This is a genomic window from Trinickia violacea, from assembly GCF_005280735.1.
GTDB classification, from domain to species: domain Bacteria; phylum Pseudomonadota; class Gammaproteobacteria; order Burkholderiales; family Burkholderiaceae; genus Trinickia_A; species Trinickia_A violacea.
On record NZ_CP040078.1, the window covers coordinates 2341158 to 2396810 of the forward strand.

Sequence of the window (55653 nt, forward strand, 5' to 3'; positions counted from 1 at the left end):
CGTGCTCGAGGACGGGCATTGGGTGCTCAACGGCAGCAAGCAGTTCGTTACCAACGGCAGCCGCGCGGGCATCGCCGTGGTGTTCGCCGTCACCGATCCCGAACTCGGCAAGCGCGGCCTCTCCGCATTCATCGTGCCGACCGATACGCCGGGCTTCAACGTGGGCCGCCCCGAGAGCAAGCTCGGCATCCGCGCTTCCGACACCTGCCCGATCTCGCTCGAAAACTGCCGCATCCCCGAGGAAAACCTGCTTGGCGAGCGCGGCGAAGGCTTGAAGATCGCGCTGTCGAATCTCGAAGGCGGACGCATCGGCATCGCCGCACAAGCGGTCGGCATTGCGCGCGCCGCCTACGCCGCCGCCCGCGAGTACGCGAACGAGCGCATCCAGTTCGGCAAGACGATCAAGGAACACCAGACGATCGCCAACATGCTCGCCGACATGGAAACGCGCCTGAACGCCGCGCGCCTGCTCGTGCATCACGCGGCGCGCCTGCGCAGCGCGGGCAAGCCGTGCTTGTCGGAGGCGTCGCAGGCGAAGCTCTATGCGTCGGAGCTGGCCGAGGAAATCTGCTCGAACGCGATTCAGATTCACGGCGGCTATGGGTATCTCGAAGACTATCCGGTCGAGCGGCACTATCGCGACGCACGCATCACGCAGATCTATGAAGGCACGAGCGAAGTGCAGCGCATGGTGATTGCGCGGCACGTTTGAACTGCGCCCGCGTTTTGCGGGTGCGGCGGCTAACAAGCTCACGGCGCGCAGGCGGTCATCCGTCTGCGAGACCCTATTAAGAGCAGCCAAGGAGAGAGACGACGATGACGGTAGCACAAGGCTTCTTCGACGCGCGCGATTTCCTCTTGCGCCATCGGACCGACTACGAGCGCGCGTATCGCGAGTTCGCGTGGCCGCAGCTCGGCGAGTTCAACTGGGCACTCGATTACTTCGACGCCATGGCACGCGGCAACGACAATCCGGCGCTGTGGATCGTCGATGCGGTTAGCGGGGACGAATTGAAGCTGTCGTTCGCGCAGATGTCGGAGCGCTCGTCGCGCATCGCCAACTCTCTGCGCAGCGCCGGCGTGGCGCGCGGCGATCGCGTGATGTTGATGCTGCCGAACCGCGTCGAGCTATGGGATGCCATGCTCGCTGCGATCAAGCTCGGCGCAGTCGTGCTGCCCGCGACGACGCTGTTGTCGACGAACGAAGTGCGCGACCGCGTCGAAGTCGGCGAACCGAAGTTCGCGATCGTCGATGCGGCCGAGACGGCGAAGTTCGATGCGCTCGATACCACGCTCACCAAGATCGTCGTCGGCAACGCGCATCCGCAAGCCGGCTGGCTCGATTTCGCCGAAGGCTACACGGCCTCCGCGACGTTCACGCCCGCAGGCCTCACACACGCCGGCGACCCGCTGCTGCTCTACTTCACCTCCGGCACGACCTCCAAACCGAAGCTCGTCCAGCACACGCACGAAAGCTACCCTGTAGGCAGCTTGTCGACGATGTATTGGGTCGGCCTGCAGCCCGGCGACGTGCATTGGAACATCAGCTCGCCCGGCTGGGCCAAGCACGCATGGAGCTGCCTTTTCGCGCCGTGGAATGCGCAGGCGTGCGTGTTCGTCTCGCAGTACGCGCGCTTCGACGCCAAGCAGGCGCTCGACACGCTCACGAAGCACGGCATCACGACGATGTGCGCGCCGCCCACCGTCTGGCGCATGCTCGTACAGGAGCCGCTCGCCTCGTACGCGGTAAAGCTGCGCGAGATCGTCGGCGCCGGCGAGCCACTGAATCCGGAGATCATCGAGCGCGTGCGCCGCGCGTGGGGCATCACGATCCGCGACGGCTTCGGCCAGACCGAAACTACGTGCCTGATCGCCAACTCGCCGGGGCAACCGGTCGTGCCCGGCTCGATGGGGCGGCCGATGCCCGGCTACCGGATCGAACTGGTCGATCACGACGGCAACCCCGCTGACGAAGGCGAGATCACACTGCCGCTCGGCAAGCGCGGCGGCCATGCGTCGCCGCATGCGAGCGAACCGCTGGGCCTCATGACCGGCTACGCGAACAATCATGACGCGACCGAACACGTGATGCGCGACGGCCGCTACCGCACCTCCGACGTCGCCGTGCGCCGCCCCGATGGCTACTTCATCTACATCGGCCGCGCCGACGATGTCTTCAAGTCGTCCGACTATCGGCTGAGCCCCTTCGAACTCGAGAGCGTCCTGATCGAGCACGAGGCGATCGCGGAAGCCGCCGTCGTGCCGAGCCCCGACCCGCTGCGCCTGGCGGTGCCGAAGGCATTCATCGCATTGCGTCACGGGTTCGAATTCGGCCCGGACCTCGCCAAGAGCGTGTTCCGCTTCTCGCGCGAAAAACTCGCACCGTACAAGCGGATTCGCCGCATCGAAGTCATCGAGCTGCCGAAGACGATCTCCGGAAAAATCCGCCGTGTCGAGCTGCGGCGCCGCGAGATCGAACGCGGCGATGCGCCCGCGCGCGTTTCGGGGGAGTATTGGGAGGAAGACTTCTCCGACCTGCGCTGACCGAACGTATCCATTCACGCCGCGGCGCTGCGAAGACGCACGCCGCGATTCCTCGATTCCCTACCCCGGTCTATCCATGCCGGGATGCCTTGCACAAGGAGCTGTCAATGAGCGCAATTCCGTCCACCGCTGCCGCTGCTAAAACGCCGACCGTCAAGCTGCTGATCAACGGCGAGTTCGTCGAGTCGTCGTCGAACGAATGGCGCGACATCGTGAACCCGGCCACGCAGGAAGTGCTCGCGCGCGTGCCGTTTGCGACCGCCGCCGAGATCGATGCCGCCGTGCGCTCCGCGCATGCTGCGTTCGCGCAGTGGAAGACGACGCCGATCGGCACGCGCCTGCGCATCATGCTCAAGTACCAGGCGCTGATTCGCGAGCACATGCCGCGCATCGCGAAGATCCTGACCGCCGAGCAAGGCAAGACACTGCCCGACGCCGAAGGCGACATCTTCCGCGGCCTCGAAGTGGTCGAGCATGCGTGCTCGATCGGCACGCTGCAATTGGGCGAGTTCGCCGAGAACGTCGCCGGGGCGGTCGACACCTACACGCTGCGCCAGCCGCTCGGCGTCTGCGCGGGCATCACGCCGTTCAACTTCCCCGCGATGATTCCGCTGTGGATGTTCCCGATGGCGATCGTCTGCGGCAACACGTTCGTGCTGAAGCCATCCGAGCAAGATCCGCTCTCGACGATGGCGCTCGTCGAGCTCGCGATCGAAGCGGGCGTGCCGCGCGGCGTGCTCAACGTCGTCCACGGCGGCAAGGAAGCGGTCGACGCGCTCTGCACGCACGAGCACGTGAAGGCGATCTCGTTCGTCGGCTCGACGGCCGTCGGCACGCACGTCTATACGCTCGCGAGCCAGCACGGCAAGCGCGTGCAGTCGATGATGGGCGCGAAGAACCACGCGGTCGTGCTGCCCGACGCAAACAAGGAGCAGACGCTCAACGCCCTTGCCGGAGCGGGTTTCGGCGCGGCGGGCCAGCGCTGCATGGCGACTTCGGTCGTGGTGCTCGTCGGCGCCTCGCAGCAATGGCTGCCGGAGCTCGTCGAGAAGGCGAAGACGCTGAAGGTCAACGCAGGCACCGAGGCCGGCACCGATATCGGCCCGGTCGTCTCGACGAGCGCGAAGGAACGCATCCTGTCGCTGATCGGCAAAGGTGTCGAAGAAGGCGCGACGCTCGAACTCGACGGCCGCAACGTGAAGGTGCCGGGTTACGAGCAAGGCAACTTCATCGGCCCGACGATCTTCTCGAACGTCACCACCGAGATGACGATCTACACGACCGAAATCTTCGGCCCCGTGCTCGTCGTGCTGAGCGTGCCGACGCTCGACGAAGCGATCGCGCTCGTCAATCGCAACCCGTTCGGCAACGGCGTCGGCCTCTTCACGCAAAGCGGCGCGGCCGCGCGCAAGTTCCAGAGCGAGATCGATATCGGCCAGGTCGGCATCAACATTCCGATTCCGGTGCCCGTGCCGTACTTCAGCTTCACGGGCTCGCGCGGCTCGAAGCTCGGCGACCTCGGCCCGTACGGCAAGCAAGTCGTGCAGTTCTACACGCAGACGAAGACCGTCACCGCACGCTGGTTCGACGACGCGACGACCAACGACGGCGTGAATACGACGATCAGCCTGCGCTGAGCACGCGCTGTGGGCTTGGAGTAGGCGCTAAAGCGCCAACTCCAAGCAACCAAAGCATGGGATGGGAGTAAGTGCTAAAGCACTAACTCCCATCGACAGAGGACTTAACGATGAAAATTGCCTTTATCGGCCTCGGCAACATGGGCGCGCCTATGGCGCGCAATCTGCTGAAAAACGGCCACACGCTGAACGTATTCGACTTGAGCCGCGACGCCGTGCAATCGCTCGTCGACGCCGGCGCAACCGCGAGCGCCTCGCCGAAAGCCGCGGCCACCGGTGTCGAACTCGTCATCACGATGCTGCCCGCAGCCGCCCACGTGAAGAGCGTGCTCACCGCCGACGACGGCGTGCTCGCCGGTATCGCGCGCGGCGTGACGATCGTCGATTCGAGCACGATCGATCCGGCCAGCGCTCAAGGCTTCGCGAAGCTCGCCGCCGAGCATGGCAATCCGTTCGTCGATGCGCCGGTCTCCGGCGGCACCGGCGGCGCGGCCGCGGGCACGCTGACCTTCATGGTGGGCGCGAACGCCACCGCCTACGAGCAAGTCAACCCAGTGCTGGCGGTGATGGGCAAGAACATCGTCCATTGCGGCGACACCGGCATGGGCCAGGTCGCGAAGATCTGCAACAACCTGCTGCTCGGCATCACGATGGCGGGCGTCGCGGAAGCGATGTCGCTGGGCGCCGCGCTCGGCATCGACCCGAAGGTGCTGGCGGGCATCGTCAACACGTCGACGGGCCGTTGCTGGAGCTCGGACACCTACAACCCGTTCCCCGGCATCATCGAGACCGCGCCGTCGTCGCGCGGCTACACGGGCGGTTTCGGCACCGACCTGATGCTCAAGGACCTCGGCCTCGCCGCCGACGCCGCCAAATCCGCGAAGCAGCCGATCTATCTCGGCGCGCTTGCGCAACAGCTTTATCAAACGATGAGCCAGCACGGCGACGGCGGCCTCGACTTTTCGGCCGTCATCAAGCTGTACCGCGACGTGGGAGCGAAGCGATGATCGAACTCGATACCGCGAGCGAACCGGGCGTCGCGCTGATCACGCTGAAGCGCGCGCCGGTCAACGCGTTCACGCCCGAAGGTCTGCTGCAGCTGCAGCGGACAATCGAACAATTGAACGACGAACCGCGCGTGCGCGCGATCGTCATCACCGGCGACGGCCCGAAGTTCTTTTGCGCAGGCGCCGACCTCAATCAATTCGCCGACGGCGACCGCGCACGCGCGCAGCTCGCCGCGCAGCGTTTCGGCGCCGCCTTCGAGACGCTGCAGAACGCCCGCGCGGTCGTGATCGCGGCGATCAACGGCTATGCGATGGGCGGCGGTCTCGAATGCGCGTTGTCGTGTGACGTCCGCATCGCCGAAGAACACGCTCAGCTCGCGCTGCCCGAGCCGGGCGTCGGCCTCCTGCCTTGCGGAGCGGGCACGCAGACCCTGCCCTGGCTCGTCGGCGAGGGCTGGGCCAAGCGGATCATCCTGACCGGCGAACGCGTCGACGCGAAGACGGCGCTGCGTATCAATCTCGTCGAGGAAGTCGTCGAACGCGGCGCGGCGCGCGAAGCGGCGCTCGCGATGGCCCGACGGGTCCCGACGCTGAGCCCGCAAGCCGTGGCGTTCAGCAAATCGCTGATCCATCAGGCCCGCAACGGCGTGCCGCGCGGCGCGGCGCTCGCGCTGGAGCGCGAACGCTTCGTCGATTTGTTCGAGGGCGCCGATCAACGCGAAGGCGTCAACGCCTTCCTCGAAAAACGCACGCCGCGTTGGAGCACGAGCCAGGAAAACAGCCGATGAACATGCCGATGGAAACCACCGAAGCCCCCTCGCAGGGCCGCGTGAATTGTCATGTCGTGAATCGCGTCGCGATCCTGACACTCGACCGGCCGCACGCGTTGAACGCGCTTTCGCACGACATGGTGCGCGAGTTGACCGAGCACGTCGAACGCTGCCGCACGGACGACAGGATCGTCGCACTCGTCTTGCGAGGCAGCGGCGAAAAGGGCTTCTGCGCGGGCGGCGACGTGCGCGCGCTTTACCACGCGTCCCGCACGTCGAGCCCAGCGGACGCCACGCCCCCATGGCAGCAATTCTTCATCGACGAATACCGGCTCGATTTCGCACTGCACGCGTTTCCGAAGCCGATCGTCGCGCTGATGGACGGCATCACGATGGGCGGCGGCATGGGGCTCGCACAGGCGGCGACGCTGCGCATTGCAACCGAGCGCAGCAAGATCGCGATGCCCGAGACGCGCATCGGCTTCGTGCCCGATGTCGGCGCCACGCGCTTCCTGAGCGTCATGCCGGTCGAGCTCGAGCTGTACGTCGGCCTGACCGGCACGACGCTCACGGGCGCCGACGCCGTGCGCTGCCGCCTCGCGGATGCCTGCGTGCCGAGCGAATGGCTGCGCACGTTCGAAGAGCGGCTGCAGCGCATGCCTGCTGACGACATCGAGCGGCTCGAGCGGCACCTTGCCGACGTCTTCATCCCGCCTGCGAACGTCACGCCGCACGCGGCCATCGACGCCTTCATGCCGCTCATCGTCAAGCACTTCGCCGCACGTCTCACGGTTCCGGAAATCGCGGCATCGCTCGCCGCCGATTCGCAGCTCGATCCGCCGCGCGAACTGCGCACCTGGCTGCAAGCGACGCTCGACGCGCTGTCCGCGCATTCGCCGACGATGCTGCGCGTGACCCGCGAGGCGCTGCTGCGCGGACGCTCGATGACGCTCGCGGAATGCTTTCGGATGGAACTCGGCATCGCCACGCGCGCGATCGACGAAGGCGATTTTCGCGAAGGCGTGCGCGCCCATCTCGTCGACAAGGACCGTCAGCCGCGCTGGCAGCCCGCCACGCTGACGGAGGTTCGCGTCGAACGCGAGCGGCATTTCCTCCGCTCGCCGTGGACGAGCGACAAGCACCCGCTCGCCGAGCTCGGTGCGTTGCCGCAGGAACGCGCGTCGAAGCTCGCGGCTTAGGCTGAACTCAAGCCGAATCGATGAGCCCCATCGCGATCGCCTTCACGACCGCTTGCACCTTATTGGTCGCCGAGAGCTTGAACAGAATGTTGTTGACGTGAAAATTGACCGTGCGCTCGGAGATGTTGAGGATCTGACCGATCTCGCACGATGTCTTCCCCTCGCCGGTCCAGCACAGCACCTCGCGCTCGCGCGGCGTCAGCATGACGCTCGCTTCGGGCGCGAGCTTCGGCACGAGAAACTGGCTCATCATCGTGTGCGTGATATTCGCGAGCCAGCTCGTTTGCAGCGTCAAATCGTCGATTTCGGAGGGCGTGAGCGGATCGGACGGACGCGAGATCGTCAGGAGTCCGTACACACCGTGCGCGGCCCAGCTCGAATGCGCGACGCCGACCGCCATCCCGAAGTCGTGCGCGTCTTCCCATAGCTTCGGCGAATCCTCCGGCGGCGCGTCGGGCCAGACGATCAGCCCCGTGCTGTTCATCCCCTCGCGCACCGTCGGATCGATTTGCAGAAAGTTGCTGTCCTGATAGTGCTTCATCCACCCCGTGGGATACGTATCGAAAATGGCCACCGTGGGCTTCGATACCGGCAGCGGCACACGAATCCCATAGCAGCAATACTCGAAGCCCAGCTTCTTGGCGAAATCAGCGATCTGCGTGAACAGTTGCTGCTCGGACCCCGCGCTGCGAAACTGTTGATAAGCGTCTTGCCATAGCAACCCCATTTTTTCCCCGCACATCGTAAGACTGTCATAGTTAGCAGGTCTCACCAGGTCGGCGGGCTGATACAGTCCCGCCATGAAACCCTCTCCCGCACTTCTGCATAGCCCTTCCCCCGATGGCTATGTCCGTGTTCCAGAATGCGTGCTTGCGGATTTGCAATTGGTCCACGTGGATTCCGGCATCGATGAATCATTGCTCTCCGATCTGCGCGCCAGCGATGTCGATGCCGTACGCGCGGGCTACACGGAATGGCAGAGAATGCGGCGCCCTGGTGCTGCGCACATATCGGTGGGGTGGGACTGGTATCTCGACCGCACAACCGGTGCGCTCCTCGTCGCCTGGGACGACGTCAGAAGCAACATCATGTGCATCGACCGGCGCGGCCTCGACCTCGGCATGGCGCGCACGGCGAAGGCGCTCATCTGCAGACTCGCTCAGCTGAACTGGCCGAACGAAGTGGCAAACGCCGTGCTCGTGCCGCGCTTCAACTTGCGCGCCTGCGGCTCCGGCCTTCACTAGCGCCATCCGCTCCCAATACGCTCTTCCAACCCCCACTAATTATCTCGAAATAATCCTTCCGCTCTCTTTATAAGCAAACTCCGGGCGCATTTCAATCTCATTATGAATAGGCGCCGGGGTGCCGCCAACGCCCTCTCATCTGACGTAAACGCCTGTCAACGTTGACAGTTTCGTGTCCTCGGGGCGCGCGATGTAATGCGCTCATTAAAAAAGCACACGCGAGGACTTCATGCGAACGTCAGTTCATGGCGACGGGCGGTTGCCCGCGCCCCTCGACACGGCTCTCGCGCACTATCGGCATCGAATCTTCGTCGAACAGCTCGGCTGGAAGCTCCCAGGCGCCGACGATCACTTCGAGCGCGATCAATACGACCGGGAAGACACGGTTTATGTGGTCGCTCGTGACGACGAGACGGGGTCGATCTGCGGTTGCGCCAGACTCTTGCCGACAACCCGCCCCTATTTGCTGCAGGAACTGTTCCCGTTTCTTCTCGCGGACGACATGCCGGCCCCCGCCGCCCGCGATGTCTGGGAGTTGTCGCGATTTGCGGCAAACCCGGCGGCGAATCCGGCCGCGTCCGACCTCAACCACGAGGACTCGGCTTGGGCCGTGCGGCCGATGCTGGCGTCGGTCGTCGAGTGCGCCGCAAAGCTTGGCGCGCGCCAATTGATCGGTGTGACGTTTCTCAGCATGGAGCGGCTGTTCCGGCGAATCGGCGTGCACGCGCACCGGGCGGGCGCGCCGCGGCGGATCGACGACCGGATGGTGGTCGCGTGCTGGATCGACATCGATAGCCAGACGCTGAGCGCACTGGGGCTCGATCCCTCATTAGGGCTCATGCAGTCGAAGCTGGCGGCTTGAGCCAGCCATCCCTGGCGACTAGCCATCCGCAACTATCTGAAATCGCACGCATGACGCCTCCCGCTTTGTCGCTCACGCCCTTGGCCCTGCCGCTCGATACGGGGCGCGATCCGGCGCGCGCGAGCGCCGCGCCTCGGCTCGACACTCGGCTTCGTTCGGAACGGGCGGCTCGCAAAGCGAGCGGCGCGCTCGCGCTGTGCTATCGCGGTGAGATCCATTCGTTGCTGGAGCAGCGTGTCCCGCCCGCCGAAAGCGGGCCCGCAGCGCTCGAGGCGCTGGCCGCGCTTTGGCACATCGATATGCCGCCGCGCGTCGCGCGCGACGCCGCGCACGTGTTCGCGCCGCAGGAAGACGGCGCCTCGCCGCGCTTCGGCGCCTGGGAGGCTCGCGCATGCCCGCCCAAGGCGCTCGCGGCACTGCAAGCCTGCGCGCGATCGACCGTGAGAAACCGCCTGACGCTGATCCAGTCGCGTGCGCGCTCGACCTTCGATCTCGTCGAAGAGATCGCACAGCCGCTCTGGCCGGACGTGCTCGCGGCATGGTGCGGTCTCGCCGAACAGCAGCGCCGCCGGCTCCATCATCTCGGCCGCGCCCTGCGGCTGGCGCTCGTGCCCGGCAAGCTGTCCCGCGCCGGCGTCACAAGCGCGATTGGCGCCATCGACGAGCTGCACCGGATCTTCGCCAGCGCCTATCGCCAGCCGCGCGATGTGACGCGCATGCCGAGCCTGTTTGCTGCCCTCGAGAGCGGCTGGACACCGGCGCTCGGCCCGATCGAGGATGTAATCGTTATCGCAGGCATGCGGATCTTGCTTTGCGGCAGCGAAGGCGTGCCTGGGCGGATTGGCGATCTCGTCAATCTGCTGATCGATCGGCGCGAGCTGGCGGCGGAATGGCTCGCGCGGCCCGACGCCCTCGCCCGCTTCGTCAATCCCGGCCAGCGCTCGCTAGCCCAGGCGCTCGCTCAAATGCAGGCGCAAGCCGTCCTCGAAGTCCTGCTGCCGTGCTTCGACCGTATCGATCGCGCGCCGCGCGGCACCACGTGGCAGACGCGCTCCGGGTTGAAGCGCCTCGAGCACCTCGTGTTGCGCCTCGGCGCTTGAATAACCCACCGCCAAGCATGGGATCAGAGTAGGCGCTAAAGCGCTAACTCTGATCGACATAGGAGATCAACGTGCCCAAACCTTCCGCCTCCCGCGTGGCGTTATCAGGTTTCAGCTTCGCCAAGCGAGCGCGGATGGCGCTCGAATATCCAGGCGTTGCACAACGTATGCCGTTTGTGCGCCTCAACCGCGACGGCCTTGTGTTCAGCCTCGGCGAGCCCGCCAAACTGCCGCCGGTCAGCCTGCCTAGGCCAGCCGCGATCGTTTGCGGAAACGAGCCGCTGTGCGACATGCGCGTGGTCATACGCAGCGTGGATCGCGCCATCGGCGGCAGGCTGGAACTGACCGTCCAGCCTTCGCGCGCAGACGATGACGAGCTGCTCTGGCAAACGCTGCGTGCCTACCAACAGCGGCACCGGCGTGACCTTGTCCACTGGTCGCTCGTGCGGCAGCCAGAGCCAGGCCGCGCGCCCGATCACACCCGCCACGCGCAGTTGCGGCGGCTGCGCGTGCCGCTCGCGACCGGCTGGAGCTGCGAATCGCAAAACGACCCGGCTGCGGGCGAACCGCTCGACGCCTGCGCGCTTCACACCGCGACGTTGACGGTCGAGCGTCGCGACGACGCGCTCTTTCTCGCCGACTGGCTCGAATACCACTTCGCGGAAATCGACGCGCGCTCGAAACTCGCGTCGCCCTTTGTCTTATTGCAGGAAGTCGAATCGCGGCTGACGGGCCGGGATGTGCGCGTCCAATTCCGCTACGAATTCGCCGCTATGGCTGCGCAGGAAGCGACGAAGCAAGTCTGCGGCTGGATCGAGACGGAACTGGCGACGCGCTTTCACATGCCCGTCGAGTGCGTTCTGGATGAGGCGCCGGGCCAGTCGGGCGCCGATGCCGAACTCACGGCCAACGGCGCGCCCGACGACGGAACGCTCGCAGGCTACTCGTTCTCTTCGAAGTAGAAGTGGCCGAATTTGACCTGCTTCGTGCGGATGTAGCGTTCGTTTTCTTCACGCACCGGGATCGCGAGCGCGACGCGCTCGCAAACCGGAATGCCGTGTTTCGACAGCGTGTCGAACTTCTTCGGGTTGTTGCTCATCAGCCGCACCGACGTCACCTTGAGGATGCGCAGAATCGCTGCGGCGGAGTCGTACTCGCGCGCATCGTCGGGCAAGCCGAGCTCGAGATTCGCCTCGACGGTATCGAGCCCCTGTTCTTGCAGCGCGTACGCCCGAATCTTGTTGGAAAGGCCGATGCCGCGCCCTTCGTGCCCGCGCAGATAAAGCAGCACACCGCGCCCTTCGGCCGCGATGTAGCGCAACGCCAGGTCGAGCTGCTCGCCGCAATCGCAGCGATACGAACCCAATACGTCGCCCGTCAGGCATTCCGAATGCAAGCGCGTCAGCACCGACTGCTGATCGCCGACCTCACCCATGACGAGCGCCAGATGCTCGGCATCGCCCCCGTTCACGCGAAACGCGTACGAAGTGAACGTGCCGTAGCGGGTGGGAAGCGTCGCCGTTGCGGCGAGCGTGACGCATTCTCCGGCGGAGGCGCCATCGGCTGGCGACGAAGTGTGAGGCGTGGACATGGCGATAGGCAAGTGCGCGAGGCAGGATTTCAGGGTGTACCGGCAACCGGTACGCGGAATCGAAGTTTACCGCTAATCCCAATATCAGTTTCGGAACGCACTTTTGCGCGCTTGCATACAAGCTAAGGGTCGGCCCTGGCGCGAGACGCCGCGCACGCGCCTATACTTGAACCCAAGCAACTCGCTTTTGCCGTTGAACCGTGCCCCTTAACATCAAAACGGAGACACCTTCATGCCAAGCGTTGCGCAAATCATCAAGTCCAAACCCGAGCAGTCCGTCGTGACGATCGAGGCCGACAAATCGGTCTTCGACGCCATCAAGCTCATGTCCGACCGGCAAATCGGCGCGCTCATCGTGACGCAGGGCGCCGACATCGTCGGCATCGTCACCGAACGCGACTACGCTCGCAAAGTCGTGCTGATGGACCGCTCGTCAAAAACCACGCCTGTGCGCGACATCATGACCAGGTCGGTGCGCTACGTGCGCTTGAACGAGACCGCGCAGGACTGCATGGCGCTCATGACCGAGCACCGGATGCGTCACCTGCCTGTCATCGACGACGGCAAGCTCGTCGGCATGGTGTCGATCGGGGATCTGGTGAAGAACATCATCTCGGAGCAGCAGTTCACGATCGAGCAGCTCGAGCACTACATCACGGGGGCGCACACCTGAGTTCGGCGCATCCGCGACATCGGCAGGCGCGCCGCGCATCGGGCGATGCGGGCTAGTCTGCCGCAAACTACGTCGCACGGCGCCTTGCGCGCCGCGCGTGCCGGCGACTCAATATCAGCGGCCGAAGTAGACCGACATCGGGCCATTGGCGTTCGCAGCCGGACCACCCACTTGCGACGCACCGCTCACTTGCGGGCCGTAGCCGCTCGTACCGGCCGTGGCGGTCTGCACGTCCTGCCTGTGCACGCGCTGTTCTGCCGCCTGGATGTCGGACGGATAGGTCAGGTTGTCCGATCCCGGCTGATACCCCGCTTTTTCCAATTGCACGAGTTCTGCGCGCACTTGCGCGCGGCTCAGCGGCTGGGCGGATTGAGCAAACGAAGGCACCGGTGCGGCCAGGACAGTAGCGAGGACAGCTGCGTAGACGATCGATTTCATGATGATTACCTCCCGATTTTGTGGTTGCGTCGCAACGACTGGATGTCTTAAGCGATTAACTTCAGTCTAGTCAGCACCACTTTCGGCAAAAACCCCCGTCTCGGATAAGCACTTTTACAATCTCAGAAAGAATGCCGCATCAAAGCGTTACGCTTCTCGCGAAGCACTACGCGTTTCGCATTAATGTTCATCGATGGGAAAATCGAGCCGGCCGCGGATTTGAGATGAGGCTCATGCGGGAAAAACGATCAAAAAATCGGACTAGTCGCAATGCCGGTACTAATCGATTGCTTTGCGCGATTCGTTTCACACGCTGCCTGCGATAACACGCGGCTATGCGACGCATGGTTGCGTAATTCAATCCGCGCCGCGCTAGACAGGCGGTGCGGTACACGCCAATCCACACTTGAAATGGAATTCAAACGCAGCAGACAAACATTGACGGCGCATTTAGCATCACTACTCAAGTACGGCAATGAAGGATAAGACGTTAAAGATGTATTTGTCTGGTATGATTTTTCAAGTACCACCATTGCCTCCAAAAGGAGAGCCAATTCGGTGAAAGCGATTCAACCTATTCACCGAACATAGCCTTTGCAACTTCCGAGGGTGAAATGCCGCGACAATTCATCGAGCAAATGTCTCCGCTATGGCAAGCCACAGACGAGAAATCGTGGTTCCACGCGCTTTCCGCATTGGGGAGCAAATACGGCTTCGAGCACACGCTTTTTGCGGTCGTGCCAAGGCCTGGGATGAAATATGTCGACATGTATCTGCGCAGCAACTACCCGACTGACTGGCGGAAGATCTACGTCGACGAGGGGTACGTCTTGATTGACCCGACGGTGGAGCACTGTTGGACCCGGATGAGCCCTCTCATCTGGTCATCAAAACAGTTCGAAGGCGAGGAGCAGCAGAAATTTTACGAAGAAGCCTGCCAGTATGGCATTCGAACCGGTGTGACGCTGCCGATCCATGGACCGAAGCAAGAGCTCGGGATGCTGTGCTTCGTATCAAGCGAAAAATCGACGGACGATCTTCGGAAGCAGATTGAACAAGATCTGCCAACGTTGACCCTGTTGCGCGATGTCGCATTCGATATGAGCCAGCGCTTCCTGCACAGCCATACGGAAACACTGATCCCGAAACTGACGCCGCGCGAGTCCGAATGCCTGAAATGGACGGCTCAAGGAAAATCGACGTGGGAGATCGCGAAGATATTCGGTTGCTCCGAAGCCACAATCAATTTCCACATGACCAACATTCGCACGAAGTTCGGCGTCAGCTCCAGAAGCGCCGCAGCGGTCAAAGCAACCCGAATGGGCTTGATAGATCCTGACTAACCACCGTTGGCCAGCGCGCGGCGGGGCGCGACTGCGAAACACGCGTAATATCGTCATCCGATATAATTTTTTCAAAATAAAGCCTGAGCAGAATCATCACAGGCTTCGGAATACTCGCACCGAGTTCAAACCGGCTGCCACGCGACTGCGTCACGCCAAAGCGCGACCAGAAGCGCTTCTGACTCTCCCTCACTTTTTTGCGATATGCCTGGATAAAGGCACTATTGATTTCGACATGCGCCGGCAGGCGCGGCTCGTGGGACTCCACCGAGTAAAGTTCGACGCTCGACATAATTGCCTCCTCGTTGAGATCTTAAGGTCTGCATCATCTCAAGCCTTGCAGCAATTTGTACCTATCTCGCTAGACAGTTACACGATCCACTCAAAACGCATAATTTCACATGCTCTTTACGTAGCAGCGCTAACACTGGAGAGCAAAATGAAAGCAAGGATTAGAATCGGCACGCGGCAAGATTTCGAGATGGGGGAATTGGCACAGATGTATCGTTTGCGCGCCAAGGTCTTCCGCGACCGGATGAAGTGGGACGTCGCGATCCTGTCCGGCATGGAGATCGACGGGTATGACGCTTTGTCGCCACACTACATGCTCGTGCACGGCAGCTCAAACGAGCTGCGAGGGTGCTGGCGCGTCCTGCCCACCGAAGGCCCTTACATGCTGAAAGACACCTTCCCCGAACTGTTGCATGGACGGCCGATCCCTGAGGATCCTCGCATTTGGGAACTGAGCCGTTTTGCGATCGAGTCGGACGCGGGGGAGCGTTTCGCGTTTGGCGATCTTGCGCTGGACGCAATGCGAGAAATCGTGAACTTTGCCGATCGCATGGGCATCGTGAGTTATGTCACGGTGACAACGACGAGTGTGGAGCGCTTGCTGAAGCGGACCGGCATCGACATGAGCCGCTTCGGCCCGCCGATGCGAATCGGCGTCGAAAACGCGGTAGCCCTGACCATTGAAATGAACGAGCAGACCCATCACGCGCTTTTCGGCCAAGTTGCAAAAGCGGCGTGATCGCTTTCCCAATATAGATAGCGAAAACCGGCCGACTCGCTAAGTCCGGCCGGTTTCGCTCAAGTTTCAAGTTCCCCCCAACGCGCTCACCGCGTCCCGACACCCCTTCCCCTTGCAAATCTTGGAGACATCTCAAAAACGTGATATACCGTTTATATTATTCCAACTTGCGAAGGAGCCCGACCATGCCGACCAAAAAGGCAACCACCGACGCCGTCGAAAAGCGCGCATCGTCTTCTGCCGCCAAGTCGAAAGCAACCACCAAAACGACGGTGAAGCCCGCCGCGAAGGCCGCTGAAAAACCGGCCAAGCCGGCGGTCGCTGCGCAAGCGGCCGCTGCCCCGGCGACTAACGGCGCGCAGGCCGCCGGCGCGAAGAAGAAAAAAGCCGAGAAACGCGACAAGGTGATCCGCGACAGCTTCACGATGCCCAAGCACGACTTCGAAAAGATCGCCGAACTCAAGGCCGTCTGCTTGAAAAGCGGTGTCGTCGTGAAGAAAAGCGAACTGTTGCGCGCCGGTCTGGCAGCCCTCGCCGCCTTGCCCGAGAAGAAATTGCTGGCCGTGGTCGCGTCGGTCGAAACCGTCAAGACCGGGCGTCCGGCGACCCACTGAGCGCGAGCGGCTCGAGCAGCCGCTTCGGCCCGCTCACGAAGCGACTGCCGGGCACATAAAAGCGCAGCGGCGCATGCATCTCGCGCGAGAGGCCGATGCGCTTGGTCGATGCGACGCGCACGGTGTCCGGCGCGAGCCGTCCGATCCACAGCACTTCTTTGCCGCATAGATCGGCACCATCCCATTCGGGACCGATCGCCAGCGCAGCGCACAGGCGCCCCGGCCCGCGCGCGAGGTCGACGAGCTTCGCCCCCGGACGGCGCGCCTGCATCAGTTCGATCCCGTCGAGCGGCTCGATAGCGCGAAAGAGTACTCCCGCGCCGACGCCCTCCTCTTCGCTCGACATGTTGATCGTGTACGAGGCTCCGTAGACAAGCCGCATGTGCGCGTGGCCGCGCGCCCGAAAAAGTGCCCCGTTGTGGGGCCTTAGGCCGCGATACGCGTAACTCGTCGAATCGCCGACCGGATACGCCTCCGTCTCGACAATCCGACCGCTCACACGCCCGTGCGGCGAATCGTGCACGAGGCATTTGCCGATCATCCAGCGCGCGAGCTCGACGGTATCGACGGGCAGTGCATCACGTGCAAGCCGCACGATTGGAAACGTTTCCGAAGGCACGGTCAGCGCCTTGCGGCATCGAGACGCTCACGCATGCCGGCTTCATGACGATCCCGCAAAACATTTCTCCGCAAGGAAAATCGCTTGGCATCTTACTCCATGTATCGATCGGAAACTTTTGTACAATCGCGCGGTCGGCGGTAGAACGCCGCATCTCGCTCGCCACACCGCTATAACAAAGGAAATTATTGATGGCCCGATCACCAAACAAGCTGCCTGGTTGGACTCTCTGGGTGCCGATTGCGGCCTGGATCATACTGGCCGCATCGACAGTCGCTGGCGGCGCGGGATGGTTCGTTGCACTGGTCGCGCTGTGCGTGGCGGGCGCGGTGTTTTCCGCCGTGCACCACGCCGAGGTGGTCGCACATCGGGTCGGCGAACCGCTCGGCACACTGGTGCTCGCGGTAGCGGTGACCGTCATCGAGGTCGCGTTGATCGTTTCGGTGATGCTGACAGCCGGGCCGGAAAAGGCCGGGCTGGCGCGCGACACCGTGTTCGCCGCCGTGATGATCGTCTGCAACGGCATCGTGGGGATTTGCCTCTTGGTCGGCGGGTTGCGCCACGGCGAGCAGAACTTCCGGGTGAGCGGCGCGAATACCGCGATGTCGGTCCTCGCATCGCTCTCGATCTTGACGCTCGTCATGCCGAACTACTTGAACGCGGCACCCGGACCGTTTTTATCGACTTCACAGCTCGCGTTCGCCGGTGTGTCGTCACTCGTCCTTTATAGCGTCTTCGTTTTCGTTCAGACGATTCGCCACCGCGATTATTTCCTGGCCGACGCGCGGGCCTCTGATGAATCCGTGCATGCCGCTCCGCCCAGCGTGCGCACCACGCTCATCAGTTCCGCGTTTCTGCTCATCGCGCTTGTCGCCGTCGTGCTGCTCGCCAAGCTGCTTTCGCCGGCAGTCGAGAGCGCCGTGCGGGCGGCAGGCGCGCCGGAGGCCGTCGTCGGCATCGTGATCGCTGCACTCGTGCTGCTGCCCGAAGGGCTCGCGGCGGTAAGCCAGGCCCGCGCAAACCGCCTGCAGACCAGCCTCAACCTGGCGCTCGGTTCGGCGCTCGCCAGTATCGGCCTGACGATTCCGACCGTGGCGGTGGTGTTCATCTGGACCGGGAAGGCGCTGACGCTCGGCATAGGCGGGATGGAGACGGTGCTGCTGGCGTTGACGCTGCTTGTCGGCACGCTCACGCTTGCCACGGGCCGCACGACCATTCTGCAAGGGGCCGTGCATCTTTCGCTGTTCGCCGCATATTTGTTCTTGTCGATTACGCATTGAGCAACGGGCCGGCGTTGCCGTGCGCCGTCCACCCACGGTTTTTTGAGCGCGCGCGGCAGCGGTTCGCACGATGCGCGCGCCTCGACGCGCATCACATCACAACAGTTGGGCAGTGTGTTGCACGAACGACGCGTAGATCGCTTCCGCGCGCGTGCGATCCTGCAACTGAATCACGCGCCAAAAGTGCTTATCCTGAAAGAGCGCGATGTAGTACGTCATTTCGCGCGCGTAGAAGAACAGGCTCGCACCGTAGGTGCCGTTGTAGGTGGTGCGCAATTCGTTCAGCTGGCCGTCGCGGATCAATTGCATCAGCTGGGCGACGTTGCCTTGCGCATCGTTGTCGCCCGCCGGCACGACTTGCTGGCTCGCCGGCCCTGCCTTCCCGTCCAGCGTGCCGAGCGCCGGGCGCTCGCCCGCCAGCGGCGCCGCTCCTCCCTGATTCGCATCCTGCGCCGATGCGGTGCCCGCCAGCATCGTCGCATAGGCAATCGCCGCCAGCACCGCGCCTCGAATCTTAATAGACGGCGTCATACCCCGGCCCCATGCAATTTCATCGACGGCCGAATTATCTCGCGAAGTTGTCGATTTCATCCCGTATATAACGCGGTAATCCTTCGGCCGTATATTCAAAGCATGACTATCGATCCAATCGGGCTCAATCGTCGCGGTGCTTTGAGATCCACTCGCTGAACAACGCCACTTTCTGCTGATGCGCGACGCTGTCGGGGTACACGAAGTAGTAGCGCAAGCCCGTCTCCACGAGCGTGTCGAACGGCATGACGAGCCGCTGGGCCGCGACATCTTCGCCCACCAGCGTCCAGTCGCTGATCGCGACGCCGAAGCCCTGCATCGCCGCGTTCGTCGCCATGTCGAGCGTTTCGAAGCTCGGGCCCAGGCTCACATTCACGTCGTGCGCCCCGACATGATCGAGCCACAGCTTCCAGTCGCGGTGATCCCGCGTCGGGTGCAGCAGCGTGTGCTGCACGAGATCCGCCGCCGACGCGAGCGGCTTGTCTCTGAGCAATTCCGGCGCGCAGACCGGCGTGAGCCGCTCGTCGAACAGCGGGATGGCGTGCACGTCGACGCCCGGCGACGACCCGTAGATGATCGCCGCGTCGAAGGGCTCGACCTGAAAATCGACGTCGTGTTGCGAGCTGGTCGTGATCTGCAACTGCAGATCGGGGTATTCGGCCTGAAAGCGCATGATCTTCGGCAGCATCCAGCGCATCACGCAGGTCGGCACTTTCAGCGCGAGGTCGGTGCGCTGGCGCGTGAGGCGCAGCGAAATTTCCTCGATGCGCGCGAAGCTTTCCTTGACCGCGGGGAGCAGAAGCTCGCCCTCGGCCGTCAGCGTGAGCCCCTTCGCATGGCGTTTGAACAGCGGGAATTGATAGTAGTCCTCGAGCGCGAGGATCTGCCGGCTGACCGCCCCTTGCGTCAGACACAGATGCTCGGCCGCGCGCGTGAAGCTGCGGTGGCGCGCAACCGTTTCGAAGATCTGGAGAGCATTGAGCGGCGGCAGTCTGCGCATGGCATCAATTCAGAGGTCGGCGATGGAAAAACTCACGGTGCCCGCGCATTGGCCCAGGCATCACGCGACCAAACCTCGCGCAACCCGGCAAGCCGCGAGATCCCACGCCGCGCAGCCGACGCTCTTGAACACCGCGGGCGCGAGCGCACGTGCCGTCCCGGCATCGCTCAACACCGACGCGAGCGTTGCCACGCGCGCCCAGTCCACGCCGGCTTGAATGAAGTCGCCGGCTTCGTGCTGCGCGCCGGCGAGATCGTCGACCAACAGGGTGCTGCCGAGCACCGTCCGCGCACCGACCTCGACGGCATCGGGCGTGAATGCGCCGACCCCGACCACCAGCCGTTCGCGCCGCGGCGCCTCGTCGTAGACGGCAACCTTGCTCGTCGTGAGCGTCACGACGACGTCGACCGACTCCGGTATCTCGACACCATCGATCGGCTCCAGGTTCGGCACCGCCGCGCTGTGAGCGGCGCAGAACGCCTGCGCACTGGTGTACGAGCTGCCGCGCACGCGCACCCTCGCCTGCGGGAACACTTCGCTCAAAGCCCGCGCGTGATGGACCGATTGCGTCCCGGCGCCGATCAGCAGCACATCGCGCGGCGCGTCAGGCATCAACGTCCGTATCGCGAGCATCGTGACCGCCGCCGTGCGGCGGCCGGTCACCGTCGGGCCGTCGAGCGCGAACAGCGCTTCACCGGTATCGGGATCGCATGCCGTCACTTGTCCGTGAATCGTCGGCAGCGCGCGTTCGCGATTGCGCGGGCACACGGTCACCAGCTTGTGGATCGCCAGATCGCCGGCTGTCGCCGGCATGGACAGCATCACGCCACCGTCGTTGAGCGGCACGACGAGACGCGCCGGACTCGCAATCGCGCCTTGCGCATAGTCGACGCACGCGGATTGCAAGGCATCGACGAGCTTGGGAAAAGGTGTCAGGCGCGCGGTGTCGTCCGCGTCGAAAATCTTCATCGTGGTCATCGTTGTTGGGCTCGGTCCATGAAAGTCAGCGGGCTGATCGTCGCGCTTGGCGGATCAGCCGATCATAGAACGCAACCGTACGCGAACGGATCGCTCTCGTCGATGATCCAGTTGGAAAAGCCGCAGATGCGCGCGCGGCCCGCGGTCTCCGGCAATGCCGTCCAAGCCGGCGCAGCCGCGTGCCTCGGCTGCTTGCCATCACGCGTTGCGCCCGCCGCCGCGTGGGCCGCGTGGGCGTAAGAGCGATGCGCCACGGCTCGCGCCTGCGCGCTCCCGAGGCGCACCGTGCCGGCATGATCGCCGTCCCACTTCACAAACGCTTCGACGACGCGGCCCGGCAAATCGATGCCCACCCGCGTTTCCGGCGCGCTTCGCTCGACCCAGCCAAGCGCCACGGCGACCGTCGCGAGTGCGATCACGCCGTCGTCATTGCGCTCGAAGTAGCCGTCCGCATCGACGTAGATCATCCCGAGATTCGCGCTTTCGCTCTCGGGCTCGGTCAGGAAGCCGCCGGCAAGACCGGCGTAGCCGCGTGGCGCGAGAAAGAGCGCACGCCGCCAATGGTCCGCATTGCGTTCGAGCCACGCGCGCCGCTCGGCGAGCGTCGTGCCGGCGAACTTCGGCAGCCCGCGCGTCACGAGCCGGAACGGCCGGCCGTTCGTGTGCACGTCCACGGTGTCGATCGTCCGATTGATCTTCATGACGCATCCGACGATTTATCTCCCCGCCGCTCCATCCTGTCCTCCTGTTTCTTGTGCCATCGATGGTGGTTGAAAAGTTAGACGACATTGCGCCGCCCGGCAACGTTTTCAAAAATCACCGGGGCACGACAGGCGGCGCTCGACCTCTTGACGACGCGGCGCCGATGCTAGGGCCTGTTCACGCTAATAACAGGCCCTAGGTTATCGATTGAATGAGCGCTCGCCGTGCGAGCGCGAGATCGTCATGCCTCGGCCGGCAAAGAAGCGTTCGAATGCGTCAAAGCGCAAATAGGCATCGGCCTGATGCGGAGCGATGCCCGAAGGATTGTGAAACCACACGCCATCGCGGTCGGCGCCGTGCAGCAGAATCAGATGGCCGCCGCGCGTTTCGTTTGGCTCGTCCGGATAGCGAATCCGCGGGCTCACCGACGCGATCGCAAACGTGTCCGAGTCGATGTGCCCAGCCAGCGCTTCAATTCCGATTTCCGGCAACACATGCACCTTCAAGCCAAACGCCTCTCCGACCCAATCGGCAAACGGCCGGTAAATCAGCCCGTCGACACCGCCATCCGTGCGCATCTTATACGCGCCGCGCTCGAGCGCCTGATCGAGCAGCGCCGCGCGCGATGCGCGCCGAATCCGCCAGAAATCCAGCACCGACTCGAGACAAGTCAATCCGCACACGCGCTGCGCCCAAAACCGATAGCGCTCCGGATCGGCAAAGCCGCTTTGGCGCCAGTGCGGATCGTCGCAAGGATCGGCGGATTCCTCGACGATCGGGCGCACCCAATCGGGGCTGCCCCATTGCGAGTAATACGGCACATTAATATGACGAATTGAATCAAGTGTCATTGTTTGTTAATTCCTCGGATAAATTAACCACCATTCGGTACAATTCTGCCCGCCTGCAAATTCTTTACATTTATCCTTCATCCCCAGCAATGAAAGGGCGGAAGGTAATGTAAGGCATTCGCTACCGAAACCCGGCATTGACATGCATATTGTGCGACCCGTAACGGGTTGAAACATATTTGACGCAGGATGGGCGCGCTTTTCTCGCTAAGATATACTCCGATTCCCAGCGTGACGCGCCGCCTCGAAACCGATTTCATCAGCCGAAAAGCGGTGCTATCCCGTAGTGGTGATGCTTTCATTTAGTCCGTTCGCCTCACTCCCCAGCGTGACCGGTCGGCTTGCGAAGCAAGCGGCTTATTGACGCAATTTGCATCGATATTCAGCTTGGTGTCCTCTTACTACAATTGAAATCGAGACGCTTTCAAGCAGCATGACCAACGAAGCAACTTCAACCGACTCCCTCGCAGTCGCCGAGTGCGTGCGCGAGTTGATGAGTCGACACGGCATTGGCAAGCGACAGCAAACGACCGAACTGTGCCGTATCCTCGACCTCAGTTTCTCGCAAGGGCACCGCAAGCTGCGCGGCAACAGTCCATGGACGCTATCGCAGATCAAGAAAGTGGCCGAGGCGTTCGGCGAACCGGCCGCGCAGCTGTTCGGCGCGCAGACGCTCGACCCCGGCATGGTGGGCGCCAACGCTCAGGAAGCCGTGTTTTGCATCGGCGCCGTCGAGATGGCTTGCACGGCCTGGATCGGCGCCCCGATCGAAGCCGGCGCGCGCCCCGAGTTCATCGCGTATTCGAAGCAAGGCCAATGGCGCGTCGTGCGTCATGACGGCGCGCTCTATCAGAACGCGTTCGAAGTCCACAAGATCGAGATCTATCCGCGGCGCGGCGAAACCGACAAGCCTTCGATCGCCGTGGTCGACGACGATCAAACCTCCGCCGACAACCTGCGCGACTACCTGGAGCAAAGCGGCTTTTCGGCCACCGCGCTCTATGGGTTGCAAGCGTTCAACGACGCGCTGCAATCACAGATATTCGACGCCGTCGTGATCGACTGGCTGTTCGGCGGACAAACGGCGGCGGCCGCGATCCAGAGCGTGCGCTCGTCCGAGAACCCGGACGCGCCGATTTTCGTGTTGACGGGTGAATTGCTGACCGGCAAGGCCAGCGAATCGGAGATCAGCGACGTGATTCGCCGTTTCGACGTGGCGTGCTACGAGAAGCCCGCGCGCCTTGCCATTCTTGTCGCGGACCTGACCAAGCGGCTGAATCGGGCGTAAGCCGCCGTTCAATAGGCTAGGCGCTGAAGCCGGGCAGCGCCGACGCTGATGCCGGGCCGGTCACCGGCCCACGGCTTCCTCGACCCTCAAGCCACGCGCTGCACCGCCCGCGCGCGCTCCACCGCCTCGCGCAATTGATCGTAGTGCACCGGCTTTGACAGCACCTCGAAGAACGGCCCGCCCTCGCCATTCGCGGCCGAATCCGGCGCATAGGCGCTCACGGCGATGACGGGCACGCCCGCACTCGGCCCGCCGCGTTCGCGGAACTCGGCGATGAACGAATAGCCATCCTTGTCGGGCATGTGCAAATCGACGAGCACAAGATCGCACCGCTCGCCGTCCAGCCAGCGCAGCGCCTCGTCCGCGCTGCCCGCCGCCACCGCATCGCACGCCATGTGCGCGAGCAGCTCGCCGAGCGATTCGCGCACCGGCGGATTGTCGTCGACGATGAGCACGCGCGGCCGCATGCCGGTCGCCGCATCGGGTTGCTCAATGTCGCACGTCACAGCCGGCTCGACCATGCGGACGGGAATCGTCACGGCGAACGTCGTCCCTTCGCCCACGCGGCTCGTCACCTTGATCGTGCCGCCGAACAATTCGACCAGCCCGCTGACAATCGCGAGCCCCATGCCCGCGCCGCCGTAGCGCCGCGTGCGGGAGCCGTCGAGCTGCGTGAACTCCTTGAACAACAGCGGAATCTGCGCCTCTTCGACGCCCGGGCCCGTGTCGCTCACGGAAATGGCGAGCGCGCAGCACTGCACGTCGAGCGCGACGTGAATCGAGCCGGTGTCGGTGTAGCGAATCGCGTTGGTCACGAGGTTGCTGACGATCTGGCGGATACGGTGCGGATCGGACTCGACCCCGCCCGCGGTTCCCGCGACGCTGCTCGTCAGCACGAGGCGCTTCGCGCTCGCGGCCTGCAAGTGCTCGTCGACGATCGATTCGATCAAGAGGCGCGGATCGAAGCGCTCGTCGTGGAGCACGAGCTTGCCGGCGCCAAGACGCGCGTAGTCGGTCAAGTCGCGCATCTGCACTTCGAGGTGCCGCGCCGCCGTTTCCAGGCGGCGAATCACTTTGCGGTCCGCCTCGGATTGCAGGTGAAAGCCGAGCAGCTCGACCGACGACACGATCGCGTGCAGCGGCGTGCGCAACTCGTGGCTGATCATGCCGAGGAAGGTGTCCTTCGCGAGACTGGCTTCGCGCGCCACGCGCGCGGCTTCCTGCTCGGCGTCGAGGGCGGCATGCTGCTGCGCGATGAGCTTGCTGCGGCGCAGGCCGTTGAAGATCAAGAGCGCCGTCGCGGCCGCCGACAACAACAGCAGCACGATACCGCCCGCAAACAGGTAGCGGCGCTTCGCGACGAAATCGGTCGCGAGCGCATCGTGCTCGGCGACATCGACGAGCCGCCGGCTCTGCGCGAGATCGTTGACTTCGTCCCAATGCGCGTTCAGCGTCTCGACGATCCGCGCGGCGCGCGACGGGTCGCCCGGCAAGGCGTCGATATCGGGGCGCAGCGCGTCGATCGTCTTCTCGAGCACGATCAGTTCATCGTGCTGCCAATGCTCGAGCGACGGGTGCTGCTCGAGCCGGCTCGTCGAGCCGAGCATGACCCGCAGCTTCGATTGCACGATCTGGTAGCGCAGCGTCAGCGTGCCGATGTCCCAGTCCACCCCGGTCTGATAGCACAGCACTTGGTTTTCGAGGCGCGCGTAGGCAATCTGGAACTGCGCCGCATCCCAGTAGAAGCCGTCATACGGCCTCGTGACCTGGTTCTCTGCGCGCGGCGCCAGGAGGTTGTCGTAGAGCAGATAACCGATTGCGCCGATGGGCGGGGCCAGCGCGGTCAGCCAGATCAGAACGAACGCCAGGCGCCGCAGTGAAGCCTTGTTCATTTGATGACCAGCGACTTGATCTGCCAGACGAATTTAGCCGTTGCGCCGGCCGTCGACAGCTCGTCCGGATACTGGTCGCGCGGATAGATCAGAAACATCGGGCCGAAATCGCTCACCTGCAGGCGCTTGCCGTTCATGCTGTACGCGAGGATGACGCCATAGCGGTCGGCGTCCGAGGCCGGGATCGCGTAGGTGTAGTCGTCGAACGAATGCAGTTCGACCACCTGACCGCGCGCCCCGACGATCTTCAGGATATCCGCCAGGCTCGGCCCGACGAAGTCCGATTTCTTCGTCCAGGCCGTCGCGGTGGAAATCGAATGGGCCGGCAGACTGAGCAATTGCGCTTCGCTGAAATGATAGACGGAGTGCGCGGCGTCGGTGGTCTGGGTGATCTGGCCCGTGACGTCGAGCGCGAGCGGCGTGGCTTGCGCGGGCGCGGCGGCCAGCGCCGCTGCGAACGCCACGCAACATGCGCCGGCCCAGGCCCGAATGGACGGCTTACGGTATGCGGTCATCGACATTTCCAGTACCCCAGTTTTTTATTCGTTAACGACGCTTTTGGCGATTCCTCAACTCTTTAACGCGAGATCGTCTTTTGCGCCAGCATTTTGGCGCGCATTGTAGCGTCTATGGGTGGGGGTAAAGGTGGAAGGGCCCTATATGGAAGGCCCCAAGAAGGCCCTAGGCGGAAGGCTCGCCGACGAACGCCACGGCCGAGCCTTCCAGTCAAGCCAGGGACGTCAAACGTCGAACTTGACGCCTTGCGCGAGCGGCAGCTCGCGGCTGTAGTTGATCGTGTTCGTCGCACGGCGCATATAGCTCTTCCACGCGTCGGAGCCTGATTCGCGTCCGCCGCCGGTCTCCTTCTCGCCGCCGAACGCCCCGCCGATCTCCGCGCCGCTCGTACCGATGTTCACGTTCACGATCCCGCAATCGCTGCCTGCCGCCGACATGAAGTGTTCGGCTTCGCGCATGTCGTTGGTGAAGATCGCCGACGACAAGCCTTGCGGCACGGCGTTATGCACGGCGAGCGCTTCGGCGAAATCGTCGTAGACGAGCACATACAGGATCGGCGCGAACGTCTCGCGTTCGACCACCGCCGTCTGCTTCGGCATCCGCACGATGGCAGGACGCACGTAGTAGGCGTCGTCATGGCCTGCGTCGACGCGTTCACCGCCCTTCACGTCGCCGCCTTCCGCGCGGGCTTGCGCAAGCGCGCTTTGCATCGCATCGAACGAGGCGCGGTCGATCAGCGGTCCGACCAGCGTATCGGCGGCAAGCGGGTCGCCGATCTTGACGGACACAAACGCCTTCTCGAGCCGCGGCAGCAGCTGGTCGGCCACGCTGCGATGCACGATGAGGCGCCGCAGCGTCGTGCAGCGCTGGCCAGCCGTGCCGACGGCCGCGAACGTGACCGCGCGCACGACGAGATCGAGATCGGCGCTCGGCGCGACGATCATCCCGTTGTTGCCGCCCAATTCGAGAATGCTGCGCGCGAGCCGCTTCGACAGCACCTGCGCGACTTCCATGCCCATGCGCACGCTGCCCGTCGCGCTCACGAGCGCCACCTTCGGCGATGACGTCAGCGCCGCGCCGACATCGCGCGCGCCGATCAGAAGCTGGAGCAGACCCTCCGGCACCACGCCGGGGTGCGTCTTCTCGAACTCGCGCACCGCCTTGTTGAAGAGCGCATAGCAGGCGATTGCCGTGAGCGGCGTCTTCTCCGACGGCTTCCACACGACCGGATCGCCGCACACGAAGGCCAGCGCCGCGTTCCACGCCCACACCGCCACCGGGAAATTGAACGCCGAAATCACGCCGCACACGCCGAGCGGATGCCACGTTTCCATCATCCGGTGCCCCGGGCGCTCGGACGCGATCGTCAAGCCGTACAGTTGCCGCGACAGGCCCACCGCGAAATCGCAGATGTCGATCATTTCCTGCACTTCGCCCAGGCCCTCGGACTGGATCTTGCCCGCTTCGAGCGTGACGAGCTTGCCGAGCGCATCCTTGTGCTCGCGCAGCACGTTGCCGAACACGCGAACCAGTTCGCCGCGCAGCGGCGCGGGCACGGTGCGCCACTTCTCGAAGGCGGCATGCGCGGCGTCGATCTTGCGCTCGGCGTCCGCGGCCGTGTCGACTGCGAGCGTGGCAAGCGTCGCGCCGTCGCGCGGCGAGCGGGCTGTGAGGGCGCTGCCCTTCCACTGGGCGAGATCGATATCGAGCGCTGCAAGAATGTCGTTGACTACCATCACTTCCTCTTTGGGTCGAAGCGCACCGGGCGGCTTTGCGCGCGAGTCGGGCGCGAAGCCAGCCGCGATGCGCGGTATGCGCGGCGGGATCAGCCGCCGCTAAGGGTCGATTCGATCCTTGCGGACCGGGTTGTTGCTGGGTTGTTGTTGATACGGCGCCGCGTACTCGCCGGTACGCGCCGTCTGCCTGTGACTTTCCGATTGAAGCGCGTTCGCGCCCTCCGCGCAAGCTGCGAACACCGTCGAAACGCTCGCGCCCATTGGCCGAGCGCCATTTTCTAGGCGGCGGATTTCACTGGCAACTGATTAAAACTCACCACTTCATTCTAAAAATGCACTAAGTCCGCTGACGACCTCGCGGGAGCTAAACACCTCATCTCACACCCCTTCCCGCCTCCAGATTTACCCCAATCAACGGGTGCTTACATTGCACCGCACCAATCCACATCACCCCTTTCGCAACAACGCCCGAGCAAATCAGGCCCGAATTTCTCTTCCGCAGCGCGCAAACGACAATTCCTTGACACTCTTGCCGCGCGCCGCTTTACTAAATAAAACAAATTGATTTAGTTGGCCAGGAACAGTCATCGTCACCGAAACGCTGTCATTACAAATCCGGAGGAGCACCCCAATGAGATCCCGTCAGCACCCCGTCGTCACCCGTATCGCCATGCTGTGCCTCGCTGCGTCGGCCGCCTGCGCCACCGCCGCGTTCGCCGATCAGCCCGTCATCGGCCTCATCACGAAGACCGACACCAATCCGTTCTTCGTGAAAATGAAACAAGGCGCCGAAGGCGCCGCGCAGAAGGACGGCGCGAAGCTCCTGACCGCCGCCGGCAAGTTCGACGGCGACAACGCGAGCCAGGTCACCGCGATCGAAAACATGATGACGGCGGGCGCGAAGGCGATTCTGATCACGCCGAGCGACACGAAAGCGATCGTCCCGTCGATCAAGAAGGCGCGCGACGCCGGCGTGATGGTGGTCGCGCTCGATACGCCGACCGACCCGCAATCGGCCACCGACGCCCTCTTCGCCACCGACAACTTCAAGGCCGGCATCCTGATCGGCGAGTACGCGAAAAAAGCGCTCGGCAGCAAGCCCGCGAAGATCGCGACGCTCGATCTCGCGCCGGGCGTGTCCGTCGGCGTTCTGCGCCACAACGGCTTCCTGCAGGGCATGGGCGTGAAGGACGGCGATCCGAGCGTCGTCTGCAGCCAGGACACGCGCGGCGATCAGGCCAAGGGCCAGACGGCGATGGAGAACTGCCTGCAGAAAGCGCCCGACATCAACGTCGTCTACACGATCAACGAGCCGGCCGCGGCGGGCGCCTACCGCGCGCTGAAGGCGGCGGGCAAGGATAAGGACGTGATGATCGTGTCGATCGACGGCGGCTGCGAAGGCGTGCGCAACGTGAAGGCCGGCCAGATCGCCGCGACCTCGCAGCAATATCCGCTGAAGATGGCCGCGCTCGGCGTGGAAGCCGGCGTCGACTACGCCAAGAGCGGCAAGAAGGTCAACGGCTATCACGACACCGGTGTCACGCTGATCACCGACAAGCCGATGTCCGGCGTCGACAGCAAGGACACCGGCTATGGCCTCGCCAATTGCTGGGGCGGCAACTGACGCCGCGCGTGCCTGATATGTCTAGATGAGATGCCTAGATAAGATGCCTCGATGATGTGCATTGAGGCGGCGCGCACCCCGCACGCGCGCCGCCTCGCTCAGTCCCCCCGTTCGTACTCGTTCGACCCTGCCTGGAATCGCCATCATGCCTACCACCCACTCCGTGCCGCCGGTCGCGTCGGCCCCCGCTTCGCGCCGTCTCGCCGACCGCATGCCGAGCCTCGCCGAAATCGGCCCGCTCGTTGCGCTCGTGCTCGCGTGCCTGTTCTTCATCTCGCAGAGCAACCGCTTTCTGTCGTTCCAGAACTTCTCGCTGATCCTGCAGCAGACGATGGTCGTCGCGGTCATCGCGATCGGCCAGACGCTGATCGTGCTGACGGGCGGCATCGATTTGTCGTGCGGCATGGTGATGGCGTTCGGCTCGATCGTGATGACGAAGTTCGCCGTCGTGCTCGGCGTGCCGCCCGCGATCGCGATCCTGTGCGGCGTCGGGGCGAGCACGCTCTTCGGTCTCTTGAACGGCGTGCTGATCACGCGCATCAAGCTGCCGCCGTTCATCGTCACGCTCGGCACGCTGAACATCGCGTTCGCGCTCACACAGCTGTATTCGAATGCCGAAAGCGTGTCGAACCTGCCGGACGCGATCATGTTCTTCGGCAGCACGTTCCGCGTCGGCCCCGCCGAAGTGACATACGGCACGGTGCTCGCGCTCCTGATGTATCTCGCGACCTGGTTCGTGCTGCGCGACACCGTGCCGGGCCGCCATCTGTACGCGCTCGGCAACAACCCGGAATCGGCGCGCCTCATGGGCCTGAAGTCGAACCGCATCCTGATCATGGTGTATTCGCTGGCCGGCTTGATCTACGGCGTCGCCGCGCTGTTGCTCGTGGCGCGCACCGGCGTGGGCGATCCGCAGGCGGGGCAGACCGAAAACCTCGACAGCATCACGGCGGTGGTGCTCGGCGGCACGAGTCTCTTCGGCGGACGCGGGTCGATCGTCGGGACGCTGCTCGGCGCGCTGATCGTCGGCGTGTTCAGGAACGGGCTGACGCTGATGGGCGTGTCGTCGGTCTATCAGGTGCTCATCACCGGGATGCTCGTGATTCTCGCCGTCGCCGCCGACAAGCTCTCGCACCGCGGCCGCTAAAACGCCCCGTCGCTACGCAAGCAATCGATATCGGGCGCCCGCTACGGCGCCCCCAAGGACACACAGAGTAGAGGAACCATCATGTCGACACCCTCTTCCACCCCCGCCACGCCGGTGCTGCAAGCCAAAGGGCTCATCAAGCGCTACGGGCACGTCACGGCGCTCGACGGCTGCGACTTCGAAGTGATGCCCGGCGAGATCATGGCCGTGATCGGCGACAACGGCGCGGGCAAGTCGTCGCTGATCAAGGCGCTGTCGGGCGCGACCGTGCCCGACGAAGGCGAGATCCGCCTCGACGGCCAGCCCGTGCATTTTCGCAATCCGCTCGATGCGCGCGCCCAGGGCATCGAGACCGTCTACCAGGAACTCGCCGTCGCGCCCGCGATGAGCATCGCGGAAAACCTCTTTCTCGGCCGCGAGATCAAGAAGCCCGGCTGGCGCGGCTCGCTGCTCAAGATGATCGACAAGCGCAAGATGCTCGAAGAAGCGATCGCGGCCATGAAGGACCTGCAGATCGGCATCCGCTCGATGCGCCAGCCGGTCGAGACGCTCTCGGGCGGCCAGCGCCAGGGCGTCGCGGTGGCGCGCAGCGCGGCGTTCGCGCGCCACGTCGTGATTCTCGACGAGCCGACCGCCGCGCTCGGCGTGAAGGAAGGCAACATGGTGCTCGAGCTGATCCGCCGCGTGCGCGATCGCGGCCTGCCCGTGATCCTGATCAGCCACAACATGCCGCACGTGTTCGAGATCTCGGATCGCATCCATATCCAGCGCCTCGGCAAGCGCGCCGCGCTCGTGAAGACGAAGGACATCCATATGTCCGACGCCGTCGCGATCATGACCGGCGCGAAGCAGGCGGACGTGAAGGCGATTGCGTGAGCACCACCCCACGTTCCCGTCCGCCGCTCGCGCGGCCCGTCGGCTCGAATCAGGTCGGCATGCGGCAATTCAACGAGCGGATCGTGCTGCAGGCGATCCGCTTGCATGGGCCGCTGCCGAAGGCCGATGTCGGGCGGCTCACGCGTCTTTCGATGCAGACGGCGTCGCTGATCGTCGAGCGGCTGATCGACGACGGCCTGCTCGCCAAGCAGGCGCGCGTGCGCGGGCGCATCGGTCAGCCGTCGGTGCCGATCGCCTTGCGCGCCGACGGCGCGTACACGATCGGCATCAAGGTCGGGCGCCGCAGTCTCGATGTGCTCGCGATGGATTTCACGGGCCGCGTCTGCAGCCGCGACGTGCTCGAGTACGCCTACCCCGATCCGCACGTGCTGTTCCCCGCCCTCGAACAGAAGCTCGCGCGCGTGAACGAGACGCTCGGCAAGGACGCGCAGAAAGTGGTTGGCGTGGGCGTCGCCGCGCCGCTGTGGCTCGGCGGCTGGCGCGAGTTTCTCGGCGCGCCGCAGGAAGCGCTCGACGCCTGGAACGCGATCGATATCCGCGCGCGGATCGAAGCGATGACCGGGCTGCCCGTCGAGTTCGCGAAGGACACGACCGCCGCCTGCGCCGCCGAGCTCGTCATGGGCCAAGGCCGCGGCATTCGCACGTTCCTGTATCTGTTCGTCGGCACGTTCATCGGCGGCGGGCTCGTGATCGACGGACGTCTGCATAGCGGGCCGCACGGCAACGCCGGCGCCGTGGGATCGATTCCACTGGCGTCCGGCAACGGACGAGCGACGCGACAGTTGCTGCACGCGGCATCGGGCTTCGTGCTCGAGCAGCGCATGACCGAGGCGGGCGCGCCCGCAACGGCGGCACACGATCATCGCGCGCTATCGCCCGAGCTGTGGGGCATCACCGAGCAGTGGCTCGACGAAGCCTGCCCCGCGATCGCCTCGGCGCTCACGACATCGGCGGCGCTGCTCGATCTCGAAGCCGTCGTGATCGACGGCGAGGTCGACCGGCAGCTCGTGCGCGAAATCCTGCGCCGCACGGAGCGCGTGCTCGACCGCTTCGAGTGGGAGGGCATAGTGCGGCCGCAGCTGCTTGAAGGTACGATCGGGTCGGATGCACGCGCGATGGGCGGCGCGATCCTGCCGCTCTACGCGCATTTCGCGCCGACCCACGAACTCTTTCTCAAACCCGCCACGGATATCGCCTGACGATGCAGAGCTTTTACGAAGCCACGGTGTTGCGAACCGAGCGGCCCGCGCTTAAGGGAGCGCACGAGGCTCAGGTCTGCATCGTCGGCGGCGGGCTCGCCGGACTCTCGACCGTGCTCGGGCTCGTCGAGCGCGGCGTGCGCGACATCGTCGTGCTCGAAGACCGGCGCGTCGGCTTCGGTGCCTCGGGACGCAACGGCGGCTTCGTGTTCGGCGGCTACAGCCTCGATTGCGCCGACCTGCTGCGTGCGCTCGGCCCCGAGCGTGCGCGCGATCTGTATCGGTTGACGACCGACGCCGTCGACCTGATTCGCGAGCGGATCGAACGCTACGGGATCGCATGCGACGCCACCTACGCCGGCGTGATTCTCGCCAACTGGTTCGACGATCCCGCGCGGCTCGACGCGCAGCGCAAATTGATGAAAACGTCGTTCGGCGTCGACTGGGAACCGATTCCAAACGATCAGTTGCGCGCGCAACTGAAATCGGATCGCTATCACGGCGGCTTGCTCGAGCGTCATGGCTTTCATTTTCATCCGCTCAAGTACGTGCTCGGCGTGGCTGACGCCGCTGCCAATGCCGGAGTACAGATTTACGAGCAAAGCCCCGCGCTGAGGCTGCGCCGCAACGGCAGCGGTTTTACCGTCGAAACCGCGCACGGCCGCGTCGACGCGCAACACGTCGTGATGGCGGGCGGCGGCTACGCGCGCAACGTCTACCGGCGCGTCGAGCGCGCCGTGCTGCCGATCGCCACCTACGTGATGGCGACCGAGCCGCTAGGCGCGCGGCTCAAAGACGCGATCGATTGCGCCTCGGCCGTCTACGACACGCGCTTCGCATTCGACTACTACCGCCCGCTCGCCGATACGCGGATCCTGTGGGGCGGCCGCATTTCGGTGCTCGAACGCGAGCCGGAAGCGATCGCGCGCCTCTTGAAGCGCGATCTGCTGCGCGTATACCCGCAATTGCACGACGTGAAAATCGAATACGCGTGGGGCGGCCTGATGAGCTATGCGCGCCACAAGATGCCCCAGATCGGCAAGAGCGCCGACGGCGTCTGGCATGCGGTCGGCTTCGGCGGACACGGCATGGCGCCGACCACCGTCGCGGGCGAGCTGCTCGCCGCGGCCATCGGCGAAGGCCGGCCGATTCCCGAAGGCTTCGCCGCATTCGGCCTCACGCGCGCGTTCGGGCCCTTCGGGCTCGCCGCCGCGCAACTGACCTACACCGCGATGCAAGCGCGCGACGCGCTTGCCGAGCGTCGCGGCTGAACGGGTTTTGTCGATCGCACTACGTGCTTCGTTGCCGTCTCTTCGGCGTGACAAATCCACACAATAGCGGGCGCAGTGCCACATATTCTGCGTGCTAGAATCGCCGCGTTTATCGCCGCGCAATTGACGACACAATGAAGAAGGTACTGAAGGTTGCACCGTCCGACACCCACGACGTCCCCACCGAAGCCCGGCGCAAATACGATCCCGAGCAGACCAAGCGCAACATCCTCGATGTCGCGACCCAGGAGTTCTCCGCGATGGGGCTCGCGGGCGCGCGCGTCGATCAAATCGCCGAGCGCACCAACACGACGAAACGGATGCTGTATTACTACTTCGAGAGCAAGGAAGGTCTCTATGAGGCCGTGCTCGACAAGGTCTACGGCGACATCCGCACGCTCGAACAGGATCTGCACATCGACGAGTTGGAGCCGCAGGAAGGCATGAAGCGGCTCGTCGAATTCACGTTCGACTATCACGACAAGCATCGCGACTTCGTGCGTCTCGTCACGATCGAGAACATCCACGGCGCGAAGTACATCGAGCAGTTGAAGTCGTTCAAGAACCGCAATGCAAGCGTGATCAAGACGATCGAAGACCTGCTCCAACGCGGTGTGGCGGCCGGCACGTTCCGCGCCGACCTCGACGCGATCGACCTGCACCTGATGATCAGCTCGCTGTGCTTTCACCGCGTCTCGAACCGCTACACGTTCGGCACCGCGTTCGGGCGCGATCCGTCGCATCCGCGTCTGCGCGCGCGGCATCGCGAGATGATCGTCGATGCCGTGCTGCGTTTCGTGCGCAAGGAATAACGCCGCTAAATAACGCCGCTTAGAAAGACAATCGCCGCCTGCGCAATGCAGGCGGCGAGCGTTGCAGCGTAGACAACCTAAGCGGCCACTCAATCGTTGAGCACGATCCGCTTGATATCCCCGACCACGAAGATATAGGCCAGCGCCCCGATCAGCGCGATCGTGCCGATGAACGCGAGCGCGCCCACGAACGAGCCGGTCGCCGTCACGATGATGCCGATCGCGAGCGGCGTGATGATCCCCGCCAGATTCGCCGCCAGATTGAAGATGCCGCCCGTCACGCCGAGCAGACCGTCAGGCGCGATATCGGAGACGAGCGTCCAGCCGAGCGCGGCCATGCCCTGCGCGAAGAACGCCACCGACATGATCACGATCACCACCGTGTTGCTCTGCACGTAGTTCGCGAGCACGATCGTCGATGCAAGCAGGAGCCCGGTGATGATCGGCAGCTTGCGCGCGATGTTGGGCGACTTGCCGCGCTTGAGCATCCAGTCCGAGAACCACCCGCCGAACAGCACTCCCACCGACGCCGCGATGAACGGCATGATCGCGAAGAAACCGATCTTGAGCCAGGCCATATGGCGCTCGGTCGCGAGGTAGGTGGGAAACCAGGTCAGGAAGAACACGAGCGTCGAGTTGCCGGCGAACTGGCCGAGGCAGATGCCCAGCAGTTGGCGCTGCTTCAAGAGGTGCCCCATCGTGCGCCAGCTCAGTTTGGCCTTGGGCTGCTCGGCGGCGGCGTCCGCGCTCGTGCCTGATTTCGATTTGCGATGCGTGAGCCCGCCGCCCGCTTCGATGTATTCGAGCTCGGCCGCGTTCGCACCCGGATGGTCGCGCGGCTCGCGATAGAAGATCCACCAGATCACGGCGAACACGAGCCCCGCAGCGCCGACGACGTAGAACAGCGTGCGCCATCCGTACGCCCCCATCAGCGCGAACAGGATCGGACTGAAAAACGCGAGACCGATGTATTCGCCCACCGTATACGTCCCCGTCGCGAGCGCCCGCTCGTTCTGCGGGAACCAGGTGGCGACGACGCGACTGTTGGTCGGAAAGCACGGCGACTCCGACACCCCGAGCCCGAGCCGGCACGCGAGCAGCGGCGCCACACCATGCACGAACCCTTGCAGCAGCGTGCACAGCGACCAGAACGTCATCGACAGGTAGTACGTGAGCTTGCTGCCGAAGCGGTCGAGAAAGAGACCGCCCGGAATCTGCGCGGCGACGTAGGTCCACGAGAACGCCGAGAACATCACGCCCATCACGGCCGCGTTGATGCCGAGTTCCTTGGTCAACTGCGGCGCCGCGATGCCGAGCACCGTGCGGTCCAGATAGTTGATCATCGTGCCGATCGCCAGCAACGCCAGAATCTTGTAGCGCGCGGACGTTCGGCGCGCCGTTGCTGCCGGCACGCCTTGCGCACGCGCGTGCTCACCCTGCGGCGCATGCTGCGCCTGAATCTGCTGTCGCACGAATGTCTCCTTGATTTATTTGGCTGCCGGCGGATCAGCGCGGCAGCAATGTCTGAAAGTGCTGGAACATGCGCTCGGCGTCGGGCGCGATGCTGGTGAAAATCTCGAATGCGTCGACCGCTTGATACACCGCCATGCCGCCGCCCGTCAGCGTGCGGCAGCCCAGCGCCTCGGCGGCCTTCAGCAGTTCGGTCTTGATCGGGAAGTACACGACGTCCGCGACCCACAGCGCCTGGTGCAGCAATTCCACCGGCAGCGGCACGCCGGGGAGCTTGGCCATGCCGGTCGGCGTCGCGTGGATCAGGCCGCTGGCAGCCGCCACGGCGTCGGCCAGCGCACTCGGCGTCTCGCCGCCGGCACGCACGCGCGCCGCCGGAAAGCGCACTTGCAGTTCCTCCGCGAGCTTCGCCGAACGCGTGGCGTCGACGTCGAACAGCATCAACTCGCGCGCGCCCATCATCAGCGCGGCGTGCGCCACGGCCGCGCCCGCCCCGCCCGCGCCGAGCTGCACGACGCGCTCGAGCGACACGCCCGGCAAGCCGCGCTCGAAGGCGCGCTTGAAGCCAGACCAATCCGTGTTGTGTCCGATGCGCTTGCCGTCCTTGAACAACACCGTGTTCACCGCGCCGAGCGCGCGCGCATCGTCCGACAGGTCGTCGAGCAATTCGATGACCGCCTGCTTGCACGGATAGGTGATGTTCAGTCCGTTGAAGCCCATGCGCTCGGCGGCGGTCAAGAGCGACGGCAGCGACGACATGTCGAGCCGCAGCGCCTCCAGATCGATGCGCCGGTACACGTAGCTGAACCCGAGCTGGCGGCCCTCCTCTTCGTGCATCGCCGGCGATAGCGAGCCGCCGATGCCCGAGCCGATCAAGCCGGCCAGAAACGATTTCGATGTCATTCGATACTCCTTCAATACGCTTTTTTCGAGCCTCGGCGGCGATCAGCGGGCCTTGGCGAGCAACGTCGCCATGCGCCGCAATGCCAGCTCGTAGCCCTCGGTGCCGCATCCGCAGATCACCGCTTCTGCCACGTTCGACACATACGAATGGTGCCGGAATGCCTCGCGGCGATGAATGTTTGAAATATGCACTTCGATCACGGGCTTTTCCACGGCGCTCAGCGCGTCGGCAATCGCCACCGAGGTATGCGTGTACGCCGCCGGGTTGATCACGATGCCGTCCGCCGTCGTGCGCGACGCCTGAATCCAGTCGATCAGCTGATGCTCGGCGTTCGATTGCCGGAATTCGAGCGACAGCCCGAGCGCATCCGCGGCATTGCGGCAGCGCGCCTCGACGTCCTGAAGCGTTTCCGCCCCGTAGATATGGGGCTGGCGCGTGCCCAGCAGATTGAGGTTCGGCCCGTTCAGGACCAGCACCGACGGCTTGCTCATGTGATGCGACTCCATTAATGACGCGGACTTGAAGGCTGCGGCTCGTCCAGCGTGAGTCGAAGTGTGCCTGTGACATCGCGTCGCGTCTTTTGGGGTTTTCCAGAATTTGTACGGTCTAGTTAGTTTGTATAATTCATGGAAATTCGGCAAGTTTAAGCGGTTGTTCGCGCATGCGAAATTGGATCAGATAGTTCATTTCCGCCCCACCGCTCGCTTCATCCGGATCGATTTTTCGCCTTATTCCGCCCTAGCAGGAGCTTCACCATGCAGCGTTCGATCGCCACCGTATCCATCAGCGGAACGCTTGCCGAAAAGCTGGCCGCTATCCGGCAGGCGGGCTTCGACGGCGTCGAGATTTTCGAAAACGACCTGCTTTACTTCGACGGCTCGCCCGCCGAAGTGCGCCGCATGGCCGAAGACCTGGGGTTGAAGATCGTGCTGTTCCAGCCGTTCCGCGACTTCGAGGGCGTGAGCGCCGAGCGCCTCGCGCGCAATCTCGATCGCGTGAAGCGCAAGTTCGACCTGATGCATGAATTGGGCTGCGACCGCATCCTCGTGTGCAGCAACGTGTCGCCGGACACGATTGCCGACGATGCGCTGATCGTCGATCAGCTCGGCGCGCTGGCGAATGCGGCGCAGCAAGCCGACGTGGTGGCGGCATACGAGGCGCTCGCATGGGGCCGCCATGTGAATTCGTACCGCCACGCTTGGCGGCTCGTCGATGCGGTGAATCACCCGCACCTCGGGCTCGCGCTCGACAGCTTCCATACGTTGTCGCTGAACGATCCGGTCGACGAAATCGCCGCGATTCCGGGCGAGCGCATCGCGTTCGTGCAACTCGCCGATGCGCCGAAGCTCGCGATGGACGTGCTCGAATGGAGCCGCCATTACCGGTGCTTCCCGGGCCAAGGCGATTTCGATCTCGCCCGCTTCACCGCGCGCGTGATCGAAGCGGGCTACACCGGCCCGCTCTCGCTCGAGATTTTCAACGACGGGTTTCGCGCCGCGCAAACCGCCGTCACGGCGAAGGACGGCTATCGCTCGCTGCTGTACCTCGAGGAACAGACGCGCGCGCATCTGGCACGCGAAAGCGCAAAACCGCGCGCCGGGCAGCCGCTGTTCGAGCCGCCCGCGCCACCGGCGCACGTCGGCTTCCAGTTCCTCGAATTCGCCGTCGACGCGGCCACCGGCGCGCAAGTCGCCGACTGGCTCGGCAAGCTGAGCTTTCGCCTCGCGGGCCGCCATCGTTCAAAGGACGTCACGCTCTACCAGCACGGCGCCGCATCGATCGTGCTGAACGCCGAGCGCGATTCGTTCGCCGACGCGTTCTACCAGCGGCATGGACTGTCGCTGTGCGCCTCGGCGTTTCGCGTCGACGATGCGAAGGTCGCTTTCGAGCGCGCTGCCGGTTTTGGCTATACGCCGTTCTCGGGCCGCGTCGGGCCGAACGAGCGCGTCCTGCCGAGCGTGCAGGCGCCGGACGGCAGCCTCGAATACTTCGTCGACGAAGCGCCCGACGCCCCGACGCTCTACGAATCCGACTTCGTGCTCACCGACGTCAACGGCCCCTCCGAAGTCGGGCCGCTCACGGGCATCGACCACGTCTGCCTCGCGCTGCCCGCCGATGCGCTCGACACCTGGATTCTGTTCTTCAAGACGGCGTTCGGCTTCGACGCCGAGCCGAGCTGGGTCGTGCCCGATCCGTACGGCCTCGTGCGCAGCCGCGCGGTGAGGAGCCGCGACGGCTCGGTGCGTATCGCGCTCAACGCGTCGGCGGACCGCCATACCGCGGTGGCCGACGCGCTCGACACCTACCACGGCTCGGGCCTGAACCACGTCGCCTTCCGCACCGACGACATCTTCAGCGCGATCGACCAATTCGTCGCCGACGGCGTGCCGTTCCTGCGCATCCCGCGCAACTACTACGACGACCTCGCGGCCCGCTACGCGCTGCCCGACGAGCTGATCGACGCGCTCGCCGAAAAGCACATCCTGTACGACCGCGACGAGCACGGCGGCAAATTCTTCCACGCCTATACCGAGCCGATCGGCCGGCGCTTCTCGCTGGAGATCGTCGAGCGCCGCGGCGGCTACGACGGATACGGCGCGGTCAACGCAGCCGTGAGACTCGCAGCGCTTGCCCGGCACCGCAAGTAGTTCCACGCGCATATGTTCTAATGGCGGCTCTTCCGCCGCGCGCCGCGGTGCAGCGTGTCCGTGCCCGCCGTGCGCGTCGTTTGCCTTTCAGGAGCGCCGCAGATTCATGAAAAGACTCACCATCGCCGCCGCCGTATCGATCCCCTTGCTCGTCGCCGGATGCAGCCTGTTTCAGAGCAACCCGGATTCCGGCGAGCCCGAAATCGATCACGTGACCAGCCGCTCGGTCAACGACGTCGTCGAATGCCTGACGCAAGACGCGATCAAGCACGGCGTCAGCTTCAAATCGACGCCGATCCCGCAGGGCACGATGCTCGAGTTCGGCAATTCGAACGTCATCAAGGTCCGCGACGACAACGGCCAGACGTCGTATCGCTTCTATCCCGGCGAGCGTCACATCTCGAACCTCTGGCTCGAAGGCGCGAGCAAGACCTGTGCGCCGTAATCGATGTAAACAGTTGTAAGGCGTCGACGGCACAGAAAAACGGGGCTTGGGTGCGCGTTTTAAGAGTCGCTTAAGTCTTCTTGCGGATCATCCGCAAGCAGAATCAGCGATAGGAACGCGAAAATGAACGAGCTGAACCGCCTGCCGGACCGCGCAGCCGCACCCGCGCCCGCCAAGCAACCGCATATCTTGCGGCGCCTCTTGAGCCACCATGAGCTGGCCACGCTGCTCGTCTTGCTGCACGCCCCCATCGACGTCATGGCGAAGCCCGAAATTCCGATGCTGCAGGAAGCCGGGCTCGTCGAGATGGTGAGCGGCACGCAAGAGCGCCCGCGCTTTCAATTGACCTCGGAAGGCAACGCGGTCCTGCGCGGACTCGGCGCGGTTTGAGCTATTTGCAAAGCATCAGCAGCTGTTCCTCTGACGAGCACGCTGGCTTCGGCTTTTCCTCCGCCACGGGTCGCGGTTGCGGCCGCTGTGCGACGGCCGCCCGGTGCGCAAGACACGCGCGCAAGTGGCGCTCCACCGGCGGGTAATACTTCCACCCCGAACTCAGCGGCGGCAATTCGAGTTTCACTTCCTTCCACTTCGGATGACCACGCGCCTGCAGGTCGTCGAAGTGCGTGCACAGCGAGTCGGCGAAACGGTCCAGGTTGCCGACCGTGTCGCGCATCCCATAGTCGTAAGTCACCAGATAGGCTTTGACGGTCCACGTCGGCACGTCCTCCTTGAGCCAGTTCGGATAGCTGCTCTGGTGAATGACGTCCGTGAAATACGTCTGCTTGCCGCGCACCGTTTCAGGAGCGTTCGGATCGAGCTTGAGGAACTTGATCTGCGCGAGCAGTTCCGGATTCATGTCGGTGAACAGCTTCGCCGGCTGGCCGGCGACGACGATCGCCACGTCGATCTGCTTCGCGATCAACTGGGCGAGCGAGTCTTCGTTGCTCAAGTGCGCGATGTTCGCGTCGTCGATCGGACCGCCGAACATCAGGCGGTACAGCGTCGTGCCCGATTGAGCCGTACCGCTGCCGATCAGCCCGACGCTGATGGTCTTGCCCTTGATGTCCTGGATGTAATTCATCGGCGAATCGGCGCGTACGACGAAATAGATCTCTTCGTTGTAGAGCGGCATGATAAGGCGCAGCGGACGGATGATCGTGCCCGCTTCGTCATTGCCCGCATCGGCCATATCGACGAACGCCTGATACACGTCCGACTGCACGAGTGCGAGCTTCACGCCCGGCTCGTAGCGCATGCGCTGCACGTTCTCGGCCGAGCCTTTCGAGGCCAGCACCTCGAGATCGATGCCCGCCGGCGCCGCGACGTACTTGGCGAGATCCGCGCCGATCTGAATGTAGGTGCCCCTTTCAGGTCCCGTGACTATCTTGTAGTGCGCTTCGGCGTGTGCCTGGCCCGCCGAGCCAAGCGTTGCGAGCAACGCGAACGCCACCGTCCCCAACCTCGCCACTATCGTCCTGATCATGGTGCACCTGTTGGCCTGGTTCACATCTCGTGCACAACACGTGTCCGACGTGCCGCGCCGCCCCTCATCGTTGTGCGCAAGTGCAGCGCACGCTCCTGATTTCTGTCCGACATCGATTTGGGCCATCTCGGCCCCGGCCGCGTCGATCGTCCGACGCGTCACTGACTATTCGGCTGATCGGAACTGGGCGCCGGCGGTGCCTTGCCCCAGCCCGATTCGCGGATCGAGCGCACGACCAGCGATTTCGCCTCGGCGCTGCTCGAGTCGGCCGACAGCGCGTCGCCCGCGTTGTGCCAGACACAAGTCCACTGGCCTTGTTGCGCACAGCCTCGCGCGATGCGCAGCGAGGCGTCGCGCGCCTGCTCGCGCGTCTGCAGTTCCTGACGAATTCTTTGTGCGTCTGGATTGTCCGGCTGGGCGGCGATGACGTCGTTCAACGCGGCGCGCGCCCCCGTCAGATCGTTCTTTTGGAGGCTCGCCTGAATCGACTGAAGATCGCGCGGGACCGCCTTGCCGCGATGATCGGCGGACTCGGGCGCCGCAGCGGCCATCGCGGTTTGAGCGGGGGCCTGTGGGACCGCTTGTGCGGGCGGCGCCACTGACTTTGGCGGGGCTGGTACTGGTGTTGGCGCTGGTGCGGCCGCCTGCGCCGATGCTTGCGCGCGCGGGATAGACGGCGGCAGCAGCGGTGGCTGTTCAGCCTTCGCCTGGGCCTGCATTCTTGCCTGCGCTTGGGCTTGGGCCTGCAACTTTGCCTGAGCTTGAGCCTGTGCCTGCAACTTCGCCTGCGCTTGAGCTTGTTGCTTCGCTTGCGCTTGTGCCTGCAACTGGGCTTGTTGCTTCGCCTGCGCTTGAGCCTGCAACTGGGCTTGTTGCTTCGCCTGCGCTTGGGCCTGCAACTGGGCTTGTTGCTTCGCCTGCGCTTGGGCCTGCAACTGGGCTTGTTCTTGCGCTGCCTGCGCATTGCGCGACGCTGGCGCATTGTTCTGCCGCATTGCAGCAGCGGGCGGCGCAACCGGCACCGAGTGCGAAGCAGCGGCGGCAACCGCCGCGCTCGCCGCTGCCGGATGCTCGAATCCCGGCGTGACCGTACCGACCGCCGTACGCGACATCATCTCTTCGACGTGCGCGGCCTCATTGTCGAACTGATGCAGCAGCACGAAGCCGCCGAACAGCACCGCGAACGCGACGAGCGTCAGCCCGGCACCTCGGCTCAAGCCCCAATGCCGCGCACCGCCGGGCAGCGGCGACGCGGCGGAGCCTGCCGACAAGCTCCCGCCGCCGGCCGCCGCGAACAGCGGCACGGGCCGCGCCGCTCCCGCCAGCTCGACGCGCTGCAAGTCGGCGGCAGAGGGCTTCGATGCAGCGGCTGCAGAATTCGTGCCAGCGCTTGCGGCCGAGTCGGCGCCCAGCGCCACCCGCGCACTCGCACCACAATGAGGACAGAAGGAAATTGGCTCGAGCAGCAATCCGCCGCAGCGTTTGCACGCGACGGGAAAAACCGGATCAGGAGTGGATTGGCTAGACATCGCCGGACCCTTGGATGAATACGCGACCGGTAATACGAACCGACATCGCGGCTGCTGCGCTCAAAAGGCCATACGCTGTCAACGCGCTTCGCCGTCGAAAAGAAGACGACGAAAGGGGTCACGAATTTTTAATCAATATGTGTCACTTGGGAGCGCGCGTCAAGCAACGCTGCGAGTTCGCGACTAGCATTAATCCGCCATAAATCCAGCATATTTTCGCATCTTTATTCGTATTCCTATATAATCAATAAGGTATATTTTTATCTCCGCTTGATTCCTCTTAATGGGAAGACATTCGATGAATGCAGCCTCAGGAAAAGTCGCCTTGATCACCGGCGCGAGCAACGGCATCGGGCGCGCCGTCGCGCTCAAGCTGCTGTCCCACGGGTATCGCGTCGTCCTGGCAGCGCGCAATGAAGCCGCGCTCGATGCGCTCGCCGACGCCGCACACAAACGCGGCGAGGACGCGCTCGCAGTCGCCGCCGACATCACCGATGCGTCTAGCGTCGCCGCACTGTTCGAAGCGACGCGGCAACGCTACGGGCGGCTCGATCTGCTCTTCAATAACGCAGGCCGCAATGCGCCGCCGGTCGAAATCGATCAGCTCAGCGTCGACGACTGGCGCGCGGTGGTCGACACGAACCTGACCGGCGCGTTCCTCTGCACCCGCGAAGCCTTCGCGATGATGAAATCGCAAACGCCGCGAGGCGGCCGCATCATCAACAACGGCTCGATCTCGGCGCATGCGCCCCGCCCGTTCAGCATCGCCTATACGGCCACCAAGCACGCGATCACCGGCTTGACCAAATCGACCTCGCTCGACGGGCGCAAGTACGACATCGTCTGCGGCCAGATCGACATCGGCAACGCGGCCACCGATATGACGGAGCGCATGGCCAAGGGCGTCCCGCAGGCGAATGGGGAGCTTGCGCCCGAGCCGAACATGAACGTCGAGCACGTCGCCGATGCCGTGCTGCACATGGCCGAGCTGCCGCTCGAAGCGAACGTGCAGTTCATGACGATCATGGCAAGCAAGATGCCGTTCGTCGGACGAGGCTAGCGCCGTTCAGCGCAATGTCAACGCGATGTGCCGTTGAGCAGCATTCGATACTCAGTCGGCGTGACGCCGACCGTCGCCTTGAATTGCCGCGTGAAGGCGCTGTGATCGGTGTAACCGCAAAGTGCGGCGACGTCGGTCACTTTGTCGTTCGAGACGAGCAGCGCCGTCGCGGCATCGAGCCGCGTCTTCAGCAGCACTTGTCGCGGCGTCAGGTGAAACACCTTGTGAAAATAGCGCTCCAGTTGCGCCACGGACATATCCGCCATCTCCGCCAAGTGTTTGAGGTTCAGCGGCTGCACGTAATTGTCCTGGATGTATTGCACGACAGCCGCGAGACGGCTGTAGGCCGGATGCGTGCCTTCGTCGGCCTTGAGATCGCGCGAGATGCCGGCCAGGCCGACCACGCTGCCTGCCGTATTGCGCAGCGGCACCTTGGTCGTCAGGCACCAGCCCGGTTGCCGGCCGGGATAGAGATGCAGCTCGAGCTGGTCGAGCATCGGGTTGCCCGCGCCGATGATCGCTTGATCCTGCGCCATGTAGACACGGCCGAAGCGGCGCGGGAAGACATCTTCGGTGGTCTTGCCGAGCAGCTCGCTCTTTTCCTTGCAACCGCAGCGCCGCGCGAGCGTGCGGTTCACGAGCGCATAGCGCGCGTCGCGGTCCTTCACGAAGAAGACGACGTCGGGCAGCGCGTCGAAGACGGGCTCGAGCATCGTGAAGTGCGCGAGCATGTCGGCAAGCGTTGCCGCCGCGGGCACGGTGGGCAGGTCGAGGGAAGCGTTCGGCGCTAAAGCCTGCGTGTTCATGGTCGAGGGTGTCTCGCGGCGGCGGCCACGTCGGGAATGTGCGATCGATTATAGGTCCGCGAAATCGTCGTCAGGCGCCGCCGCGATGAGCGTCGCGATCTTTGCGGGGCTGAACGGCGGGCGCGGCGGTGCGGGGTCCCAGTCTTGCGGGCCGCCGCCATTGGTGGCTCGGCCCAGGGCGACGTCACCATTGGTGGCCCCGCCATTCGTGGCCCGGCCTAAGGCGGCCCCGCCATTCGTGGCCCGGCCGAAGTACGTCTTGGCTGCCGTGCCGCAAATGCGGCCTTGGCACGGCCCCATCCCGCAGCGCGTGTGCAGCTTCGCGTCGCGCCAAGTCGAATGAGCGGCGGCATCGCCTAACGTGACGTCCTCGCAGCGGCACAAGAGCGTATCGGCAGGCGGCGGCTCGCAGGCGGCAGCACCCAGCGCAAACGCCCGCTCGACGCGGCCCGCAAAGCGGGCCCAGCGCTCGCGCGCGCGCCAAAGCGCAGACGGAATCCCTGCGCCGCTCGCAGCCAACCCGGCGAGTTCGCCTTCGATGCGCGCGAGCTCCATCCCGCCGATGCCCGTGCATTCGCCCGCCGCGAACACCGCCTCTACCGTTGTGCGCTGCACATCGTCGACGGCGATTGCACCGTCAGCGCGGTCCGTCCCATCCGCCAACTCGCAGCCGAGCGCCTGCGCCAGCGTCACGTTCGGCACGAGGCCGTAGCCGCACGCCACGCGGTCGCAAGCGAGGGTGATATCTCGCGCGCCACGCCGGACGACGACCGCTTCGACACGTCCCGCACCGCGCGCTTCGCGCACGACGCCGCCGGTCCAATAGCGCAAGCCGGCGAAACCGCGCGTCAAATGCGCGGCCTGCCAGAGCTTCGACGGCGTCGCTGCGAGCGTGACGCCAAAGCGCGCCACGCTCGCAGCGCTCGCCTGTTCGACAACCGCGAGCACCTGCGCACCGGCCTCGCGCGCGGTGACGAGCTCAGCCATCAGCAACGGCCCGCTGCCCGCGATCACGACGCGCTCGCCGCGCACCGGCACGCCGCCTTTGATGAGCGCCTGCAAACCGCCGGCGCCGGTCACACCGGGCAGCGTCCAGCCCGGAAACGGCAGCAAGCGCTCGCGAGCGCCGGTCGCGAGGATCAGACGGTCGTAGGACAGCGCGACACCGCCCTTTTCCGCCGATTCGATCAGCAATCCCTTCGCGGGCAGCAGCGCGATCACGCGTGCCGAAGGCCATAATGTGACGTTCGAGCAGGCCGAGAGCGAGCTGAGCGCATCGCGCAAAGGCGCCGCCTCGACGCGATTTGGCCCTTGCCGCCAGACTTGGCCACCCGCTCGCGGATTGTCGTCGAGCACCGCGATGCGTGCGCCGCTTGCCGCCGCCGCGCGTGCCGCACTCAAGCCGGCAGGCCCGGCGCCGACGACCACGATGTCGTAGTGCAACGTCATCGCCCGGCTCCCGTTTCGATCGTCATGCCATCGCGGCAAACGGTCTGGCACGCGAGGACATGCGCGCAGCCATCGACCGTCACCCTGCACTCCTGGCACACGCCCATGCCACAGAGCATGGCGCGCGGCTCGCCCGTCACCGACATCCGGCTGCCACGTATGCCATCCGCCAGCGCAAGCGCGGCCGCAACCGTCGTGTGGACGGGCACGTGAAGCGCCTGTCCGTCGACCGTCACCGCCACCTGTTCGCGATTCGCCTCACGCATGGCAGGCTCCCGCGATCGATCCGACCGAAAAGCGCTCCGGCAAATACGGCTCGATAGGAATGGCGGACTCGGTCCCGGCAATCTGCGCCGCGAGCAGCTTCGCCGTCGCGAGCGCGGTCGTCACGCCGAGACCCTCGTGTCCCGTCGCGAGCCACACGCCGGGCGCGGCAGCGCCGGCCGGGCCGACGAGCGGCAGACCGTCCGGCGTCGCCGCGCGAAAGCCGGTCCAGGCGCGCACGCCGTTCATTTGCGGCAGCATCGGCAGATAGCGTGCCGCGCGCTTCAGCATCCGCGCAAGCACGGGCATGTCGACGGCGGGATCGGTGGTCTCGAACTGACGCGACGAGCCGATCAGCAGTTGACCCGTGGGGCGCGGCTGCGCATTGAATGCGACCGACGTGCCCGCCGCGTGATGCGCGCTCTTGATATAGCCGAGTTCGAGCAATTGATGCTGGATAAAGCCCGGATAACGATCCGTGATCAGCAAGTGGCCTTTTTTCGGCTGTATCGGCAACGACGGCACAAGCTGCCGCGCGCCGAGGCCGTTCGCGAGCACGATCTGCGCGCCGTTCACGCGCTCGCCGTTGGCGAGCGTCGCGTGCGTGGCATCGAGCTCGCGCACTTCGCTCCCGAGACGCACACGGATGCGCGCCGCGCCCGATGATTGCGTGAGCAACCATTGCGCGGCCGCCGGTGCATAGACGATGCTGTCGTGCTCCACCAGCAAGCCGCCCGCCATCGAGGGCGCCAGTGCCGGTTCGCAAGCTCGCAGTGCGCCGGCGTCGAGCAGCTGCGCGGCCACATGCTGCGCCGTTAACGCGTCGTGCATCGCGCGCGCGGCTTCCCATTCCTCTTCGTCGGCGGCCACCCATAGCGTGCCGCAGCGCGAGAACGCATCGCGCGCGCGTAAGTGCGGCGCCAGTTCGAGCCACAAGTCGCGCGAATAGCGGGAAAGCGCAAGCTCAGCGGGAGAATCGTTCATCACGACCAGATGGCCCATGCCCGCCGCCGTCGCGCCGCCGCCGATGCCTTGGGCGTCGAGCACGTCCACGGTCATTCCGCGCGCGGCCAGCTCAGCGGCGCAGGCTGCGCCGACAATCCCGGCCCCGACGATCACGACATCAGCCGTCATGCGGTGCGTATGCCCCATGCGAACGGATCTTGCGCATCGAAGCACAAGCGCCCTTCAGCCATGATGTGCGCGTGTCCGGTGAGGGTCGGCACGATCGTGCCCGCCTGATCGCTTTCGACATAGCACGCCTCGAACACGCTGCCGATGATGCTCTCCTGCCGCCACACCTCGCCGGGCGCGAGCTTGCCGTCGGCGGCGAGGCACGCGAGCTTTGCGCTCGTGCCGGTGCCGCACGGCGAGCGGTCGTAAGCGTTGCCGGGGCACAGCACGAAGCTGCGGCTGTCGATGCCGTCGCGCGAGCCTGGGCCGAACAGTTCGATATGGTCGATCAGCGCGCCGTCGGCGCCGGTGATGTTCTGCGCGATCAACGCATCGCGCACCGTCGATGTAAATGCCGTCAGCTCGGCGATGTTCGCGGGCACGAGCGTGCGCCCGTGTTCGGAGACCAGGAAAAACCAGTTGCCGCCCCAAGCGATATCGCCCGTCAACGGCCCATGCCCAGGCACGTCGACCGTGACCGCATGCCGATGGCGATACGCCGGTACATTCTTGACCGACACGCTACGATCGTCATTGAGCGTCGCCTCGACGACACCGACCGGCGTTTCGATCCGATGGCGCCCGGGCTCGATCCGCCCCATATGAGCGAGCGAAACGACCAGCCCGATCGTGCCGTGCCCGCACATGCCGAGGTAGCCGACGTTGTTGAAATAGATGACGCCTGCGGCACAATCGGAAGCGTGCGGCTCGCACAAGAGCGCGCCGACGATCACGTCGGACCCGCGCGGCTCGGTCACGATGCCCGCGCGCCAATCGTCGAAGCGCTCTCGCAAGGTGGCAAGCCGCTCGGCGAGCGGGCCGCGGCCGAGATCGGGGCCACCGGACACGACCAGGCGGGTGGGCTCGCCGCCGGTGTGCGAATCGATGATGTTGACGGTTTTCATGGGGCCAATGGTAGGAACGCGCACGCCTGCCGTCTTGGCGGCGTTGCGCGTGCGACGTGACGATTTCGGCACAACTCCCAATACGCGTTGCTGTGCCGAAATCGTCATCCGGCACGCGCGAATGACGCAAGACGGCACAATTTCTGATGCTTACACTGCGCTTCAAATCCTACTCGGGACTTACATCAGGAGAGAAGAGATGGCACATATCTGGGAAGGCGTTCTGCCGGCGGTCACCACCAAATTCCACGCAGATTTCAGCATAGACCATGAATGGACGAAGAAGAACATCGAGGCGCAGATCGAGGCCGGTGTCGACGGCATCATCGTGTGCGGCTCGCTCGGCGAGGCGTCGACGCTCTCGCTCGACGAAAAGCTCGAAGTGCTCGATATCGCCGTCGATGCGTCGCGCGGCCGGGTGCCGGTGCTGTTGACGGTGGCGGAAAACAGCACGCTCGACGGCTGCCGCCAGGTCGAGCAAGGCGCGAAGCGCGGCGCCGCCGGCTATATGGTGCTGCCGGGCCTGCGCTATCTATCCGACCGGCGCGAAACGCTCAACCACTTCCGGATGGTGGCCGACGCCAGCCCGCTGCCGCTGATGATCTACAACAATCCGCTCGCGTATGGCGTCGACATGACGCCCGACATGTTCGCGGAGATCGCCGACGAAAAGAAAATCGTCGCGATCAAAGAGTCGTGCGGCGACGTGCGGCGCGTCACCGATCTGATCAACGCGGTCGGCGACCGCTACGCCATTTTGTGCGGCGTCGACAACCTCGCGATGGAAGCGATGCTGATGGGCGCGCACGGCTGGGTCGCGGGGCTCGTCTGCGCGTTTCCTCGCGAAACGGTCGCGATCTACAAGCTCGTCAAGGCAGGACGATTCGACGAAGCGCGCAAGATCTATCGCTGGTTCGCGCCGCTGCTCGCGCTCGATGTTTCGCACAAGCTCGTGCAGAACATCAAGCTCGCCGAGGCCATCGTCGGCCTTGGCACGGAGCCCGTGCGCCCGCCGCGGCTGCCGCTCGCAGGCGACGAACGCAAGGCCGTCGAATCGCTGATCCGTCACTCGATCGAAACGCGGCCCGCGCTGCCGACGCTCTGAGCTGAGCGCTAGCGCTCCTCAGCGCTAGCGCGCCCCGGTCGAGTCGTTCACATACATCGACCCTTCAGCAAAGACCGAAACGTCGGCAGGCTCAGGCGCCCTACGATGGGTGTGTCGAAACCGCGATCAAGCTCATGGACACGACCACCCCAACCTTCACGCCCGCGATCACGCGCATTCTCGCCACGGTGAGCGTCGCCTTCGTCGTCACGCAGCTCGACGTCACGATCGTCAATATCGCCCTTCCGCGCATCGGCGCCGAGCTCGGCACCGACGTCGCGGCTCTGCAATGGATCGTCGATGCCTATACGCTCGCGTTCGCCGTGCTGATGCTGTCGGCCGGCGTGCTCGGCGACCGCTTCGGCGCGCGGCGCCTGTTCGCGGGCGGCATCGCGCTCTTCGCGCTCTCGTCGCTCGCGTGCGGGCTCGCGCCGAACGTGGCGACGCTGATCGGCGCGCGCGCCGTGCAAGGCGTGAGCGCCGCAGCGATGCTGCCGAATTCGCTCGCGTTGCTCAACCAGGCTTGCCGCCACGATCCGCGTCTGCGAGCGCGCGCGGTCGGACTGTGGACCGCATCGGGCGCAGTCGCGATTGCGGCCGGGCCGATCGCGGGCGGGCTGCTGATTGCCGCGTTCGGCTGGCGCAGCATTTTTCTCGTCAATCTGCCGATCTGCGCAGCGGGGTTGTTGGCGGCTTACGCTTGGGTGCCCGCTCCGGCGCAACGGCAAGCCTCGTTGCCGCAGGGCTCGGCGAACACGGCGCATGCCCGTACCGGCGGCATCGATCTGCCCGGCCAGTGCCTCGCCATCGTCACGCTCACGGCCTTCACCGGCGCGGTCATCGAACTGCGGCCGCTCGGCTTCACGCACCCGCTCATCGCCGGCGGCTTTGCGCTCGCGCTCGTGGCTGGGATGGTCTTTATCGCCGTGCAGGCGCGCAGCGCGGCGCCGATGCTGCCGCTATCGCTGTTCCGCGACGCGACGTTCAGCGCCGCCGTGCTGTTCGGCGTCTGCGTGAACTTCGCCTACTACGGGATCGTGTTCGTGCTGAGCCTGTTCCTGCAGCGCGTGCATGGCGACACGCCGCTCGAGGCCGGCCTCGCGTTCCTGCCGCTGACAGGCGGCTTCCTGATCTCGAACGTCGTCAGCGGCTGGGTGGTCGGGCGCTACGGTCCGCGCGTGCCGATGATCCTCGGCGCGGCGACGGGCGCGCTCGGCTACGGCCTGCTGCACGCGACGCAAGCGTCCACGCCGACGCTCGCGCTCCTGCTGCCGTTCCTGCTGATTCCGTCCGGCATGGGCCTCGCGGTGCCGGCGATGACGACGGCCATTCTCGCGTCGGTCGAGCCGCATCGCGCGGGCACCGCATCGGCGGTCCTCAACACGGCGCGGCAAGCGGCCGGTGCGGTCGGCGTCGCGGCATTCGGCGCGCTCGCGAGCGGCGCGACGGCCTCGCATATCGTGTTCGGCCTGCAGACATCGGCCGCGATCGCATCGGGATTGCTCGTAGCGGGAGGTGTGCTTGCGTGCTTCATTCACCCGCATTCGCATCGGCGCGAGCCGGTTCGGTCCGCTGCCGCGGTTGCGCAGTCATGTCGTGGTGGGGACTAGCGATAGCGTGATCGAATCGTCAGCACTAGAGCGTCGCGTTCTGAATCGAGCCCGTATCGAGCGCGCGCTCGATCAAGCCTTCTTCCTTCACTTTGCGGACTGCGTCGCTAAGCAGCACGTCGGGGGCTTCGATCTCGGCTCGAATCGCACCGAACAGTCCGGATGCGTCGAGCACCACCAGCGTCTCGGCCGAATCCTCGCGGCTGATGATCACGCGATGCTTCGATTCCCCTTCTCCGAGGCTCGCGCAAAACGACATCGTCTCGCCGCCGATCAATTGTTGGAAGTTCAGAATCATCGCTACCCTCCGTTCTGAGCCGAGGCGCTCGATTCAATCGATCAAGCAAGCTTCATGCACGTGGCGCTCAGCGAAGCCCTCGCCCGCCGCGCGGCGCTCGTGCGCCGTCGAGGCTGATGCCGCCGGCACCCGTCACATAGAGCAGAAGAAAGCCACCCGCCATCCCAACGTTCTTGCAGAAGTGAATCACCATGTCGCGCTGCATGGCCGCATCGGTCACGTTCCAGAAGTCGTGGCCGAGCACGGCCGTGACGATGCAATAAGCCGCCATGAAGAGGCCGAGCGGCCGGATCTTGAAGCCGAGCACCAGGAACACGCCGCCCAGCACTTCGACCGCCACTGCGACTGGCGCGCCGACCTGCACGAACGGCACGCCAGTCGCTTGCAAATACCCGACAAAGCCCGCATACCCCAGCAGTTTCATGACACCGCTCCAAAGAAACAGCACCGACAGAGCAAGACGTGCAATGAAAATTACGCCGGAATCGACGGGACGCGTCATGAGGTAACTCCTGAATTCAATCGAATGAAGAAACGATGCGGCGTCCGCGCGCAGCGCGCGTTGACCGTCAGAATATGTGCTGGACAGCCGTTTTCCAAGCAAAAAACGCTTGCTAAACGAACGTAATGCATGACTGCGTTCTACTGCGCGCGCTGTAAAAATGACATCGGCAGCGAGCGCGTTATGCATCGACCCGCGCACGCGGTGCGAGTTCAACACCGACAAAACGACAGATAAACCACCGCGCCAATCTCGCCGTTTCACAAGGCAATTGTTATAATTCTCTCAATTGACCGATACAAATATAACGCTTGCTGCCACGCCCCATTGCAGCGTTCTTTCCAGGGCCACCATGCTGAAGACCGAACGCCTGCGCTCGCTCGCCGACGCGCTCGCCAAGCAGAACGTCATGCACCTGCGCGATGCCGCCACGCTGCTCGGCGTATCCGAGATGACCGTGCGGCGCGACATCGCAGGGAACCCCGAGCGCTTCACCTATCTCGGCGGCTATATCGTCAGCGCCGACGATGTGCCGAACTCGGCGGGCTACTCGCTCGAGCAGGAAACGGATCACTTCGCGCAAGCCAAGGCGCAGGCGTCGGCACATGCCGCGAAACTCATCGCCGACAACGAGACGATCTTCATCGATTGCGGCACGACGCTCACCGCGCTCGCGCGACTGATTCCGGCCGACTATCACGTCACGGCCGTCTGCTACTCGCTCAACATCGCCGAAATCCTGCGGCGCATGCCCAACGTGCGGATGATTCTGCTGGGCGGCGTCTATGTGCCGTCGTCGGATTCGTTCAGCGGCGACGAAAGTCTAGAGATGCTGCGCCGCATGGGGATCAACAAGGCGTTCATTTCCGCCGGCGGGGTCGACACGGTGCGCGGCGTCACTTGCTGGAATTTTCATGAAGTCGCGCTGAAACAGGCGGCGATGGCGAGCGCCGTCGAGCGGCATTTGGTTGTGGACGCAAGCAAGTTCGGCGTCGTTAAGGCGGTGCGCTTTTCCCAGGTCGACGACTTTGATTCGATCATCACTGAGAAAGGCCAGGAACCGCGTAAGCGCAAGGCATAGCTTTGCATGGGACCCGAGTAAGGCTCTGCATGGGGCCGGAGTAAGTGCTGAAGCACGAACTCCGGCCGACACGCTGAAGCGCTAACAGCTCTGCATGAGACCGGACTAGGCGCTAAAGCGCCAAGTCCGGATCGACATCGGGTCGACAAAAAAGGCGGCCCGAAAGCCGCCAAGACTCAAGCGTGGCGTTCGTTTCCGAACGTCTACGCGCCTCAATCGATGTCTTAGGTCCCGCGCCGGCGCAGTGCGAACAGCGTTCCCGCGATCAGAATGAACGCGCCGATGATCACCTTCTGCCAAGTGCTCGGAATGCCGATCAGGATCAGCACGTTGTTGATCATCGTGACGAGCACGACGCCGAGCAGCGTCCCGATCACCGTGCCGCTGCCGCCCGTGATGCGCGCACCGCCGAGGATCACCGCCGCGATCACGTCGAGTTCGCTGCCGACGAGGTCGAACGGATTCGCGAGCCGGTTGTTGGCCACGTGCAGAATGCCCGCGACGCCCGCCAGCATCCCCGTATAGCCGAACACGAACAGGTGGATCGCGCGCAGGTTGTAGCCGAGCCGCTCGGCGATCGCGAGGCTGCCGCCCATCGCGTAGACGGCGCGGCCCATCATCGTCCGGTTCAAAAGCCACCACGTGAGCCAGGCCGCCGCGAAAAGCGCGATCACCGAGACCGGCAGCACTGCATGCAGCCCGTCGGCCGTCTGGTAGGAAAAGAGCGGCAGCTTGCCGAAACGGTCCATGCTGTGCGGGATATTCATGAAGAACGTCGTGCCGACGAACGTCAGCAAGATCCCGCGATACAGGTACAGCGTGCCGATCGTCACGATCAGCGACGGCGCCTTCAACCGGTGCACGAGCAACCCGTTGATCACGCCGAGCACGATGCCGCCCACGGCGCCCGTCGCGAGAATCAGCGCGAACGGCGCATCGGGCCACCAGGCGAAGACGGCCTTCGTGATCGAGTACATCGTCAGTGCGCCGATCGCGGTGAACGACACGTCGATGCCGCCCGACGCCAGCACGACGAGCGTGCCGAGCGCGAACAGCGACATCGTCGTCGCCGAATGCAGCATGTCGAACAATGTCGCCCATTGAAAGAAGCGCGGATTGATCGCGCCGACGATCACGCAAGTGAGCACGATCAACGCCGCCGTGAACCACTCGGGGTTGCGCGAGAGCTTCATGCGCCAGTTGAGGGGCCTCACCTGCGGCGCAACTTCGGCGGTTTCGGCCGCGTTCGGGGTAGTCATGGTGTGATTCATGCGCAAGTCCGTTTTCTAGGCAGCCTCGGAAAGCAGCGCGTGGTACAGGGCCGCTTCCTTCAAGCCCTCGGCGCGGTACTCGCTCGCGACGCGCCCCTTCTTCATCATCAAAATGCGGTCGCAGTTCTGCAGCAGCTCCGGCAAGTCGTCGCTGATCAGCAGGATGCCGATGCCGCTTAGCGAGAGCCGCTGCATGATGCGGTAGATGATGTCCTTCGACCCGACGTCGACGCCCACCGTGGGCCCGTGCAGGATCAGCACGCGTGGATCGATCGCGAGCCAGCGGCCGATCAGCACGCGCTGCTGGTTGCCGCCCGAGAGCGACTGGACGGGCTTGTCGATATCGGGCGTCGCGATCTGCAATTCCTTGACCGTATCGACGGCGAGTTCGCGGGCGCGCTTGCGGTCGATCTGGCCGAAGCGGTCGCGCAGGCTCGAAATCATCGCGGTGATCACGTTGTCGCGAATCGACTTGTCGAGAAAGAGCCCTTCGTTCAGGCGGTCTTCGGGGACGTAGCCGATGCGGTGACGCTTCGCGTCGGCGGGCGTGCGCAGCACGATCGGCTGGCCGTCGAGTGCGATGCCGCCCGAGTCCGCGGGCGCCACGCCCGCCAGCGCGCGCGCCAATTCGTTGCGGCCCGAATCGAGCAAGCCCGTCACGCCCAGAATCTCGCCGCGATGCAGCGCGAACGACACGTCGCGGAATTGCCCCGCGCGCGTAAGCTCACGCACCGCGAGCACCACCTCCGCTTGCGTCGTGCCCGCGCGGTAACGCTCGCTCGACAAATGGCGCCCCGTCATCAGCTCGCTCAACTGCGACTTCGTGTAATCGGCGATCGGCCCGCTCGCCACTTTCTGACCGTCGCGCATCACGATCACCTCGCCGCCGATCGCGTAGCACTCGTCGAGCTTGTGGCTCACGAACAGCACCGTCACGCCCTGCGCGCGCAGATTCGCGAGCACGGCGATCAGGTTGTCGACTTCCTTTTGCGTGAGCGAGGTGGTCGGCTCGTCCATGATGACGAACTTCGCCTCACTCGCGATCGCGCGCGCAATCGCGACGAGCTGGCGCGTCGCGAGCGGCAATTGCTCGATCAGCGTCGCCTGAAAATCGGCGTCGCCGGACAGGCCGACGGCCTGCAGCGCGCGCGCCGCGGTTTGCGCGAGCGCACGGCGATCGAAGGTGCGCGCAAGGCGTCCGCCGTGCTCGGCCAACTCGGTTGTGAGCGCAACGTTCTCGGCGACGTTCAGGTTC

General features: G+C 64.5%; 56 protein-coding genes (2 of these 56 running past the window's edge). 29 read left to right on the forward strand and 27 right to left on the reverse strand.

Features of this window, described 5'->3' with window-relative positions; translation table 11 throughout:
- The 6 genes from FAZ95_RS32555 to FAZ95_RS32580 all read left to right on the forward strand — a co-directional run.
- Positions 1-712, forward strand: partial view of an acyl-CoA dehydrogenase gene (locus FAZ95_RS32555; protein WP_137336515.1) — the 3' portion only. 422 nt of this gene lie to the left of the window's left edge; 712 of the gene's 1134 nt are visible here — the last part of the coding sequence; its start codon lies off the left edge, out of view; it ends in the stop codon at positions 710-712.
- A 104-nt stretch (positions 713-816) separates the two neighbouring features.
- A complete protein-coding gene (locus FAZ95_RS32560; RefSeq protein WP_137336516.1) occupies positions 817-2544 on the forward strand; it encodes an AMP-binding protein in 1728 nt (575 codons plus the stop codon).
- Between the two features lie 107 nt (positions 2545-2651).
- Positions 2652-4181, forward strand: coding sequence for a CoA-acylating methylmalonate-semialdehyde dehydrogenase (locus FAZ95_RS32565; protein WP_137336517.1), 1530 nt, complete (start codon positions 2652-2654; stop codon positions 4179-4181).
- A 110-nt stretch (positions 4182-4291) separates the two neighbouring features.
- On the forward strand, positions 4292-5188 hold the full coding sequence (gene mmsB, locus FAZ95_RS32570) for a 3-hydroxyisobutyrate dehydrogenase (RefSeq protein ID WP_137336518.1): 897 nt from the start codon (positions 4292-4294) through the stop codon (positions 5186-5188).
- Positions 5185-5976 (forward strand): enoyl-CoA hydratase, encoded by a 792-nt coding sequence (locus FAZ95_RS32575; RefSeq protein ID WP_137336519.1) that lies wholly within the window; start codon positions 5185-5187, stop codon positions 5974-5976. Before mmsB ends, FAZ95_RS32575 begins: the two co-directional genes overlap by 4 nt.
- Positions 5973-7157, forward strand: a complete 1185-nt coding sequence (locus tag FAZ95_RS32580) for an enoyl-CoA hydratase/isomerase family protein (RefSeq protein WP_254700045.1) — start codon at positions 5973-5975, stop codon at positions 7155-7157. Before FAZ95_RS32575 ends, FAZ95_RS32580 begins: the two co-directional genes overlap by 4 nt.
- A gap of 7 nt (positions 7158-7164) precedes the next feature.
- Here FAZ95_RS32580 and FAZ95_RS32585 read toward each other — a convergent pair whose 3' ends face one another.
- A complete protein-coding gene (locus tag FAZ95_RS32585) occupies positions 7165-7884 on the reverse strand; it encodes an autoinducer binding domain-containing protein (RefSeq protein WP_137337716.1) in 720 nt (239 codons plus the stop codon).
- Between the two features lie 73 nt (positions 7885-7957).
- On the opposite strand from FAZ95_RS32585, the gene FAZ95_RS32590 reads away from it, so the two are divergent.
- From FAZ95_RS32590 to FAZ95_RS32605, 4 genes are all read left to right on the forward strand, one after another.
- Positions 7958-8401, forward strand: a complete 444-nt coding sequence (locus FAZ95_RS32590; RefSeq protein WP_137336520.1) for a DUF4902 domain-containing protein — start codon at positions 7958-7960, stop codon at positions 8399-8401.
- A 229-nt stretch (positions 8402-8630) separates the two neighbouring features.
- Positions 8631-9263 carry an acyl-homoserine-lactone synthase gene (locus FAZ95_RS32595; RefSeq protein WP_137336521.1) on the forward strand — a complete coding sequence of 211 codons (633 nt, stop codon included), beginning with the start codon at positions 8631-8633 and terminating at the stop codon, positions 9261-9263.
- 50 nt (positions 9264-9313) lie between these two features.
- Positions 9314-10363, forward strand: a complete 1050-nt coding sequence (locus tag FAZ95_RS32600; protein ID WP_137336522.1) for a hypothetical protein — start codon at positions 9314-9316, stop codon at positions 10361-10363.
- A 71-nt stretch (positions 10364-10434) separates the two neighbouring features.
- Entirely contained in the window at positions 10435-11325 is an 891-nt protein-coding gene (locus FAZ95_RS32605; protein WP_137336523.1) for a hypothetical protein, read from the forward strand.
- Here the strand turns inward: FAZ95_RS32605 and ribA are convergent.
- On the reverse strand, positions 11304-11954 hold the full coding sequence (ribA, locus tag FAZ95_RS32610; protein WP_137336524.1) for a GTP cyclohydrolase II: 651 nt from the start codon (positions 11952-11954) through the stop codon (positions 11304-11306). The two genes, FAZ95_RS32605 and ribA, sit on opposite strands and share 22 nt — an antisense overlap.
- Before the next feature lie 232 nt (positions 11955-12186).
- Between ribA and FAZ95_RS32615 the strand changes: the two genes are divergently transcribed.
- On the forward strand, positions 12187-12627 hold the full coding sequence (locus tag FAZ95_RS32615) for a CBS domain-containing protein (RefSeq protein ID WP_137336525.1): 441 nt from the start codon (positions 12187-12189) through the stop codon (positions 12625-12627).
- A 114-nt stretch (positions 12628-12741) separates the two neighbouring features.
- On the opposite strand, the gene FAZ95_RS32620 is transcribed toward FAZ95_RS32615, so the two are convergent.
- Positions 12742-13065: a DUF4148 domain-containing protein gene (locus tag FAZ95_RS32620; RefSeq protein WP_137336526.1), complete on the reverse strand. Its 324-nt coding sequence runs from the start codon at positions 13063-13065 to the stop codon at positions 12742-12744.
- A 638-nt stretch (positions 13066-13703) separates the two neighbouring features.
- On the opposite strand from FAZ95_RS32620, the gene FAZ95_RS32625 reads away from it, so the two are divergent.
- Positions 13704-14408, forward strand: a complete 705-nt coding sequence (locus FAZ95_RS32625; protein WP_137337717.1) for a helix-turn-helix transcriptional regulator — start codon at positions 13704-13706, stop codon at positions 14406-14408.
- On the opposite strand, the gene FAZ95_RS40290 is transcribed toward FAZ95_RS32625, so the two are convergent.
- Positions 14371-14700, reverse strand: coding sequence for a helix-turn-helix domain-containing protein (locus tag FAZ95_RS40290; protein WP_254700047.1), 330 nt, complete (start codon positions 14698-14700; stop codon positions 14371-14373). The two genes, FAZ95_RS32625 and FAZ95_RS40290, sit on opposite strands and share 38 nt — an antisense overlap.
- 147 nt (positions 14701-14847) lie before the next feature.
- Between FAZ95_RS40290 and FAZ95_RS32635 the strand changes: the two genes are divergently transcribed.
- Entirely contained in the window at positions 14848-15438 is a 591-nt protein-coding gene (locus FAZ95_RS32635) for an acyl-homoserine-lactone synthase (protein ID WP_137336527.1), read from the forward strand.
- A gap of 185 nt (positions 15439-15623) precedes the next feature.
- Positions 15624-16052: a hypothetical protein gene (locus FAZ95_RS32640; protein ID WP_137336528.1), complete on the forward strand. Its 429-nt coding sequence runs from the start codon at positions 15624-15626 to the stop codon at positions 16050-16052.
- Here the strand turns inward: FAZ95_RS32640 and FAZ95_RS32645 are convergent.
- Positions 16024-16647, reverse strand: a complete 624-nt coding sequence (locus FAZ95_RS32645; RefSeq protein WP_437437755.1) for a DNA-3-methyladenine glycosylase — start codon at positions 16645-16647, stop codon at positions 16024-16026. The genes FAZ95_RS32640 and FAZ95_RS32645 overlap by 29 nt on opposite strands.
- Before the next feature lie 215 nt (positions 16648-16862).
- On the opposite strand from FAZ95_RS32645, the gene FAZ95_RS32650 reads away from it, so the two are divergent.
- Positions 16863-17951 (forward strand): calcium:cation antiporter, encoded by a 1089-nt coding sequence (locus tag FAZ95_RS32650; protein WP_137336530.1) that lies wholly within the window; start codon positions 16863-16865, stop codon positions 17949-17951.
- A 96-nt stretch (positions 17952-18047) separates the two neighbouring features.
- On the opposite strand, the gene FAZ95_RS32655 is transcribed toward FAZ95_RS32650, so the two are convergent.
- The 5 genes from FAZ95_RS32655 to FAZ95_RS32675 all read right to left on the reverse strand — a co-directional run bounded on the left by FAZ95_RS32655 (position 18048) and on the right by FAZ95_RS32675 (position 22013).
- Positions 18048-18482, reverse strand: a complete 435-nt coding sequence (locus FAZ95_RS32655) for a DUF2968 domain-containing protein (protein ID WP_175425827.1) — start codon at positions 18480-18482, stop codon at positions 18048-18050.
- Between the two features lie 124 nt (positions 18483-18606).
- The gene (locus FAZ95_RS32660; protein ID WP_137336532.1) at positions 18607-19482 is read right to left on the reverse strand and encodes a LysR substrate-binding domain-containing protein; all 876 of its coding nucleotides are present in this window, start codon (positions 19480-19482) and stop codon (positions 18607-18609) included.
- 60 nt (positions 19483-19542) lie between these two features.
- On the reverse strand, positions 19543-20460 hold the full coding sequence (gene lhpI / locus FAZ95_RS32665; protein WP_137336533.1) for a bifunctional Delta(1)-pyrroline-2-carboxylate/Delta(1)-piperideine-2-carboxylate reductase: 918 nt from the start codon (positions 20458-20460) through the stop codon (positions 19543-19545).
- Positions 20461-20522: 62 nt separating this feature from the next.
- The gene (locus tag FAZ95_RS32670; RefSeq protein WP_137336534.1) at positions 20523-21161 is read right to left on the reverse strand and encodes a proline racemase family protein; all 639 of its coding nucleotides are present in this window, start codon (positions 21159-21161) and stop codon (positions 20523-20525) included.
- Positions 21162-21362: 201 nt separating this feature from the next.
- Positions 21363-22013 carry a cysteine peptidase family C39 domain-containing protein gene (locus tag FAZ95_RS32675; protein ID WP_137336535.1) on the reverse strand — a complete coding sequence of 217 codons (651 nt, stop codon included), beginning with the start codon at positions 22011-22013 and terminating at the stop codon, positions 21363-21365.
- A 433-nt stretch (positions 22014-22446) separates the two neighbouring features.
- Between FAZ95_RS32675 and FAZ95_RS32680 the strand changes: the two genes are divergently transcribed.
- Positions 22447-23301, forward strand: a complete 855-nt coding sequence (locus tag FAZ95_RS32680) for a helix-turn-helix domain-containing protein (RefSeq protein WP_137336536.1) — start codon at positions 22447-22449, stop codon at positions 23299-23301.
- Positions 23302-23387: 86 nt separating this feature from the next.
- On the opposite strand, the gene FAZ95_RS32685 is transcribed toward FAZ95_RS32680, so the two are convergent.
- The 3 genes from FAZ95_RS32685 to amaB form a co-directional block, all read right to left on the reverse strand.
- On the reverse strand, positions 23388-25193 hold the full coding sequence (locus FAZ95_RS32685; protein WP_137336537.1) for an ATP-binding response regulator: 1806 nt from the start codon (positions 25191-25193) through the stop codon (positions 23388-23390).
- Positions 25190-25708 carry a putative pterin-binding protein gene (locus FAZ95_RS32690; RefSeq protein WP_175425828.1) on the reverse strand — a complete coding sequence of 173 codons (519 nt, stop codon included), beginning with the start codon at positions 25706-25708 and terminating at the stop codon, positions 25190-25192. Before FAZ95_RS32690 ends, FAZ95_RS32685 begins: the two co-directional genes overlap by 4 nt.
- 225 nt (positions 25709-25933) lie before the next feature.
- On the reverse strand, positions 25934-27445 hold the full coding sequence (amaB, locus tag FAZ95_RS32695) for an L-piperidine-6-carboxylate dehydrogenase (protein ID WP_137336539.1): 1512 nt from the start codon (positions 27443-27445) through the stop codon (positions 25934-25936).
- Positions 27446-28076: 631 nt separating this feature from the next.
- Here amaB and FAZ95_RS32700 point away from each other — a divergent pair.
- The 6 genes from FAZ95_RS32700 (at position 28077) to FAZ95_RS32725 (ending at position 34395) form a co-directional block, all read left to right on the forward strand.
- Positions 28077-29069, forward strand: coding sequence for a sugar ABC transporter substrate-binding protein (locus FAZ95_RS32700; protein ID WP_137336540.1), 993 nt, complete (start codon positions 28077-28079; stop codon positions 29067-29069).
- A gap of 211 nt (positions 29070-29280) precedes the next feature.
- A complete protein-coding gene (locus tag FAZ95_RS32705; protein WP_437437796.1) occupies positions 29281-30216 on the forward strand; it encodes an ABC transporter permease in 936 nt (311 codons plus the stop codon).
- An 81-nt stretch (positions 30217-30297) separates the two neighbouring features.
- On the forward strand, positions 30298-31092 hold the full coding sequence (locus tag FAZ95_RS32710; RefSeq protein ID WP_137336542.1) for an ATP-binding cassette domain-containing protein: 795 nt from the start codon (positions 30298-30300) through the stop codon (positions 31090-31092).
- A gap of 59 nt (positions 31093-31151) precedes the next feature.
- Positions 31152-32312 carry an ROK family transcriptional regulator gene (locus FAZ95_RS32715; protein ID WP_137337718.1) on the forward strand — a complete coding sequence of 387 codons (1161 nt, stop codon included), beginning with the start codon at positions 31152-31154 and terminating at the stop codon, positions 32310-32312.
- Positions 32313-32314: 2 nt separating this feature from the next.
- Complete coding sequence (locus tag FAZ95_RS32720) at positions 32315-33583, forward strand: NAD(P)/FAD-dependent oxidoreductase (protein WP_137336543.1); 1269 nt, start codon at positions 32315-32317, stop codon at positions 33581-33583.
- A gap of 134 nt (positions 33584-33717) precedes the next feature.
- Positions 33718-34395 carry a TetR/AcrR family transcriptional regulator gene (locus tag FAZ95_RS32725; protein WP_137336544.1) on the forward strand — a complete coding sequence of 226 codons (678 nt, stop codon included), beginning with the start codon at positions 33718-33720 and terminating at the stop codon, positions 34393-34395.
- An 89-nt stretch (positions 34396-34484) separates the two neighbouring features.
- Here the strand turns inward: FAZ95_RS32725 and FAZ95_RS32730 are convergent, their stop codons facing one another.
- From FAZ95_RS32730 to aroQ, 3 genes are read right to left on the reverse strand one after another with little or no spacing between them, the layout of a single operon-like run.
- The gene (locus FAZ95_RS32730; protein ID WP_437437756.1) at positions 34485-35867 is read right to left on the reverse strand and encodes an MFS transporter; all 1383 of its coding nucleotides are present in this window, start codon (positions 35865-35867) and stop codon (positions 34485-34487) included.
- A 34-nt stretch (positions 35868-35901) separates the two neighbouring features.
- Positions 35902-36768 (reverse strand): shikimate dehydrogenase, encoded by an 867-nt coding sequence (locus tag FAZ95_RS32735; RefSeq protein WP_137336545.1) that lies wholly within the window; start codon positions 36766-36768, stop codon positions 35902-35904.
- A 42-nt stretch (positions 36769-36810) separates the two neighbouring features.
- Complete coding sequence (gene aroQ / locus FAZ95_RS32740) at positions 36811-37260, reverse strand: type II 3-dehydroquinate dehydratase (RefSeq protein ID WP_137336546.1); 450 nt, start codon at positions 37258-37260, stop codon at positions 36811-36813.
- A gap of 264 nt (positions 37261-37524) precedes the next feature.
- Between aroQ and FAZ95_RS32745 the strand changes: the two genes are divergently transcribed.
- The 3 genes from FAZ95_RS32745 to FAZ95_RS32755 all read left to right on the forward strand — a co-directional run bounded on the left by FAZ95_RS32745 (position 37525) and on the right by FAZ95_RS32755 (position 40252).
- The gene (locus FAZ95_RS32745) at positions 37525-39417 is read left to right on the forward strand and encodes a bifunctional sugar phosphate isomerase/epimerase/4-hydroxyphenylpyruvate dioxygenase family protein (RefSeq protein WP_137336547.1); all 1893 of its coding nucleotides are present in this window, start codon (positions 37525-37527) and stop codon (positions 39415-39417) included.
- A gap of 106 nt (positions 39418-39523) precedes the next feature.
- Positions 39524-39862: a hypothetical protein gene (locus FAZ95_RS32750; RefSeq protein WP_137336548.1), complete on the forward strand. Its 339-nt coding sequence runs from the start codon at positions 39524-39526 to the stop codon at positions 39860-39862.
- A 123-nt stretch (positions 39863-39985) separates the two neighbouring features.
- Positions 39986-40252, forward strand: coding sequence for a hypothetical protein (locus FAZ95_RS32755; RefSeq protein WP_137336549.1), 267 nt, complete (start codon positions 39986-39988; stop codon positions 40250-40252).
- Position 40253: 1 nt separating this feature from the next.
- Here FAZ95_RS32755 and FAZ95_RS32760 read toward each other — a convergent pair whose 3' ends face one another.
- Together FAZ95_RS32760 and FAZ95_RS39635 are read right to left on the reverse strand one after the other, a co-directional pair.
- Positions 40254-41345: a TAXI family TRAP transporter solute-binding subunit gene (locus FAZ95_RS32760; RefSeq protein ID WP_137336550.1), complete on the reverse strand. Its 1092-nt coding sequence runs from the start codon at positions 41343-41345 to the stop codon at positions 40254-40256.
- Between the two features lie 158 nt (positions 41346-41503).
- Complete coding sequence (locus FAZ95_RS39635) at positions 41504-42763, reverse strand: hypothetical protein (protein WP_175425829.1); 1260 nt, start codon at positions 42761-42763, stop codon at positions 41504-41506.
- A 409-nt stretch (positions 42764-43172) separates the two neighbouring features.
- Between FAZ95_RS39635 and FAZ95_RS32775 the strand changes: the two genes are divergently transcribed.
- Positions 43173-43934: an SDR family oxidoreductase gene (locus tag FAZ95_RS32775; protein WP_137336553.1), complete on the forward strand. Its 762-nt coding sequence runs from the start codon at positions 43173-43175 to the stop codon at positions 43932-43934.
- Between the two features lie 17 nt (positions 43935-43951).
- Here the strand turns inward: FAZ95_RS32775 and FAZ95_RS32780 are convergent, their stop codons facing one another.
- From FAZ95_RS32780 to FAZ95_RS32800, 5 genes are read right to left on the reverse strand one after another with little or no spacing between them, the layout of a single operon-like run.
- On the reverse strand, positions 43952-44740 hold the full coding sequence (locus FAZ95_RS32780; RefSeq protein ID WP_137336554.1) for an AraC family transcriptional regulator: 789 nt from the start codon (positions 44738-44740) through the stop codon (positions 43952-43954).
- A gap of 48 nt (positions 44741-44788) precedes the next feature.
- Positions 44789-46189: an NAD(P)/FAD-dependent oxidoreductase gene (locus FAZ95_RS32785; RefSeq protein ID WP_137336555.1), complete on the reverse strand. Its 1401-nt coding sequence runs from the start codon at positions 46187-46189 to the stop codon at positions 44789-44791.
- Complete coding sequence (locus FAZ95_RS32790) at positions 46186-46455, reverse strand: 2Fe-2S iron-sulfur cluster-binding protein (protein WP_137336556.1); 270 nt, start codon at positions 46453-46455, stop codon at positions 46186-46188. The genes FAZ95_RS32785 and FAZ95_RS32790 overlap by 4 nt, the downstream gene beginning before the upstream one ends.
- Positions 46448-47587, reverse strand: coding sequence for an NAD(P)/FAD-dependent oxidoreductase (locus tag FAZ95_RS32795; protein WP_137337720.1), 1140 nt, complete (start codon positions 47585-47587; stop codon positions 46448-46450). The genes FAZ95_RS32790 and FAZ95_RS32795 overlap by 8 nt, the downstream gene beginning before the upstream one ends.
- Complete coding sequence (locus tag FAZ95_RS32800) at positions 47584-48531, reverse strand: 4-hydroxyproline epimerase (protein ID WP_437437757.1); 948 nt, start codon at positions 48529-48531, stop codon at positions 47584-47586. Before FAZ95_RS32800 ends, FAZ95_RS32795 begins: the two co-directional genes overlap by 4 nt.
- A 199-nt stretch (positions 48532-48730) precedes the next feature.
- Between FAZ95_RS32800 and FAZ95_RS32805 the strand changes: the two genes are divergently transcribed.
- Entirely contained in the window at positions 48731-49636 is a 906-nt protein-coding gene (locus FAZ95_RS32805; protein WP_137336557.1) for a dihydrodipicolinate synthase family protein, read from the forward strand.
- 134 nt (positions 49637-49770) lie between these two features.
- Entirely contained in the window at positions 49771-51246 is a 1476-nt protein-coding gene (locus FAZ95_RS32810) for an MFS transporter (protein ID WP_137336558.1), read from the forward strand.
- Between the two features lie 25 nt (positions 51247-51271).
- Here FAZ95_RS32810 and FAZ95_RS32815 read toward each other — a convergent pair whose 3' ends face one another.
- Together FAZ95_RS32815 and FAZ95_RS32820 are read right to left on the reverse strand one after the other, a co-directional pair.
- Positions 51272-51544, reverse strand: coding sequence for a hypothetical protein (locus FAZ95_RS32815; protein ID WP_137336559.1), 273 nt, complete (start codon positions 51542-51544; stop codon positions 51272-51274).
- Positions 51545-51611: 67 nt separating this feature from the next.
- On the reverse strand, positions 51612-52046 hold the full coding sequence (locus tag FAZ95_RS32820; protein WP_137336560.1) for a DoxX family protein: 435 nt from the start codon (positions 52044-52046) through the stop codon (positions 51612-51614).
- 352 nt (positions 52047-52398) lie between these two features.
- Between FAZ95_RS32820 and FAZ95_RS32825 the strand changes: the two genes are divergently transcribed.
- On the forward strand, positions 52399-53127 hold the full coding sequence (locus tag FAZ95_RS32825; RefSeq protein ID WP_137336561.1) for a DeoR/GlpR family DNA-binding transcription regulator: 729 nt from the start codon (positions 52399-52401) through the stop codon (positions 53125-53127).
- Between the two features lie 224 nt (positions 53128-53351).
- On the opposite strand, the gene FAZ95_RS32830 is transcribed toward FAZ95_RS32825, so the two are convergent.
- Together FAZ95_RS32830 and FAZ95_RS32835 are read right to left on the reverse strand one after the other, a co-directional pair.
- The gene (locus tag FAZ95_RS32830; RefSeq protein WP_137336562.1) at positions 53352-54398 is read right to left on the reverse strand and encodes an ABC transporter permease; all 1047 of its coding nucleotides are present in this window, start codon (positions 54396-54398) and stop codon (positions 53352-53354) included.
- Positions 54399-54413: 15 nt separating this feature from the next.
- Positions 54414-55653, reverse strand: the 3' portion of a protein-coding gene (locus FAZ95_RS32835) for a sugar ABC transporter ATP-binding protein (protein ID WP_137336563.1). 296 nt of this gene lie beyond the right edge of the window; the window shows 1240 of its 1536 coding nt (coding positions 297-1536); the start codon falls outside the window, past its right edge; it ends in the stop codon at positions 54414-54416.

Bases quoted from the DNA above. Each gene is read 5' to 3' on its own strand.
- FAZ95_RS32825 (WP_137336561.1), top strand. From the start codon at position 52,399: ATGCTGAAGACCGAACGCCTGCGCTCGCTCGCCGACGCGCTCGCCAAG.
- amaB (WP_137336539.1), bottom strand. From the start codon at position 27,445: ATGGTAGTCAACGACATTCTTGCAGCGCTCGATATCGATCTCGCCCAG.
- FAZ95_RS32830 (WP_137336562.1), bottom strand. From the start codon at position 54,398: ATGAATCACACCATGACTACCCCGAACGCGGCCGAAACCGCCGAAGTT.
- FAZ95_RS32735 (WP_137336545.1), bottom strand. From the start codon at position 36,768: ATGACATCGAAATCGTTTCTGGCCGGCTTGATCGGCTCGGGCATCGGC.
- FAZ95_RS32580 (WP_254700045.1), top strand. From the start codon at position 5,973: ATGAACATGCCGATGGAAACCACCGAAGCCCCCTCGCAGGGCCGCGTG.
- FAZ95_RS32820 (WP_137336560.1), bottom strand. From the start codon at position 52,046: ATGACGCGTCCCGTCGATTCCGGCGTAATTTTCATTGCACGTCTTGCT.
- FAZ95_RS32675 (WP_137336535.1), bottom strand. From the start codon at position 22,013: ATGACACTTGATTCAATTCGTCATATTAATGTGCCGTATTACTCGCAA.
- FAZ95_RS40290 (WP_254700047.1), bottom strand. From the start codon at position 14,700: ATGTCGAGCGTCGAACTTTACTCGGTGGAGTCCCACGAGCCGCGCCTG.
- FAZ95_RS32640 (WP_137336528.1), top strand. From the start codon at position 15,624: ATGCCGACCAAAAAGGCAACCACCGACGCCGTCGAAAAGCGCGCATCG.
- FAZ95_RS32690 (WP_175425828.1), bottom strand. From the start codon at position 25,708: ATGACCGCATACCGTAAGCCGTCCATTCGGGCCTGGGCCGGCGCATGT.
- FAZ95_RS32565 (WP_137336517.1), top strand. From the start codon at position 2,652: ATGAGCGCAATTCCGTCCACCGCTGCCGCTGCTAAAACGCCGACCGTC.
- FAZ95_RS32780 (WP_137336554.1), bottom strand. From the start codon at position 44,740: ATGAACACGCAGGCTTTAGCGCCGAACGCTTCCCTCGACCTGCCCACC.
- FAZ95_RS32560 (WP_137336516.1), top strand. From the start codon at position 817: ATGACGGTAGCACAAGGCTTCTTCGACGCGCGCGATTTCCTCTTGCGC.
- FAZ95_RS32800 (WP_437437757.1), bottom strand. From the start codon at position 48,531: ATGAAAACCGTCAACATCATCGATTCGCACACCGGCGGCGAGCCCACC.
- FAZ95_RS32775 (WP_137336553.1), top strand. From the start codon at position 43,173: ATGAATGCAGCCTCAGGAAAAGTCGCCTTGATCACCGGCGCGAGCAAC.
- FAZ95_RS32810 (WP_137336558.1), top strand. From the start codon at position 49,771: ATGGACACGACCACCCCAACCTTCACGCCCGCGATCACGCGCATTCTC.
- FAZ95_RS32805 (WP_137336557.1), top strand. From the start codon at position 48,731: ATGGCACATATCTGGGAAGGCGTTCTGCCGGCGGTCACCACCAAATTC.
- FAZ95_RS32725 (WP_137336544.1), top strand. From the start codon at position 33,718: ATGAAGAAGGTACTGAAGGTTGCACCGTCCGACACCCACGACGTCCCC.
- FAZ95_RS32785 (WP_137336555.1), bottom strand. From the start codon at position 46,189: ATGACGTTGCACTACGACATCGTGGTCGTCGGCGCCGGGCCTGCCGGC.
- FAZ95_RS32815 (WP_137336559.1), bottom strand. From the start codon at position 51,544: ATGATTCTGAACTTCCAACAATTGATCGGCGGCGAGACGATGTCGTTT.
- FAZ95_RS32715 (WP_137337718.1), top strand. From the start codon at position 31,152: ATGCGGCAATTCAACGAGCGGATCGTGCTGCAGGCGATCCGCTTGCAT.
- FAZ95_RS32710 (WP_137336542.1), top strand. From the start codon at position 30,298: ATGTCGACACCCTCTTCCACCCCCGCCACGCCGGTGCTGCAAGCCAAA.
- ribA (WP_137336524.1), bottom strand. From the start codon at position 11,954: ATGTCCACGCCTCACACTTCGTCGCCAGCCGATGGCGCCTCCGCCGGA.
- FAZ95_RS32585 (WP_137337716.1), bottom strand. From the start codon at position 7,884: ATGGGGTTGCTATGGCAAGACGCTTATCAACAGTTTCGCAGCGCGGGG.
- FAZ95_RS32595 (WP_137336521.1), top strand. From the start codon at position 8,631: ATGCGAACGTCAGTTCATGGCGACGGGCGGTTGCCCGCGCCCCTCGAC.
- FAZ95_RS32615 (WP_137336525.1), top strand. From the start codon at position 12,187: ATGCCAAGCGTTGCGCAAATCATCAAGTCCAAACCCGAGCAGTCCGTC.
- FAZ95_RS32660 (WP_137336532.1), bottom strand. From the start codon at position 19,482: ATGCGCAGACTGCCGCCGCTCAATGCTCTCCAGATCTTCGAAACGGTT.
- FAZ95_RS32700 (WP_137336540.1), top strand. From the start codon at position 28,077: ATGAGATCCCGTCAGCACCCCGTCGTCACCCGTATCGCCATGCTGTGC.
- FAZ95_RS32635 (WP_137336527.1), top strand. From the start codon at position 14,848: ATGAAAGCAAGGATTAGAATCGGCACGCGGCAAGATTTCGAGATGGGG.
- FAZ95_RS32680 (WP_137336536.1), top strand. From the start codon at position 22,447: ATGACCAACGAAGCAACTTCAACCGACTCCCTCGCAGTCGCCGAGTGC.
- FAZ95_RS32745 (WP_137336547.1), top strand. From the start codon at position 37,525: ATGCAGCGTTCGATCGCCACCGTATCCATCAGCGGAACGCTTGCCGAA.
- FAZ95_RS32655 (WP_175425827.1), bottom strand. From the start codon at position 18,482: ATGACGCCGTCTATTAAGATTCGAGGCGCGGTGCTGGCGGCGATTGCC.
- FAZ95_RS32755 (WP_137336549.1), top strand. From the start codon at position 39,986: ATGAACGAGCTGAACCGCCTGCCGGACCGCGCAGCCGCACCCGCGCCC.
- FAZ95_RS32750 (WP_137336548.1), top strand. From the start codon at position 39,524: ATGAAAAGACTCACCATCGCCGCCGCCGTATCGATCCCCTTGCTCGTC.
- lhpI (WP_137336533.1), bottom strand. From the start codon at position 20,460: ATGACCACGATGAAGATTTTCGACGCGGACGACACCGCGCGCCTGACA.
- FAZ95_RS32625 (WP_137337717.1), top strand. From the start codon at position 13,704: ATGTCTCCGCTATGGCAAGCCACAGACGAGAAATCGTGGTTCCACGCG.
- FAZ95_RS32795 (WP_137337720.1), bottom strand. From the start codon at position 47,587: ATGACGGCTGATGTCGTGATCGTCGGGGCCGGGATTGTCGGCGCAGCC.
- FAZ95_RS32650 (WP_137336530.1), top strand. From the start codon at position 16,863: ATGGCCCGATCACCAAACAAGCTGCCTGGTTGGACTCTCTGGGTGCCG.
- aroQ (WP_137336546.1), bottom strand. From the start codon at position 37,260: ATGAGCAAGCCGTCGGTGCTGGTCCTGAACGGGCCGAACCTCAATCTG.
- FAZ95_RS32670 (WP_137336534.1), bottom strand. From the start codon at position 21,161: ATGAAGATCAATCGGACGATCGACACCGTGGACGTGCACACGAACGGC.
- FAZ95_RS32685 (WP_137336537.1), bottom strand. From the start codon at position 25,193: ATGAACAAGGCTTCACTGCGGCGCCTGGCGTTCGTTCTGATCTGGCTG.
- FAZ95_RS32790 (WP_137336556.1), bottom strand. From the start codon at position 46,455: ATGCGTGAGGCGAATCGCGAACAGGTGGCGGTGACGGTCGACGGACAG.
- FAZ95_RS32705 (WP_437437796.1), top strand. From the start codon at position 29,281: ATGCCGAGCCTCGCCGAAATCGGCCCGCTCGTTGCGCTCGTGCTCGCG.
- FAZ95_RS32575 (WP_137336519.1), top strand. From the start codon at position 5,185: ATGATCGAACTCGATACCGCGAGCGAACCGGGCGTCGCGCTGATCACG.
- FAZ95_RS32720 (WP_137336543.1), top strand. From the start codon at position 32,315: ATGCAGAGCTTTTACGAAGCCACGGTGTTGCGAACCGAGCGGCCCGCG.
- FAZ95_RS32760 (WP_137336550.1), bottom strand. From the start codon at position 41,345: ATGATCAGGACGATAGTGGCGAGGTTGGGGACGGTGGCGTTCGCGTTG.
- FAZ95_RS32620 (WP_137336526.1), bottom strand. From the start codon at position 13,065: ATGAAATCGATCGTCTACGCAGCTGTCCTCGCTACTGTCCTGGCCGCA.
- FAZ95_RS32600 (WP_137336522.1), top strand. From the start codon at position 9,314: ATGACGCCTCCCGCTTTGTCGCTCACGCCCTTGGCCCTGCCGCTCGAT.
- mmsB (WP_137336518.1), top strand. From the start codon at position 4,292: ATGAAAATTGCCTTTATCGGCCTCGGCAACATGGGCGCGCCTATGGCG.
- FAZ95_RS32590 (WP_137336520.1), top strand. From the start codon at position 7,958: ATGAAACCCTCTCCCGCACTTCTGCATAGCCCTTCCCCCGATGGCTAT.